The sequence below is a fragment of the Nonomuraea sp. MG754425 genome, assembly GCF_021699195.1.
Lineage (GTDB): Bacteria > Actinomycetota > Actinomycetes > Streptosporangiales > Streptosporangiaceae > Nonomuraea.
Genome location: NZ_SSXE01000027.1, coordinates 1 through 57,671, shown reverse-complemented (window position 1 = coordinate 57,671; position 57,671 = coordinate 1). Strand labels below are relative to the sequence as shown.

General features: G+C 71.6%; 49 protein-coding genes (1 of these 49 running past the window's edge). 17 read left to right on the top strand and 32 right to left on the bottom strand.

Translation table 11 applies throughout. The features are described from left to right. The 5 genes in view from FAF44_RS12320 to FAF44_RS12300 are tightly spaced (each overlapping or abutting the next) and all read left to right on the top strand, a layout consistent with a single transcriptional unit that may run on beyond the window. Positions 1-944 carry the 3' portion of a sugar ABC transporter permease gene (locus FAF44_RS12320; RefSeq protein ID WP_237103227.1) on the top strand. It extends 289 nt beyond the left edge of the window, so 944 of the gene's 1,233 nt are visible here — the last part of the coding sequence; the start codon falls outside the window, past its left edge; the stop codon is at positions 942-944. Further along, positions 944-2,419 carry an FGGY-family carbohydrate kinase gene (locus tag FAF44_RS12315; protein WP_237103226.1) on the top strand — a complete coding sequence of 492 codons (1,476 nt, stop codon included), beginning with the start codon at positions 944-946 and terminating at the stop codon, positions 2,417-2,419. The genes FAF44_RS12320 and FAF44_RS12315 overlap by 1 nt, the downstream gene beginning before the upstream one ends. After that, on the top strand, positions 2,416-3,861 hold the full coding sequence (locus tag FAF44_RS12310) for an FGGY-family carbohydrate kinase (protein ID WP_237103225.1): 1,446 nt from the start codon (positions 2,416-2,418) through the stop codon (positions 3,859-3,861). The genes FAF44_RS12315 and FAF44_RS12310 overlap by 4 nt, the downstream gene beginning before the upstream one ends. Then, positions 3,858-4,487 carry a histidine phosphatase family protein gene (locus tag FAF44_RS12305; RefSeq protein ID WP_237103224.1) on the top strand — a complete coding sequence of 210 codons (630 nt, stop codon included), beginning with the start codon at positions 3,858-3,860 and terminating at the stop codon, positions 4,485-4,487. Before FAF44_RS12310 ends, FAF44_RS12305 begins: the two co-directional genes overlap by 4 nt. Next, positions 4,484-5,491 carry a 2-hydroxyacid dehydrogenase gene (locus FAF44_RS12300; protein WP_237103223.1) on the top strand — a complete coding sequence of 336 codons (1,008 nt, stop codon included), beginning with the start codon at positions 4,484-4,486 and terminating at the stop codon, positions 5,489-5,491. The genes FAF44_RS12305 and FAF44_RS12300 overlap by 4 nt, the downstream gene beginning before the upstream one ends. Position 5,492: 1 nt before the next feature. Here FAF44_RS12300 and FAF44_RS12295 read toward each other — a convergent pair whose 3' ends face one another. The 7 genes from FAF44_RS12295 to FAF44_RS12265 all read right to left on the bottom strand — a co-directional run bounded on the left by FAF44_RS12295 (position 5,493) and on the right by FAF44_RS12265 (position 14,100). Beyond that, positions 5,493-6,353 (bottom strand): carbohydrate ABC transporter permease, encoded by an 861-nt coding sequence (locus FAF44_RS12295; RefSeq protein WP_237103222.1) that lies wholly within the window; start codon positions 6,351-6,353, stop codon positions 5,493-5,495. Beyond that, positions 6,350-7,231 carry a carbohydrate ABC transporter permease gene (locus tag FAF44_RS12290; protein WP_237103221.1) on the bottom strand — a complete coding sequence of 294 codons (882 nt, stop codon included), beginning with the start codon at positions 7,229-7,231 and terminating at the stop codon, positions 6,350-6,352. The genes FAF44_RS12295 and FAF44_RS12290 overlap by 4 nt, the downstream gene beginning before the upstream one ends. Before the next feature lie 55 nt (positions 7,232-7,286). After that, positions 7,287-8,588 (bottom strand): ABC transporter substrate-binding protein, encoded by a 1,302-nt coding sequence (locus FAF44_RS12285; RefSeq protein WP_237103220.1) that lies wholly within the window; start codon positions 8,586-8,588, stop codon positions 7,287-7,289. Between the two features lie 126 nt (positions 8,589-8,714). Next, the gene (locus FAF44_RS12280) at positions 8,715-9,488 is read right to left on the bottom strand and encodes an AMP-binding protein (protein ID WP_237103219.1); all 774 of its coding nucleotides are present in this window, start codon (positions 9,486-9,488) and stop codon (positions 8,715-8,717) included. 339 nt (positions 9,489-9,827) lie between these two features. Next, positions 9,828-12,182, bottom strand: a complete 2,355-nt coding sequence (locus tag FAF44_RS12275) for a LuxR C-terminal-related transcriptional regulator (RefSeq protein WP_237103218.1) — start codon at positions 12,180-12,182, stop codon at positions 9,828-9,830. Between the two features lie 85 nt (positions 12,183-12,267). Next, positions 12,268-13,704, bottom strand: coding sequence for a penicillin-binding transpeptidase domain-containing protein (locus tag FAF44_RS12270; protein ID WP_237103217.1), 1,437 nt, complete (start codon positions 13,702-13,704; stop codon positions 12,268-12,270). 36 nt (positions 13,705-13,740) lie between these two features. After that, positions 13,741-14,100, bottom strand: a complete 360-nt coding sequence (locus tag FAF44_RS12265; RefSeq protein ID WP_237103216.1) for a MerR family transcriptional regulator — start codon at positions 14,098-14,100, stop codon at positions 13,741-13,743. A gap of 79 nt (positions 14,101-14,179) precedes the next feature. Between FAF44_RS12265 and FAF44_RS12260 the strand changes: the two genes are divergently transcribed. After that, complete coding sequence (locus tag FAF44_RS12260; RefSeq protein WP_237103215.1) at positions 14,180-15,103, top strand: aldo/keto reductase; 924 nt, start codon at positions 14,180-14,182, stop codon at positions 15,101-15,103. A 3-nt stretch (positions 15,104-15,106) separates the two neighbouring features. Here FAF44_RS12260 and FAF44_RS12255 read toward each other — a convergent pair whose 3' ends face one another. Then, on the bottom strand, positions 15,107-15,733 hold the full coding sequence (locus FAF44_RS12255; protein ID WP_237103214.1) for a TetR/AcrR family transcriptional regulator: 627 nt from the start codon (positions 15,731-15,733) through the stop codon (positions 15,107-15,109). A gap of 87 nt (positions 15,734-15,820) precedes the next feature. Here FAF44_RS12255 and FAF44_RS12250 point away from each other — a divergent pair, with 87 nt between their 5' ends. Beyond that, entirely contained in the window at positions 15,821-17,146 is a 1,326-nt protein-coding gene (locus FAF44_RS12250; protein ID WP_237103213.1) for a GH1 family beta-glucosidase, read from the top strand. Here FAF44_RS12250 and FAF44_RS12245 read toward each other — a convergent pair. Beyond that, positions 17,128-18,024, bottom strand: coding sequence for a hypothetical protein (locus FAF44_RS12245; protein WP_237103212.1), 897 nt, complete (start codon positions 18,022-18,024; stop codon positions 17,128-17,130). The genes FAF44_RS12250 and FAF44_RS12245 overlap by 19 nt on opposite strands. Positions 18,025-18,254: 230 nt before the next feature. Between FAF44_RS12245 and FAF44_RS12240 the strand changes: the two genes are divergently transcribed. Then, the gene (locus FAF44_RS12240; RefSeq protein WP_237103211.1) at positions 18,255-21,248 is read left to right on the top strand and encodes a M14 family metallopeptidase; all 2,994 of its coding nucleotides are present in this window, start codon (positions 18,255-18,257) and stop codon (positions 21,246-21,248) included. Between the two features lie 126 nt (positions 21,249-21,374). Further along, a complete protein-coding gene (locus FAF44_RS12235; RefSeq protein WP_237103234.1) occupies positions 21,375-22,808 on the top strand; it encodes an aldehyde dehydrogenase in 1,434 nt (477 codons plus the stop codon). A gap of 209 nt (positions 22,809-23,017) precedes the next feature. Here the strand turns inward: FAF44_RS12235 and FAF44_RS12230 are convergent, their stop codons facing one another. The 5 genes from FAF44_RS12230 to FAF44_RS12210 all read right to left on the bottom strand — a co-directional run bounded on the left by FAF44_RS12230 (position 23,018) and on the right by FAF44_RS12210 (position 29,963). Beyond that, positions 23,018-23,770 (bottom strand): alpha/beta hydrolase, encoded by a 753-nt coding sequence (locus FAF44_RS12230; protein WP_237103210.1) that lies wholly within the window; start codon positions 23,768-23,770, stop codon positions 23,018-23,020. 10 nt (positions 23,771-23,780) lie between these two features. Beyond that, complete coding sequence (locus FAF44_RS12225) at positions 23,781-26,210, bottom strand: LuxR C-terminal-related transcriptional regulator (RefSeq protein ID WP_237103209.1); 2,430 nt, start codon at positions 26,208-26,210, stop codon at positions 23,781-23,783. Between the two features lie 86 nt (positions 26,211-26,296). Then, entirely contained in the window at positions 26,297-26,677 is a 381-nt protein-coding gene (locus FAF44_RS12220; RefSeq protein ID WP_237103208.1) for an AMP-binding protein, read from the bottom strand. A 75-nt stretch (positions 26,678-26,752) separates the two neighbouring features. Further along, entirely contained in the window at positions 26,753-29,167 is a 2,415-nt protein-coding gene (locus FAF44_RS12215) for a LuxR C-terminal-related transcriptional regulator (RefSeq protein WP_237103207.1), read from the bottom strand. Between the two features lie 52 nt (positions 29,168-29,219). After that, complete coding sequence (locus tag FAF44_RS12210) at positions 29,220-29,963, bottom strand: AMP-binding protein (protein WP_237103206.1); 744 nt, start codon at positions 29,961-29,963, stop codon at positions 29,220-29,222. Positions 29,964-30,320: 357 nt separating this feature from the next. Here FAF44_RS12210 and typA point away from each other — a divergent pair, with 357 nt between their 5' ends. After that, the gene (typA, locus tag FAF44_RS12205; RefSeq protein WP_237103205.1) at positions 30,321-32,171 is read left to right on the top strand and encodes a translational GTPase TypA; all 1,851 of its coding nucleotides are present in this window, start codon (positions 30,321-30,323) and stop codon (positions 32,169-32,171) included. A gap of 69 nt (positions 32,172-32,240) precedes the next feature. Here the strand turns inward: typA and FAF44_RS12200 are convergent, their stop codons facing one another. The 4 genes from FAF44_RS12200 to FAF44_RS12185 form a co-directional block, all read right to left on the bottom strand. Continuing rightward, the gene (locus FAF44_RS12200; protein WP_237103204.1) at positions 32,241-32,891 is read right to left on the bottom strand and encodes a DUF2461 domain-containing protein; all 651 of its coding nucleotides are present in this window, start codon (positions 32,889-32,891) and stop codon (positions 32,241-32,243) included. Positions 32,892-32,922: 31 nt separating this feature from the next. Beyond that, entirely contained in the window at positions 32,923-33,717 is a 795-nt protein-coding gene (locus tag FAF44_RS12195; protein WP_237103203.1) for a polysaccharide deacetylase family protein, read from the bottom strand. Positions 33,718-33,747: 30 nt separating this feature from the next. Next, positions 33,748-34,053: a hypothetical protein gene (locus FAF44_RS12190; RefSeq protein ID WP_237103202.1), complete on the bottom strand. Its 306-nt coding sequence runs from the start codon at positions 34,051-34,053 to the stop codon at positions 33,748-33,750. A 149-nt stretch (positions 34,054-34,202) separates the two neighbouring features. Next, positions 34,203-34,859, bottom strand: a complete 657-nt coding sequence (locus FAF44_RS12185) for a helix-turn-helix domain-containing protein (protein ID WP_237103201.1) — start codon at positions 34,857-34,859, stop codon at positions 34,203-34,205. A 92-nt stretch (positions 34,860-34,951) separates the two neighbouring features. Here FAF44_RS12185 and FAF44_RS12180 point away from each other — a divergent pair, with 92 nt between their 5' ends. Continuing rightward, positions 34,952-35,797, top strand: coding sequence for an EamA family transporter (locus FAF44_RS12180; RefSeq protein ID WP_237103200.1), 846 nt, complete (start codon positions 34,952-34,954; stop codon positions 35,795-35,797). A 65-nt stretch (positions 35,798-35,862) separates the two neighbouring features. Here the strand turns inward: FAF44_RS12180 and FAF44_RS12175 are convergent, their stop codons facing one another. Further along, entirely contained in the window at positions 35,863-36,447 is a 585-nt protein-coding gene (locus FAF44_RS12175; protein ID WP_237103199.1) for a sigma-70 family RNA polymerase sigma factor, read from the bottom strand. A gap of 248 nt (positions 36,448-36,695) precedes the next feature. On the opposite strand from FAF44_RS12175, the gene FAF44_RS12170 reads away from it, so the two are divergent. From FAF44_RS12170 to FAF44_RS12150, 5 genes are all read left to right on the top strand, one after another. Then, on the top strand, positions 36,696-37,769 hold the full coding sequence (locus tag FAF44_RS12170; protein WP_237103198.1) for a PLP-dependent cysteine synthase family protein: 1,074 nt from the start codon (positions 36,696-36,698) through the stop codon (positions 37,767-37,769). 85 nt (positions 37,770-37,854) lie between these two features. Beyond that, positions 37,855-38,889, top strand: coding sequence for an iron ABC transporter permease (locus tag FAF44_RS12165; protein WP_237103197.1), 1,035 nt, complete (start codon positions 37,855-37,857; stop codon positions 38,887-38,889). Continuing rightward, the gene (locus FAF44_RS12160; protein WP_237103196.1) at positions 38,889-39,932 is read left to right on the top strand and encodes an iron chelate uptake ABC transporter family permease subunit; all 1,044 of its coding nucleotides are present in this window, start codon (positions 38,889-38,891) and stop codon (positions 39,930-39,932) included. Before FAF44_RS12165 ends, FAF44_RS12160 begins: the two co-directional genes overlap by 1 nt. Further along, positions 39,929-40,717: an ABC transporter ATP-binding protein gene (locus FAF44_RS12155; RefSeq protein WP_237103195.1), complete on the top strand. Its 789-nt coding sequence runs from the start codon at positions 39,929-39,931 to the stop codon at positions 40,715-40,717. Before FAF44_RS12160 ends, FAF44_RS12155 begins: the two co-directional genes overlap by 4 nt. 111 nt (positions 40,718-40,828) lie before the next feature. Beyond that, positions 40,829-41,287, top strand: coding sequence for a group II truncated hemoglobin (locus FAF44_RS12150; RefSeq protein WP_237103194.1), 459 nt, complete (start codon positions 40,829-40,831; stop codon positions 41,285-41,287). A 12-nt stretch (positions 41,288-41,299) separates the two neighbouring features. Here FAF44_RS12150 and FAF44_RS12145 read toward each other — a convergent pair whose 3' ends face one another. The 6 genes from FAF44_RS12145 to FAF44_RS12120 form a co-directional block, all read right to left on the bottom strand. Beyond that, positions 41,300-42,964, bottom strand: a complete 1,665-nt coding sequence (locus FAF44_RS12145) for a tetratricopeptide repeat protein (protein WP_237103193.1) — start codon at positions 42,962-42,964, stop codon at positions 41,300-41,302. A gap of 503 nt (positions 42,965-43,467) precedes the next feature. Beyond that, positions 43,468-44,646 carry a signal recognition particle-docking protein FtsY gene (gene ftsY, locus FAF44_RS12140; RefSeq protein WP_237103192.1) on the bottom strand — a complete coding sequence of 393 codons (1,179 nt, stop codon included), beginning with the start codon at positions 44,644-44,646 and terminating at the stop codon, positions 43,468-43,470. 101 nt (positions 44,647-44,747) lie between these two features. Next, positions 44,748-48,428, bottom strand: a complete 3,681-nt coding sequence (gene smc / locus FAF44_RS12135; protein ID WP_237103191.1) for a chromosome segregation protein SMC — start codon at positions 48,426-48,428, stop codon at positions 44,748-44,750. A 178-nt stretch (positions 48,429-48,606) separates the two neighbouring features. Further along, positions 48,607-48,801 carry a hypothetical protein gene (locus FAF44_RS12130; RefSeq protein WP_237103190.1) on the bottom strand — a complete coding sequence of 65 codons (195 nt, stop codon included), beginning with the start codon at positions 48,799-48,801 and terminating at the stop codon, positions 48,607-48,609. A gap of 191 nt (positions 48,802-48,992) precedes the next feature. Continuing rightward, positions 48,993-49,280: an acylphosphatase gene (locus tag FAF44_RS12125; RefSeq protein WP_237103189.1), complete on the bottom strand. Its 288-nt coding sequence runs from the start codon at positions 49,278-49,280 to the stop codon at positions 48,993-48,995. A gap of 10 nt (positions 49,281-49,290) precedes the next feature. Further along, the gene (locus FAF44_RS12120) at positions 49,291-50,193 is read right to left on the bottom strand and encodes a LysR family transcriptional regulator (protein ID WP_237103188.1); all 903 of its coding nucleotides are present in this window, start codon (positions 50,191-50,193) and stop codon (positions 49,291-49,293) included. A gap of 94 nt (positions 50,194-50,287) precedes the next feature. Between FAF44_RS12120 and FAF44_RS12115 the strand changes: the two genes are divergently transcribed. Next, positions 50,288-51,457, top strand: a complete 1,170-nt coding sequence (locus FAF44_RS12115; RefSeq protein WP_237103187.1) for an MFS transporter — start codon at positions 50,288-50,290, stop codon at positions 51,455-51,457. On the opposite strand, the gene mutM is transcribed toward FAF44_RS12115, so the two are convergent. The 7 genes from mutM to recG all read right to left on the bottom strand — a co-directional run bounded on the left by mutM (position 51,405) and on the right by recG (position 57,614). After that, positions 51,405-52,250 (bottom strand): bifunctional DNA-formamidopyrimidine glycosylase/DNA-(apurinic or apyrimidinic site) lyase, encoded by an 846-nt coding sequence (gene mutM / locus FAF44_RS12110; RefSeq protein WP_237103186.1) that lies wholly within the window; start codon positions 52,248-52,250, stop codon positions 51,405-51,407. The two genes, FAF44_RS12115 and mutM, sit on opposite strands and share 53 nt — an antisense overlap. Positions 52,251-52,346: 96 nt before the next feature. After that, positions 52,347-53,066: a ribonuclease III gene (gene rnc, locus FAF44_RS12105; RefSeq protein ID WP_237103233.1), complete on the bottom strand. Its 720-nt coding sequence runs from the start codon at positions 53,064-53,066 to the stop codon at positions 52,347-52,349. A gap of 228 nt (positions 53,067-53,294) precedes the next feature. Next, on the bottom strand, positions 53,295-53,474 hold the full coding sequence (rpmF, locus tag FAF44_RS12100) for a 50S ribosomal protein L32 (RefSeq protein WP_033409409.1): 180 nt from the start codon (positions 53,472-53,474) through the stop codon (positions 53,295-53,297). A 1-nt stretch (position 53,475) separates the two neighbouring features. Then, positions 53,476-54,027 (bottom strand): DUF177 domain-containing protein, encoded by a 552-nt coding sequence (locus FAF44_RS12095; protein ID WP_237103185.1) that lies wholly within the window; start codon positions 54,025-54,027, stop codon positions 53,476-53,478. Between the two features lie 71 nt (positions 54,028-54,098). Continuing rightward, a complete protein-coding gene (gene coaD, locus FAF44_RS12090) occupies positions 54,099-54,575 on the bottom strand; it encodes a pantetheine-phosphate adenylyltransferase (protein ID WP_237103184.1) in 477 nt (158 codons plus the stop codon). Between the two features lie 14 nt (positions 54,576-54,589). After that, a complete protein-coding gene (rsmD, locus tag FAF44_RS12085; protein ID WP_237103183.1) occupies positions 54,590-55,156 on the bottom strand; it encodes a 16S rRNA (guanine(966)-N(2))-methyltransferase RsmD in 567 nt (188 codons plus the stop codon). Positions 55,157-55,436: 280 nt separating this feature from the next. Then, positions 55,437-57,614: an ATP-dependent DNA helicase RecG gene (recG, locus tag FAF44_RS12080; protein WP_237103182.1), complete on the bottom strand. Its 2,178-nt coding sequence runs from the start codon at positions 57,612-57,614 to the stop codon at positions 55,437-55,439. Positions 57,615-57,671: the final 57 nt, after the last annotated feature.

The window sequence follows — 57,671 nt, the reverse complement described above, 5'->3', positions numbered from 1 at the left end:
TCAGCGGGCTGTCGGGAGCGGTGCTCGCGGTGCTGTTCGTCGGCGAGGGGCTGCCGGTCTGGCTGGCCATCGCGGCGGCGGTGCTCCTGGGCGCGGTCATCGGCTGGCTCTACGGGCAGTTGTTCAACCGGTTCGGCGTGCCCAGCTTCGTGATCACGCTGGCCGGGCTGCTTGCCTTCCTCGGCCTGCAACTGTACGTGCTGGGCACCAAGGGCTCGATCAACCTGCCGTTCGACTCGGGCGTGGTGAGCTTCGCCCAGCTCGACTTCGTGCCGGACTGGCTGTCGTACACGTTCGCCGTCGTCGCGGCCGTCTGGTTGTTCGCCACCGGCTACCTGCACGCGCGCGAGCGGCGCGCCGCCGGGCTGTCGGCCAGGAGCGTCACGACGCTGGCCGTCCGGAGCGTGGCGCTGCTGGCGGTGCTGGCGTTCGTGGTCTGGTACCTCGGGCAGACCCGCGGCGTGGGCTGGATGTTCGTCTTCTTCGTGGCGCTGGTGCTGGTCATGCACTACCTGCTGTCGCGGACGAAGTGGGGCCGCGCGGTCTACGCCGTCGGCGGCAACGTCGAGGCGGCACGCCGGGCGGGCATCAACGTCAGGGCCGTCTACACCTCCGTGTTCGTGCTCTGCTCGACGTTCGCCGCGGTCGGCGGCATCCTGGCCGCGGCCCGGCTGGCGGCGGCCAACCAGAGCAGCGGCGCGGGCGACGTCAACCTCAACGCCATCGCGGCGGCCGTCATCGGCGGGACCAGCCTGTTCGGCGGGCGCGGCACGGCCTTCGGCGCGCTGCTGGGCATCATCGTGATCCAGTCCATCTCCAGCGGCCTGACCCTGCTCAACCTCGACTCCTCGATCCGGTTCGTGGTCACCGGGGCGGTGCTGCTGCTCGCCGTGGTCGTCGACTCCGTCTCGCGCCGGTCGCGGACCTCACACGGAAGGGCCTGATGGCGATCATCTGCGTGGACGCCGGAACCACGGTCATCAAGGCCGTCGGGTACGACTCCGCCGGCGTCGAGGCGGCCGTGTCCCGGCGCGAGACCGGCGTGTCCCGGCCCGCTCCCGGACACGCCGAGCAGGACATGGACGCCGTCTGGGAGGCGGTCGCGGCCACCGTGCGCGACGTCGCGGCCCAGCTCGGCGGGGCGGACTTCGTCGCGGTCACCGCACAGGGCGACGGCTGCTGGCTGGTGGACGCGAGCGGCCGGCCCACCGGCCCCGCGATCCTCTGGAACGACGCCAGGGCCGCCTCCGTCGTGGACGCCTGGACCCGCGACGGGCTCGCCGCCACCGCGTTCCGGGTGAACGGCTCGTCGGCCGCGTCCGGGCTGCCGCACGCCGTGCTCACCTGGCTGCGCGCGCACGACCCCGAACGGCTGGAGCGGTCGTCCACCCTGCTGACCTGCGGCGGGTGGATCTTCTCCCGGATGACCGGGGAACTGGCGGCCGACGAGTCCGACGCCTCCGCCCCGTTCATGGACCTGCGGGCGCGGGCCTACGCGCCGTCGCTGCTCGCCCTGTTCGGCCTGGAGTGGGCCGAGCGGCTGCTCCCCCCGATCCGGCCCTGCCCCGTCGCCGGGCTGAGCGCGGACGCCGCCGCCACGCTCGGCCTGCCCGCCGGCACGCCCGTCGTGCTGGCCCCCTACGACATCGCCTCGACCGCGCTCGGCGCGGGGGCCGTACGGCCGGGGCAGGCGTGCGGCATCCTCGGCACCACGCTCTGCACCGAGGTCGTCGTCGGCGACCCCGGCCTGGAGGGCGAGCCGGTCGGCATCACGATCGCGCTGCCCGGCGGCTACCTGCGGGCCTTCCCGACGTTCGCCGGCACGGAGGTGGTGCAGTGGACGTGCCGGCTGCTGGGGCTGCCGGAGCCCGCCGGGCTGGGCGAGCTGGCGATGCTGAGCGAGCCGGGGGCGCGCGGGCTGGCGTTCCTGCCGTACCTGTCGCCCGCCGGTGAGCGGGCGCCGTTCTCCGACCCGCTGGCGCGAGGGGCGCTGCTGGGCCTGTCGTTCGAGCACGGCCGCGAGGACGTGGCCAGGGCGGTGCTCGAAGGGCTCACCATGGTCATCCGCGACTGCCTGGCGGCCACCGGGGCGTCGCCGTCCGAGCTGCGCGTGTGCGGGGGCGGCTCGGCCAGCGCCACCTGGCTGAGCCTGATCGCCGACGTCACCGGGCTGCCCGTGCAGCGCTCGGCCGACGCCGAGGTGGGGGCGCGCGGGGCGTACCTGGTGGGGCTGGTCGCCACCGGGGCCGCGACGTCCGTCGAGGCCGCCGCCGCCGAGCACGTACGGCTGCGCCCGGCGGTCGAACCCGATCCCGCCCGCCGGACCCGCTACGACCGGCTGTTCGAGGACTTCCGCACGCTGCGCGGCGACACCGCCCGCACGTGGCCGCTGCTGAGCGAACTGCGGGGCCGCGCATGAGCGTGTGGATCGGCATCGACCTCGGGACGCAGAGCGTACGGGCGATGGCCGTCACCGGCGACGGCCGCGTGCTCGGAACCGGCAGCCGCCCGCTGACCAGCCACCGCGACGGGCCCCGCCACGAGCAGGACCCCGAGCAGTGGTGGCGCGAGCTGGCCGCCGCCACCCGCGAGGCGGCGCGCGCGGCCGGCGGGCCGATCGCGGGTGTGGCCGTGGCCGCGACGTCCGGCACGATCCTGCTCACGGACGGCTCAGGACGCCCGCGCACGCCCGCCCTCATGTACGACGACCGCCGCGCCGACGCCTCCCTCGTCAACGAGGTGGGCGCGCCGGTGTGGGAGCGGCTCGGCTACCGGCGCATGCAGCCCAACTGGGCGCTGCCGAAGCTGCTGTGGCTGCTGCGCGACACCCCCGCCGACGCCCGCGACCTGCGGCTCTGCCACCAGAACGACTTCGTCAACCGCCGCCTGACCGGCCACGCGGTGGCCACCGACCTGAGCAACGCGCTCAAGACCGGCGTGGACCTCGTCGAGGAACGCTGGCCGGCGGAGGTGTTCGACGCGCTGGGGGTGCCCGGCGAGATCCTGCCCGAGGTGGTGCGCCCCGGCGTCCGGCTCGGCGTGGTGTGCCCGGCGGCGGCCGAGGAGACCGGCCTGCCCGCCGGCACGCCGGTGCTCGCCGGCGCCACCGACGGCTGCGCGGCCCAGCTCGGCGCGGGCGCCCTGCGGCCGGGGAGCTGGAACTCGGTGCTGGGCACGACGCTCGTGCTGAAGGGCGTGACCAGGGAGCTGATCCACGACCCGCTCGGGGTGGTCTACTCGCACCGCGCCCCGGACGGCTCGTGGCTGCCCGGCGGGGCGTCGAGCACGGGAGCGGGCGCGCTGACCCGCGACCTGCCGGGCCGCGACCTCGACGCGCTGAGCGCCCGCGCGGCGGCCCGCTACGGCCCGGACGCGAACGGCACGCCCCCCGCTGTCACCTACCCGCTCGTGTCCCGCGGCGAGCGCTTCCCCTTCGCCGCCCCCGAGGCCGAGACCTTCACGCTCGGCGACCCGGGCGACGACGTCGGGCGCTACACGGCCGTCCTGCTCGGGGCGGCCTTCGTGGAGCGCCTGTGCTTCGACTACCTCGACCTGCTCGGCGCTCCCGTGGACGGTGAGATCGTCCTGACCGGCGGCGCGACCAGGAGCGCGTACTGGACCCGGCTCCGGGCCGACGTCCTGGGACGTCCGGTGACGCTGCGGGAGAACGCCGAGCCGGCGCTGGGCATGGCCGTCCTGGCGGGCGGCGACCCGGCGAGGATGATCAGGACCCGGGCGGTCGTCGAGCCGTCGGGGGCCGACCTGCGCGAGCCGTACCTGCGGTTCGTGACCGAGCTGGAACGGCGCGGCTGGCTCGACGCGACCGTCGCCGCGCACGCCCGTGAGAGGACCACCCGATGACCGACCTCGTGCTCGTCCGCCACGGCGAGACCGTCTGGCACGCCGAGAACCGCTACGCCGGCCTCACCGACGTCGAGCTGACCCGGCGCGGCCACGACCAGGCCGTGCTGCTGGCCGGCTGGGCGGCGGGAGCGGGGCTGGCGGCCGTGTGGTCCTCCCCGCTCAGCCGGGCCAGGATCACCGCCGAGACCGCCGCGGGCGAGCGTGGGGCCGGGCTGCCGGTGCGCGTCGACGAGCGGCTGCGGGAGCTGGACTTCGGTCAGGGCGACGGCCTCACCTCGGCCGAGATGAAGGCCCGCTTCCCCGAGGCCCGCGCCGCGTTCGAGGCCGACCCCGCCGCGCACCCGCTCCCCGGCGGCGAGGACCCGCACCTGGCCGCCGACCGGTTCGCCGCCGCGCTGCGCGACATCTCGGCCGCCCACCCCGACGGCCGCGTCCTGGTGGTCGCGCACACGACCGCCATCAGGCTGGCCCTGTGCCGGCTCGTCGGCGTGCCGCTGGGCGAGTACCGGCGGCTGTTCCCGCGCCTGGACAACTGCGCCCTGACCGAGCTGCGCCTCACGGGGCCCGGCGCGGACAGAGTGGCGCTGCTGCAGTACAACTCCCCGATTGGAGCCGTTCGTTGACCATCCGAGTCCTTGCCGCAGGCGACCACTTCGTCCAGAACCGCCTGCTCATCGACGCGCTCAGGCGCGCGGTCCCGGGAGAGGTGGACTTCCGCGAGCTGACGCTGCCGTGGCCGCTGGAGCCGTTCGGCCGGGTGGGCGAGGTGGACGAGGCTTCCGACGTGGAGTCGGAGCTGATCGAGGCGCTGCGCGGCGTCGAGGTGTGCGTGACCCAGATGGCCCCGCTGACCAAGCGCGTCCTGGACGCCTCGCCCGATCTACGGCTGTTCTGCGTGAGCCGGGGCGGCCCCGTCAACGCCAACCTGGAGGCGGCGGCGCGGGCCGGGGTCGCGGTGACGTTCGCGCCCGGCCGCAACGCGGTCGCCACCGCCGAGCACACGCTGGCCATGCTGCTGGCCGCCACCCGGCGCATCCCCCAGACGCACGCCGACCTGGCGGGGGGCGTGTGGCGGGGCGACTACTACACCTACGACAACGTCGGCCCCGAGCTGGAGGGCAACACGGCCGGCCTGATCGGCTACGGGGCGATCGGCCGCCGGGTGGCCCGCATGCTGGAGGGCTTCGGCGCGGAGGTGCTCGTGCACGACCCGTACGTGGCCTCCGCCCCCAACCAGGTCGAGCTGCCCGAGCTGCTCGAACGTTCGCTGTTCGTCTCCCTGCACGCCCGCGCCACCCCGGAGACCACCGGCCTGATCGGGGCCGCCGAGATCGCCGCCATGCCGCGCGGCTCGGTCCTGGTCAACTGCGCCAGGGGCGCGCTGCTCGACTACGACGCGGTGTGCGACGCCCTCGACTCGGGCCAGTTGTCCGGCGCCGCCATGGACGTCTTCCCCGAGGAGCCCATCCCGCCGGGCTCCCGCCTGCTCACGACGCCGAACCTGGTCATGACCCCGCACCTGGCGGGGGCCAGCAAGGAGACGGCGATGAAGGCCGCCGCCATCGTGGCCGCCGACGTGGCCCGCTACGTGCGCGGCGAACCGCTCGCCCACGTCGCGACCCCATGAGCTACCCCTTCAGCGCCCCCGCCATGAGCCCGCGCATGAAGAACCGGCCCAGCAGGACGTAGATCAGCATCGTCGGGACGGACGCCAGCACGGCCGCGGCCATCTGCTGGCTGTACGGGGTGGCCTGCGCGCCCGCGATGTTGTTCAGCATCACGGTCGTGGGCCAGCTCGTCGGCCCGGTCAGGAAGACGGCGAACAGGAAGTCGTTCCACAGCGAGGTGAACTGCCAGATGATCACCACGGCAATGGCCGGCCCCGACACGGGCAGCACCACCGACCAGTACGCCCGGAGCATGCCGGCCCCGTCCACCCGGGACGCCTCGATCAGCTCGTCGGGGATCGTCACGTAGTAGTTGCGGAAGATCAGCGTGCAGATCGGGATGCCGTACACGACGTGGGCCAGCACCAGGCCGGGGATCCCGCCGTAGAAGACGCCCTGCAGCCCGGCTGCCTGGTCGATGGAGACGAGGAGCTGCACCAGCGGGATCATCACCCCCTGGTACGGGATGAACATGCCGAACAGGAACAGCGTGAACAGCACGTCCGCCCCGGGGAAGCGCCACTTGGACAGCACGTACCCGTTCATCGATCCGAGCGCGCACGACAGCAGCGACCCGGGGACGGCGAGCAGCACGCTGTTCCACAGGCCGGGGGCGAGCTTCTCCCACGCCACCCGCCACGCCTCGGTCGTCCAGGTCTGCGGCAGGTTCCACGCCTGGCCGGGGTCGGCCTCGGTGAGCGGCTTGAAGCTGGTGGCCAGCAGCACGTAGATCGGGATCAGGAAGACGAGCACGAACAGGATCAGCAGGCCGAAGCGGGCCCATCCGAAGACCGCCGCCCTGCGCCCGGCGACCGCCGTCATGAGCGCCTCTCCTTACGCACCGACCAGATCAGGTACGGGATCACGAAGACCGCCACGCTGAGCACGATGTACGACGCGATCGTGGCCCCCTTGGCCGGGTCGTTGGAGTCGAAGACCGCCACCCACATGAACACCGCGGGCACGTCGGTGATGATCTGTTTGCCGGACACCGCCACGATCAGGTCGAACACCTTCAGCGAGATGTGCCCCAGGATGATCAGCGCGGACAGCGTGACCGGCCGCAGCAGCGGCAGCACCACGTGCCGGTAGACGCCCCACTCGCCGCAGCCGTCCACCCGCGCGGCCTCGCGCAGTTCCTCGGGCACGCCCCGGAATCCCGCCAGGAAGAGTGCCATGACATATCCGGACATCTGCCAGACGGCCGGGATCGCCATCGCGGCCATCCCCCAGTCCGGATCCCGGAACCACTGCCACTGCGGCAGCCCGATCCAGTCGAAGAGCCGGTTCAGCCCGACCGCCCGCTCCCCCGTGCCCGAGTTCATCAGCCACCGCCACACGATGCCGGTCGCCACGAACGAGATCGCCATCGGGAACAGGTAGATCGCCCGGAACGTCCCCTCGCCCCTGATCCCCTTCTCCATCAGGAACGCCAGCAGCCAGCCGAGCACCAGCGCCCCCAGCACGAACACGATCGTGAACATGATCGCGTGGTTCACCGAGAGGTGCCATCGGGGCAGGTCCCAGATCTCGACGAAGTTCTCCAGCCCCACGAACCGCCCCTCGGACACCGCGTCGTGCTGGTCGGTCATGGCGACCCGGAAGTTCCAGCCGAGCATGCCGTACACGAACACGCCGATCAGCACGATCGACGGCGTGACGAGGAGCAGTCCGGGCAGCCAGGTGCGTGCCCGCCTCACAAGCGTGTCCTCCCGTGGATGCGGCAGGGACGCGCGCCCCTGCCGCATTCTCGAATCACTGCGCGTTGGCGGTGGCCGCGTCGGCCAGGCCCTGCTGCAGCGCCTTGACGTCCTTGCTGCCGATGTACAGCCCGACCGCCTCGTTGATCGCGGCCAGCCATGGCTGGTTCACCGCCACGCCGTGCTGGATCGACCCGGCGAGCTTGTCGCTCGACCAGTCCTTCAGCGCGTCGGCCAGGTAGTCGGTGTACAGGGCCTGGTCGGCGTCCTTGCGGGCGGGGATGGAGCCCTTCAGCGGGTTGAAGGCGTCCTGGCCCTCCTTGCTGGCCGCGACCTTCAGCCAGGCCATCGCCCCGTCACGGTTCTTGGCGCCCTTGGGCAGGGTGAAGCTGTCGGACAACCACAGGTAGGTGCCCTCGGTGCCCGGCGACGGCGCCCAGTCGAAGTCCTGCTTCGAGGTCTTGCCCAGGCCGCCCTCCGGCGGGTTGTGGAAGTAGCCGTACGCCCAGTCGCCCATGATGTTGAAGGCCGCGTCGCCGTCGGCCACCTGCTTGGCCGCGGGCTGCCAGTCGTCCTGCGGGTCGCCCACGTACTCCATGATCTTGGCGAAGTTCTGCAGCGCCGTGGTCACCTGCGGGCCGGTCCAGTCGGCGCCCGGCTTGAACAGCGCGTTGTAGGCGTCGGCCCCGAGGGTGCCGAGCAGCACGCTCTCCATCAGGTGGGTGACCGTCCACTCCGACCCGATCGACAGCGGGATCTTGCCCTTGGCCTTGACCTTCTCCAGCGCCGCGATGAACTCCTCGATCGTCTTCGGCGCGGCGGCGACCCCGGCGTCCTTGAGCACGGAGGGGTTGAACCACAGGACGTTCGAGCGGTGGATGTTCACCGGCACGGAGTAGATCTTGCCGTCGACGCTGATCTGCTCGATGAGCTGCGCGGGGAAGACGTCCTTGAGCTTCAGCTCGTCGTAGAGCGGGGTCAGGTCCTCCAGGTTCCCGGCCTTGATGTAGCCCTGCAACTCGGCGCCCGCGTGCCCCTGGAAGGTGTCGGGCGGGGTGCCCGCCTGGAGCTTCGACTGCAGCAGCGCCTTGGCCTTGTCACCGGAGCCGCCGGCCACCGCCGCGTCGAAGAAGGTGTAGTTCGGGTTCTTCTCCTCGAAGATCTTTCTCATCGCCTGGAGGCCGTCGGCCTCACCCGGGCCCGTCCACCAGGAGAAGACCTCAACCTGCTGTTTCCCGCCGCCGCTCGCCGCGGGCGACTGCGCCGGCTGCCCCGCGCCCCCGCCACCGCCTCCGCAGGCCGCCAGGGCGAGCACGCTTGCCATCGTGATCGATACGGCCGCCAACCACCGTCGCATCCCACACCATCCCTTCGAATCCCCCCGAAGTAGGTGATTTGACAACGTTGTCAACAACGGCTATCAACCCACTTCAGGCCGCGCGGAGTCAAGGGATCGGCGGTAACAGCTCCGCATATTCGACTGTCAGCCGACGCGCTCCAGCGTCCCGTCGGGGCTCGTCACGACCGTGACGCCGAAGTCGTGGCTGGTGCCCGCCAGGTCGCCGCCGTCCGCGGCGACCACCAGCGCGCCCTTCGACATGCCCAGCGCGACCAGCGCGGTCAGGTCGCAGCCGCCGTCGGGCAGCCACGTGGTCAGCACCACGTCGGTCTCGGCCAGGCGCACGGGCAGGTCGAGCGCGGCCATCCTGGCCAGCAGGCCGGCGTGGGAGAGCCGGTCGCCGCAGGCGAGCAGCAGCGCGCACTGCCGCTTGGCGTCGAGCGCGGGCAGCGCGGTGGGCTCCAGCGCGAGCAGGCAGCGGAAGTCGAGCGTGTCGAGCGCCGGGCCCAGCGAGACGACCTGGCGCACCCGCGACTCCTCGGCCGCCAGGATCGCCGTCTCGGCCAGATCGGGCGTGGTGATCAGGACGCGGGCGTCGCACTCACGCAACCACGCCGCCATCTCGTACGCGCCTGTCCCCGGATCGATCGGCGCCGCCACCCCGCCGGCCGCCACCACCGTGTGCACCGCCAGCGTCTGGGCGCCGGCCGAGGAGACATGTACGCCCACCACCTGATCACGCCGGGCGCCCCTGCGCACGAGCCCGGACGCCGCCCTGGTCACCTCCGTCACCAGCCGGCGATAACCGTAGACGTGGCCACCGCGCAGATCGACGAGGGCGGGACGGTCGCCGCGCTCGTAGGCCCGGCTGAACACTTCGTGGATCACAGTGCCGGTGGTCGAGGCGGTGGGTTTCATGCCCGTCAACGTACGACCGCGGGCACGGCACGAGCATCCACCGATGTATGTAGGCGGCTGTCCATTCGCGCGAAGAGGTCTGGTCGCGGGTGGGCGGGCCCGAGCCCTGCGCGACTCGAGCCCGCTGTCACGCGTCCGGAGCCGGACCCCCACCCCTCCGAGAAGGCCCAGCCCCGCGTGGACGCGTGACGTCCCCGACCGATCGGCCGCGGCGTCCCCTCCAGTTGGTGCGAGGTACGCGCGGTGCGGTCGATCACGGAAGAAACGGTAAGCCTGCAGAGGCTGCCCGCACATGCTCTGACATGGCCATTCGACGATGTACACGGGGTGTGTAGAAGCTCAGCGGCTGCCGACCACCCATGCGGCGATCTGTGTACGTGTGGAGAAGCCGAGCTTCGCGAGGATGTTGGCCACGTGCCGCGCCACGGTGGCCGGGCTGATCACCAGCTCGTCGGCGATCGCCTTGTTGCTGAGCCCCCGCGCGACCAGGTCGGCGATCTCCTGCTCCCTGGGCGTGAGCCTGCTGTCCTGGGTGACCGGCACGACGGGCTCGGGCGGCGGCTCGGGCAGGTCGCCTTCGAGCGCGCAGGCCACGGCCTGGTCGGCGCTCAGCGCGGTGCCCTCCGCCCACAACACGCTGACGACGGCCCCGCCGAGGCTGTCGCGGGCCGGGCGCAGCACGTCCTCGGTGCGCGCGTCCGGCTGCCGGCCGCCCAGCGTCACCGCCGCCGCCACCAGCAGCACCGCGCGCCGGTGATCGCCCTCGGCGGTGACCAGCCCGGCCCACGCCTCCAGCCGGCGCGCGGTGCCGGCCCGCAGGCCCGCGTCGCGGCTCAGCATCAGCGCCTCGGTGAGCCTGGCCCTGGCCTCCACCAGGTCGCCCTGGTCGAGCGCCACCCGGCCGAGCCCGGCCAGGCAGCTCACGATCTGCTGCCTGGCGTCCACCCGGCGCAGCAGGCGCAGCCCCGACTCGTAGTGCCGCTTGGCGGTGCCGGCGTCGCCCGTCTTCCTGGCCACCTGGGCCAGGCCGATGTGGCCGAACGTCTGGCCGTAGTGGTTGTCGAGCTCCTCGCTGATCGTCAGCACCGCCTGGTAGGCGCGCTGCGCCTCGTGCAGGCGGCCCTGGTGCAGGCCGAAGCGCGCCCGCGTGCCCTGGGCCAGCGACTCCAGGATGAGGTCGCCCGACTGCCTGGCCGTGTCGAGGGCGTGGTCGAGGATGTCCTGCTCGCCGGTGAGCTGGGCCAGCGCGATCGTGCCGACGGCCTGGCCGTACACGTCCCTGGCGGTGGCGCACAGTTCGAGCCCGGCGCGGATGTGCCGGGTGGCCGGTTCGAAGTCGCCGGCGGCCAGCGCCAGCTCGCCGCGCACGATCGTGGCCCGCCCGCGCAGCCCGGACGGCACCTGCGGGGCGTCGAGGGCGAGCAGCCGGTCGAGCCGCTCGGTCGAGTCGAGCTTGCGCCCGCTGCCGATCAGCAGGAAGCGGATGTCGGTCAGCAGGGTGAGCGCGGTCTCCGGCATGCCGACGGCGATCGACCAGTCGCAGGCGGCGTTCGCCTCGGCCTTGAGCCCGTCGAACAGGTTGATGTACCGCTCGACCACGGGCCACGACGTGCGCACGCCGGGGGCCAGCGACTCCTTGAAGCTGGCCGCCAGCCTGGCCAGCGCCGTCAGGTGCCGGCGGCGCAGCTCGGCCTCCTCGCCGGACTCGGCGAGCTGCTCCAGCGCGTACTCGCGGACGGTCTCCAGCAGCCGGTAACGCGCCTGCCCGGCCACCTCCCCGTCGAGCACGACCAGCGACTTGTCCACCAGGTCGCAGAGCCGGGGCAGCACCTCCTCCTCGGCCAGGCCGGGACCGGAGCAGACCCACTCGGCCAGGTCCAGCGTCCAGGCGGAGCGGAAGGCGGCGGTACGGCGCAGCAGCAGCCGTTCCTGCGGGCTGAGCAGCCGGTAGCTCCAGTCCACGGCCGCCCTGAGCGTACGGTGCCGGGCCGGAGCGGTCCGCGCCCCGCCGGCCAGCAGCCGGAACCGGTGGTCCAGCCGCTCGACGAGCTGGCCCACCGACAGCACCCGGACCAGCGCGGCGGCCAGCTCGATCGCCAGCGGCAGCCCGTCGAGCGCCTGGCAGAGCTCCACGACCAGCGGCCGGGTCTCGGCGGTCAGCTCGAAGCCGGGCCTGGCGGCGCCGGCCCTGGTCACGAACAGCCGCACGGCCTCGCTCTCCGCACCCACCACCGACAGCGGCGGCACCCGCCACACCGTCTCGCCCGGCACCCGCAGCGGCTCCCGGCTGGTGGCCAGCACCGTCACGCCGGGGCAGGCCCGCAGCAGGTCGCGGCAGAGCTCGGCGCACTCCCCGATGACCGGTTCGCAGTTGTCGAGCAGCAGCAGCACGCGCCGCTCGCCGATCGTCTCGACCACGTCGCCGGAGATGCCGAGTGCCGCGCCGATCTCCGCTCTGAGCAGGCCCTTCTCCAGGTCTGCCAGCTCGATGAGGAACGCGCCGCCCGGATGGGCGGGGGCGATCCGGGCGGCGATCCGCAGGGCCAGCCTGGTCTTCCCGATGCCGCCCGCCCCGCACAGGGTCACGGCACGGGAGACGCGCATCAGGTGCACGAGCTCATCCACATCGGACTCCCGGCCCACGAAGGCGTTGGGCTCGGCCGGGAGGTTGCTCATTTCCGGGAATCGCTGCATCACCGTGAGTGTGTCATCAACTACGCTTCGCGCCCAGGCTTATCCGGTGGAGAAGTGACATCCGTACCGCTTCAGCCGTGGCCGGTCAGCGTAGCGCCGCCTCGATGACCGCGCGGGCGATCGCCGCCACCGCGGTCGCCCCGTCCCCCGGCCGCTCCAGCACGACGCCCACCGCCACCTCGGGGGCGTCGGCCGGGGCGAACGCCGTGACCAGCGCGTTCTCGGCCGGCCCGACCTCGGACGCGCCCGACTTCGGCGCCATCCCCATCCCCGAGGTGGCCGCCCCCGAGCCGTCCGCGGACGGCACCGACGTCATCATGGCGGCCAGGTGACGGGCCAGTTCGGGCGGCACGGCCGTCCGGTACGGCACCGGAGCGGCCCGGTTGATCACCGCCCCGTCCGGCAGCCGCGCCTCCTCCACCAGGTACGGCCGCATCAGCACCCCGTGGTTGGCCACCGCCGCCGACAACATGGCCACCATCAGCGGCGTCACCCGGTTCTCGTGATGCCCGATGGCCGCCAGCGCCGTCTGCGTCCTGTCCATGCCCAGCGGGTAGCGGCTCGGCGTCGCCGGCAGCGGGATGCGCAGGTGGGCCGCGTTGAAGCCGAACGACTCGGCCTGGTCCCGCAGCAGGTCCTGCCCGAGTTGCAGCCCGATGGCGGCGAAGGCGGTGTCACAGGAGGTCTGGAAGGCGTACGTGAGCGTCGGCCGCCGGTGCCCGCACCGCCCGGTCTCCAGGTACGGGGGCGCGCCGGGCAGCCGCAGCCGGGCCGGCGCGTCCACCGGGCCCGACGGCGTGTACTCCCCCGAGGCCAGCGCCGCCGCCGTGGTGACCAGCCTGAACGTGGACCCGGGCGGATACACCCGGTTCAGCGCCCGATTGAGCAGGGGCTGCGCCGGGTCCTGCCGGAGCCGCCGGATCGTCTCCGCCAGCAGGCCGCGGTCGAAGGTGGCCAGCGCGTTCGGGTCGTACGTCGGGTACGTGGCCAGCGCCAGGACCGCCCCGGTGGCCGGGTCGAGGGCGACCGCCGCGCCGGGGATCCCGGCGGCCCGCAGCCCCTCGTGGGCCGCCTGCTGCACCCGGTCGCGGAGCGTCAGCCGCAGGTCGGCCCCTTCGACGGCCCCCTCGCCGACCAGCGACCTGACCTTGACCTTCGGGTCCTCGCCGGACAGCACCGCGTCCTGGGCCTGCTCGATGCCGGTGGAGCGGTGCAGCGCCACGTGGCCGGTGACGGCCGCGTACTGCTCGGCGTGCGGGTAGAAGCGGTCGTAGCGGTAGGGTTCGCCGCCGGTGGGCCGGCTGATGGCGATGGGCGTGCCGTCGTAGGTGCGGATGTCGCCGCGCGGGCGGCCGTAGCGGTCGATCAGCGTGCGCTCGTTCCTGCGGTCGGCGTTGAGCGCGTACGAGCCGAACGACTGGACGATCGTGATGTGCGCGAGCAGGACGAACAGCAGCGCCGCGCACAGCCTGGCGACCCGGCTCAGCGGGACGTCGAGCCACCCCCCACTCGATCCAGCCATGGATCGAGATGTAGCAAGCGGGCCGCAAAGGCAGGGCTAGAGCAGGCTGCGGTAGTAGGAAATCTTGTGATGGATGTAGCTCTGCCGCTCGGCGAGGTTGGCGATCTGGCCCTGGACCTGCCGGTCGTGCTCCTCCAGCAGCCTGATGCGGTCGGGGACGGTGTGGTCGCCGGCGCGGACGAGTTCGGCGAAGCGCAGCATCGTGGCGATGGGCATGCCCGTGTCACGCAGGCAGCGGACCATGCCCAGCCACCCGACGTCCTCCTGGCTGAACCTGCGCTGACCTGCCGCGTTGCGGTCGACGCGCTCCAGCAGGCCGATCTTCTCGTAGTAGCGAAGGGTGTCGATGCTGAAGCCGGTCTCCTCGACGGCCTCGGCCGGTGTGTACACGCTCACCCGCACAGGATCTCACCTGGAGTGGGCTCCAGGTCAACCGCTTGACATGGAGTCCGCTCCAGGTCCCACAGTCGTCGCCATGGACATCGCACTCGGCACGATCCCGTTCGGCACCGCCGTTGATCTGGACACCACCTTCGCCATCCTGGACCGCTTCGCCGACGCCGGCGGCACCATGATCGACACGGCCAACAACTATCCGTTCTGGGTGGAGGGCCGTTCGGGCGACGAGAGCGAGCGGGCCATCGGCGCGTGGCTGGCCGCCCGGGGCAACCGGGACGAGATCGTCGTCAGCACGAAGGTCGGCGGCCGGCCCACCGTCGCCGGTGACACCACGCTGGACTCGGCCGAGGGGCTGTCCGCCGCCGCCGTCGCCAAGGGGGTGGAGGGCAGCCTGACGAGATTGCGGACGGACTACATCGATGTGTATTGGTCGCACATCGAAGATCGTTCTGTCCCGCTTGAGGAGACTTTGGGGGCGTTCGACGAGCTGGCCCAGGCCGGGAAGGTCCGCGCCATCGGGGCCAGCAACATCGCCGCCTGGCGGCTGGAACGGGCCAGGAACGTCTCGGCGGCGCGCGGCTGGCTGCCGTACAGCCATCTGCAGCTCCGGCACACGTATCTGCGCCCGCGCCCGGACACCAGGCTCGCCGAGTCCGGGCACCGGCTGGTGACGGACGACACGCTCGACTACCTGGCCGCCGAGCCGGACCTGACGCTGTGGGCGTACAACACGCTGATGTTCGGCGCGTACACGCGGCCCGACCGGCCCAGGCCGGAGAGCTACGACCACCCGGGCACGACCCGGCGGCTGGCCGTCCTGAACGAGATCGCCGGTGAGCTGGGCGCGACCCCGAACCAGGTCGTCCTGGCCTGGCTGACGGCCGGCGGGATCGTGCCGATCGTGGGGGTCTCCACGGTCGAGCAGCTCGATGAGGCGATCGGCGCGACCGGCCTCAAGCTGGACGCGGCGCTGCGGGAGCGGATGGACGCGGCCCGCTGAGCCTCAGGGCAGGTGGTCGGCCAGGTAGCGGCGGACCAGTTGCTTGCACTCGGCGATGAGCTCGGGAGCGCCGCCCGGGTCGGTGCGGAAGGCCAGTTTCAGCACCGCGTCCGTCGCCTCGACCGCCACCAGCAGCGCCCGGTCGAGGCCCGGCCCGACGGGGGCGTCCAGCAGCTCCGTCGACAGGGCGCGCAGGCGCTCGGCCACCACGACGTTGTTCTCGTGCGTCTCGTCGAGCGAGCGCTTGCCGTCGTCGCCGGTGGCGGTGAGCACCTCGCCGAAGTCGACCACCGCGAAGCCGGGGGTGGCGCGCTTCATGTCGACGAACTCGTCGATGGCCAGGTCGACCAGATCCGTCCAGTGGCCGAGGTCGGCCTCGGGGATGCGGGTGATGATCCGCTGCAGGAACGCCTCGAGGTTGCGCCGCGCCAGCGCCCTGACCAGCCCCTGTTTGTCGTGGAAGAACTGGTAGAACGTCCCGATGGGCACCTCGGCCCGGCGCGCGACCTCCTTCGTGGTCAGGGCGTCGTAGCCGACCTCGTCGAGCAGGAGCGCGCACTCGTCGAGCATCCGCTCCACCCTCTCGACACTCCGGCGCTGGGCGGGCCGGCGGCGCAGGGTACTGGTCATGGCCCCATCCTCGCGCAATTCCCGCCGGGGCGAGTCAGGGTCTTTGACCTCGGGTTAACATGAGCCTCACTCGCATAGGAGGCGAACATGTTCTTGTGGGGCACGGCCACGGCCGCTTACCAGATCGAGGGCGCCGCCCGCGAGGACGGCCGAGGCGCCTCCGTCTGGGACACCTTCGCGCACGAGCCCGGCCGCACCAGGAACGGGCACACCGGCGACGTGGCGTGCGACCACTACCACCGCTGGCGCGAGGACGTCGCGCTGATGGCCGGGCTCGGCGTGAACGCCTACCGCTTCTCGATCTCCTGGCCCCGCGTCCGCCCCCAGGGCGCGGGCGAGGTGAACGCGCGCGGCCTCGACTTCTACGACCGCCTCGTGGACGCCCTGCTGGCGGCCGGGATCCAGCCGGTGCCGACGCTGTTCCACTGGGACCTGCCCCAGGCCCTGGAGGAGCGCGGCGGCTGGATGGACCGCGACATCTGCGAGATCTTCGCCGACTACGCCGCCGTGGTCGCCGCCCGGCTGGCCGACCGCGTACCGCTATGGATCACCCTGAACGAGCCGTTCGTCCACATGGCCTACGGCTACGCCATGGGCCTGCACGCCCCCGGCCGGGCGCTCATGACCGGCGCGCTGCCCGCCGCGCACCACCAGTTGCTCGCCCACGGCCGGGCCGTCCAGGCGCTCAGGGCGGCGGGCGCGCGGCAGGTGGCGCTCACCAACAACTGCACGCCCGTCTGGCCCGCCTCGCGGGAGGAGGCGGACCTGCGGGCCGCCGACGCGTACGACGTCCTGCACAACCGGCTGTTCAACGACCCCGTGCTGCTCGGCCGCTACCCGGACCTGTCGGCGTACACGCCCGCCCTGGACTTCGTGCGCGACGGCGACCTCGACGTCATCTCCGCCCCGCTGGACGCCCTCGGCGTCAACTACTACAACCCCACCCGCATCGCCGCCCCGGCCGGTGCGGGGCTGCCGTTCCAGGACGCGGGCATCACGGGCCACCCGACCACGGCCTTCGGCTGGCCGGTCGTCCCCGACGGCCTGCGCGAGCTGCTCACGGGCCTCAAGGCGCGCTACGGCGCCGCGCTCCCCCCGATCCTGATCACCGAGAACGGCTGCTCCCAGCAGGACGTCCCGGCCGCGGACGGCACCGTCGACGACGCGGCCCGCGTCGACTTCCTCGACCGGCACATCGCCGCCATGCGGCAGGCCATGGCCGAGGGCGTGGACGTGCGCGGCTACCTGGTCTGGTCGCTGCTGGACAACTTCGAGTGGGCCGAGGGCTACGAGCAGCGCTTCGGCCTCGTCCACGTGGACTTCGCCACCCAGCGGCGCACGCCGAAGCGCTCCTACCACTGGTTCAGGGAGTTCCTGCGCGCGCAGGAAACGGGTCAGAACACCGAGACGTGAACGTGGTCGTAGTGGTTGGCGGTCACGCCGCCGCGATCGGACATCGGGTCCCAGCCGCCGCCTGACCTGATGTCGTAGTAGCGCTGCTTCCAGATGATGTACATGACGCCGATGCGCGCGCCGTTCTTGATCAGCCAGGCGGCCAGCGCGTCGCCGTTGGCGCCGTCGGAGCCGCCGGCCATCCTGCCGCCGCCGGACATCATGAAGTCGCAGGCCCGGCCCTTGCCGTGCTCGCCGGGGTCGCCGGGGCGCAGGCAGCCGACGCCGTACTTCATGGGGAAGTTCGCCATGATCTCGGCGCGTACGGAGATCATGCGGGGGGTCAGGCCCTCGGCGCCGCCGGGCTGCTGGAAGCCGTACTTCTGGAGCAGTTTCTGGATCTCGCCCTTCTTGCTCTCCAACGCCTTGATCTCTTTGCGCATCTTCTCGATCTTCTCGCTGGCGTTGATCTTGGCGTCGTTGGACTTGTCGATCAGCTTCTGGATGCTCTCGACCCGATGGGCCCGCTCCTGGGCCATGTGGGTCAGGTTGGCGGCCTGCCCGAGCAACGTGTACGGGTCGGTGCTGGGCGTGAGCAGCCGGACGCCGTCGAGCGGCCCCACCATGTAGGAGGTCTGGGCGATCCGGCTCACCTCGGCGCGGGCGGCGTTGAGCTGGGCCTGCAGCCCGCCCGAGGTGTCGGTGGCCTTCTTGGCCTGGACGCGCAGGTCCTCCAGGCTCTGGATCTGGCCGCGGTAGAGGTCGTTCAGCCGGGCCGCCTGCTTGGTGAGCTTGCGCAGCTCGGCGGGGGTGGGAGCGGCCAGGACCGGCGACGGGGCGGGCAGTCCGAGCAGCCCGGCGAGTGCGGCGACGAGAACGGCGAGCCGCCAGATTCTCACACCCGTCCCCTCCCCACCTAGTCGGACCGAAACTATAGAAGATGATCTTGATCCGTGCCACCCGAACGGCCGAACTGCTGCACCTTTGGCGAAACTTGTACGGTTTGTCCGATCGGGCGGGGCGGCAAAAGTTGGGTCTTGTCTAGATCGCTCCAAAGGTCTGAGATGGCGATCGATTCCGTCTCTGCGAAAGGCAGACCGTGTCTCGATCACTGACCCTCGCCTCCGCCGTGCTCCTCTGTTTAGGCACCTCCCTCGTGGCCCTGCCGGCCGCCGCGTCGGTGGACCCGCTCCCCGCCGGCGACCGCATCGAGCTCTACCAGCTCGACAGCCCGCCCGGCACCGCGCAGGCGCTCAGGGAGAAGGGCTTCGACGTCGTCCGGCAGGAGACCAAGGGGGACAAGGAACACCTTGAGCTGACCGCCGCCCAGGTGGACCTGGCCGCCCTGACCAAGCTCGGCCACCGGCCCCAGCTCGTCCGCAACCCGCAGGGCCAGTCCCAGCTCCAGGCCGCCAAGGCGCAGGCGGCCTCCGGCTACACGGTCTGGAAGTCCTACTCCGAGCCCGGCGGCATCGCCGACCAGCTCAAGGCCGTCGCGAACGCCAACAAGGACATCGTCAAGCTCCAGTCCATCGGCAAGACCCTCAAGGGCCAGGACATCCTGGCCGTCAAGGTGAGCACGGGCGCGCGGCTGCTGCCGGACGGCCTCAAGCCCGCCACCCTCTACTCCGCCACCCAGCACGCCCGCGAGTGGATCGCCGCCGAGGTGGACATGCGGCTGCTGAAGCACGTCGTGGCCAACCGGAGCACGCTCAAGGACGTGCTCGACCGCACCGAGCTGTGGTTCGTGCCGGTGGCCAACCCCGACGGATACGACTTCACCTTCACCGAGGGCAACCGCCTGTGGCGCAAGAACCTGCGCGACGTGGACGGCGACGGCCAAATCACCCGCGGCGACGGCGTGGACACCAACCGGAACTTCCCCACGAACTTCCACTACGACGAGGAAGGCTCGTCGAGCATCCCCAGCTCCGAGACCTACCGCGGCACCGGTCCGGCCAGCGAGCCCGAGACCAGGGCCATGGACGGCCTGCTGCGCCGCGTCGGCTTCGAGATGCAGCTCAACTACCACTCCTACGGCCCGCTGCTGCTCTACCCCGTCGGCTGGCAGATCGCCACGACGACCGCCGACAACCCGATCTACGAGGCGCTCACCGGCGACGACGCCGACCCGGCGGTCCCGGGCTTCGACCCCGACCTCGGCGCCGAGCTGTACACCACGAACGGCGACACCAACGACCACGCCCACTCCCGCTACGGGACGTTGTCGTGGACCCCGGAGCTGAACGAGGGCTGTGACGGATGCGGGTTCGTCTTCCCCGACGACGAGGCGCTCGTGCAGGCGGAGTTCGTCAAGAACCTGCCCTTCGCGCTGGACGTGGCCAGGTCCGCGGTCAACCCGGTCGAGCCGGTCAACCACCTGGGCAACACCACGCCCGACTTCGTGCTCGACCCCTTCGGGACCAGCCACGGCAAGACCCAGGTCGTGCAGGTCAACGCCAAGCGCAAGCTCGGCCCGGTCTTCCTGAACTACCAGGTCAACGGCGGCCGGACGAAGATCGCGACGACCGGCGAGTGGAAGGGCGGCGAGCGCTACGGCAAGGGCTACGACCGCTACTACCACCGCCTGCGCGGCAAGATCACCGGTACCAAGCCCGGCGACAAGGTGAAGGTCTGGTTCAGCTCGATCGGCAAGAAGAGCGCCGACTTCACCTACACGGTCGCCACCGACATCGGCGGCCAGGTGCTGGTGCTGGCCACCGAGGACGTCACCGGCCTCAGCCCGGCGCAGGGCGGCACCGAGGCCAAGTACGCCGGCGTGTACGCCGACGCCCTGAAGGCCGCCGGCTACACCTCGGACGTCTACGACATGGACAAGGCCGGCCGCACGGCCCCGCACCCGCTCGGCGTGCTCAGCCACTACAAGGCGGTGGTCTGGGAGACCGGCGACGACATCATCCCAAGGTCGCCCGGCCAGGTGGCCGGCACCACCTCCAAGGGCGCCGTGGACACCGAACTGGCGGTGCGCGACTACCTGAACGAGGGCGGCAAGCTGCTGCACGCCGGCAAGTACCCGTCGTACGCGCAGAACGCGAACGGCTCGTACTACTACGAGCCCGACCAGCCCGAGAGCCCCGAGTGCACGGTCCCCGACGACCCGCCGTGCATCCCGGTGTTCAACGACTTCCAGCAGTACTACCTCGGCGCCTACGTCTTCTTCGACGACGCGGGCAACGACCCGGCCAGCGGGCAGCCGTACGCGCTGGCGGGCAACGGCGGCAGGTTCGACGGCTTCGGCGCCACGATCGAGCCCGGCCACACCAACTCGTTCGTGGCCACCTCGGCCATCCTGCCCGCCGACCGGTTCCCGAGGTTCGCCGCCTCGGCCCAGATCAAGTGGGTACGCCCGACCGGCCCGTTCGACCCGCACAGCGGCTCCTGGGACGTCTACAGCGGCATCTCCGACCAGGCGTGGAAGCGACTCACCAAGACCGTCGACCTGACCGGGAAGACGGGCGGCGAGCTGTCGTTCTGGACGTCGTACGACACCGAGGCCGCCTGGGACTTCCTGACGGTCGAGGCGCGGACGGCGGGCGGCGACGACTGGACCACCCTGCCGGACGTCAACGGGCACACCACGCAGGACACCGGTGACAGTTGCCAGGCCGGCAACAGCGGCGGCTGGCGCACCATCCACCCGTTCACGCAGCGCTACCAGGGCCCCGGCTGCGAGCCGACCGGCTCCTCCGGCGCGTGGCACGCCGCCTCCGGCAACTCCGCCGGCTGGCAGCAGTGGAAGATCGACCTGACCCCGTACGCGGGCAAGCAGGTCGAGATCTCCGTCTCCTCCATCAGCGACTGGGCCACCCAGGGCGCGGGCGTCTTCCTCGACGACTTCGCCGTCACCCTGGACGGCACGGTCACCGAGTCCACCTCGTTCGAGGCGGACCAGGGCGGCTGGACCGTCACGGCGGCTCCCGAGGGCAGCGCGGAGTCGGTCAACAACTGGTTCCGCACCGACCAGGTCTTCGAAGAGGGCGGCGGCATCGTCACCGAGGACACGGTCTATCTCGGCTTCGGCGTCGAGAGCGTGACGGACGCGGGGGCCCGCGCGGACCTGCTCAAGCGGTCCATGCGGCACCTGCTCAGCGGCTCTCGCTGAGGTCTCCGACGGGGTGCGGCGCGCGGGCGCCGCACCCCCACTTGCGCCTGCTGACAGAACATGATTCGGTCGCTTTGAGGCATTTCGATGCCAAGCAAGCATTCGGTCAAGCAGGAGGCTCACGACATGCGCCGGCACGACACGCTGTTCATCGGGGGCGAATGGGTGGCCCCCGCAGGCACCGGGACCATCGACGTGGTCTCGCCCCACACCGAGGAGGTCGTCGGCCGCGTGCCGGACGGCACGGCCGAGGACATGGAACGCGCGATCGCCGCCGCCAGGCAGGCGTTCGACCACGGGCCCTGGACGCGCATGACGTTCGCCGAACGGGCCGAGGTGATCGGCCGGCTCGCGGCGATCTACAACGAGCGGCAGGGCGAGATGGCCCAGCTCATCACCGAGGAGATGGGCTCACCGATCACCTTCTCCAACCTCGCCCAGGCGCCCCAGCCGCTCAGCATGCTCCAGTACTACGCCGAACTCGGCAAGACGTTCGAGCAGGAGGAGCAGCGGCCCGGCCTGTTCGGCCCGATCACCGTGCGCAGGGAGCCGGTGGGCGTGGTGGCGGCCGTGGTGCCGTGGAACGTGCCGCAGTTCGTGACCATGACCAAGGTCGCGCCCGCGCTGCTGACCGGCTGCACGATCGTGCTCAAGCCCGCGCCGGAGACGCCGCTCGACGCGTACCTGCTGGCCGAGTGGGCGGCCGAGGCCGGGCTGCCGGCCGGCGTGCTCAACGTCGTCGTCGCCGGCCGCGAGGTGGGCGAGCACCTCATCTCGCACCCCGGCGTGGACAAGGTGGCCTTCACCGGCTCCACGGCGGCCGGCCGGCGCATCGCCTCCATCTGCGGCGAGCAGCTCAAGCGGGTCAGCCTCGAACTGGGCGGCAAGTCGGCCGCGATCATCCTCGACGACGCCGACCTGGCCGCCGGCATGGGCTTCCTGTCCATGGCCACGCTCATGAACAACGGTCAGGCGTGCGTCGCCCAGACCCGCATCCTGGCCTCCCGCCGCCGCTACGACGAGGTCGTGGACGCGATCGCGGGCATGGTCAAGTCCCAGCCGGTCGGCGACCCCGCCGACCCGGCGACCGGCGTCGGCCCGCTGGTGGCCAAGCGGCAGCAGGACCGCGTGGAGGGCTACATCAAGATCGGCATGGACGAAGGCGCCAAGATCGTGGTCGGCGGCCTGAACCGCCCCCACGACAGGGGCTGGTACGTCACGCCCACCGTCTTCTCCGACGTCAGCAACGACATGCGCATCGCCCGCGAGGAGATCTTCGGCCCCGTCCTGGCCGTGATCCCGTACGACGACGAGGCCGACGCCGTCCGCATCGCCAACGACAGCGACTACGGCCTGGCCGGCACGGTCTGGACGGCCGACACCGACCGCGGCATGGAGGTGGCCCGCCAGGTCCGCACGGGCACGTACGGCGTCAACTGCTTCATGCTGGAGACCAACGCCCCCTTCGGCGGCTACAAGGCCAGCGGCATCGGCCGCGAACTGGGCCCCGAGGGCCTGAACGGCTACCTGGAGTACAAGACGATCGCCCGCCTCGGCTGACGTACGGGCCGGAGCGGGGCGGATGAGGGAAGGGCCCCGCCACCAGAAGGCGGGGCCCTCACAGATGGCCACCCAGCGCGCCCCCGCGACGCTGGGCTACCGCCTGACTACAGCAGTATGTCCCACGGCCACCGCATCGACGGTTTCCTTCCCCAGGGACTTTTCTCCCGGCGGATTCTTTCCATCCGCCCTAGGTAGACGTGTTTTACTCAGGAAAAGTTCGAAGAGATCCATTTACCGATCCGGCGGACCAGTTCGGGCCGCGCCGCCGCCTCCGCGTGCCCGTAACCGGGCTCCACCCAGAGCTCCTTCGGCTCCCTGGCCCCGGCGTAGAGCTGCCGCGCGTGATCCAGCGGGAAGAACGCGTCCGCGTCCCCGTGCACGATCAGCAGCGGCGTGGGCGAGACGAGCCCCGCGGCCTCGTACGGCGGCATGGGGATCGGGTCCCACCGGCCCCGCGCGATCCGGGTCCGCTTCGCCACCCGCGCCGCCCACCGGCCGACCGGCTGCTCGATCGCCCAGTGCACCTGCCGCATCGGCTTGGTCCCCCGGTAGTACCAGCGCGCCGGACCGCTCACCGACACCACCGCGTCCACCCCGCCGCGCAGCGCCGCGTGCCTGACGGCCACCGCCGCCCCCATGGAGAAGCCCACGACCGCGACCCTGGAGTAGCCGATCACGCGGGCGTGCCCGACCGCGGCCGCCAGGTCGAGGATCTCCAGGTCGCCCACCGTGGTCACGCCGCCCGAGCGGCCGTGCCCGCGGAAGTCGAACGCGAGCACCCCGCCGAACCCGCTCAGCACGTGCACGATGCGCCGCGCGGCGCGTTCCCGCCAGGAGCCCGTGAACCCGTGCGCCACGACGATGCCCAGGTCGGCACGGGTGGACGGGGTGTGCGCGGCGTCGATGCGGACGCCGTCCTCGGTTCTGAGCATGACGGGGAAATGGGGCGCGAAAGGCATGGACACGAGGTTATGTGCGCTGCGTGTCGATCCCGTGCTCGGCCGCCCACACGGCGATCTGCGAGCGGGCCTCGAAGCCCAGTTTTTCCATGATGTTGGCGATGTGCCGGGCCACGGTCGCCGAGCTGATCACCAGCTCCAGGGCGATCGCCCGGTTGCTCATGCCCCGCGTCAGCATCGCGGCGATCTCGCGCTCCCGCGGCGTCAGGCCGCCGTAGGGCGGCGCGGGCCCCACGGCCGCGGGCAGCGGCCCCTGCCCGGCCTCGCTGCCCAGCACCCGCCTGGCCACCTCCTCGGGCGGCCACTCCATGCCCCTGGCCCACAGCAGCGCCACCCGGCCCTCGCCGAGCCGCTCGCGGGCCAGCCCCAGCATGTCCTGCACCCGCCCCGGCGTGCCGAACTGCCCGATCGACTCCCGCAACGCGGTGGCCGCCGCCCCGGCCAGCACCGCGCCCTCCAGGTCGTCCTGCGTGCCGGCCAGCGCCGACAGCGCCATGAGCGCCCGCACGATCCCCCTGCGCTGCCCCGCATTCCTGCTCAGCTCCAGGCCGGTGGCCACGTGCCCCCTGGCGGCGGCGTGGTCGCCCAGGCCCGCGGCCACCCGGCCGAGCTGGGCGTGGCAGCGGGCCAGCTCGACCCGGTTGTCCATGCCCTCCAGCAGCGGCAGCGCCGAGGCGTGGTGCGACAGGGCGGCCTCCATGTCGCCCGCCGCCTCGGCCACCGTGCCCAGATGGGTCAGCGCCCTGGCCTGGGTCCAGGGGTGGCCGGCCTGCCTGGCCAGCGCGAGCGCCTCCTCGCCGAACCGCTGCGCCCGCCGCAGCCGCCCCTGGAAGAGCGCCAGGTTGAGCTGGGCGATACGGGCCGTGGCCAGGTTGAACGGGTCGTCGTGGGCGCTCGCCGCCGCCTCCAGCTCCTCCAGGTAACCCAGCGCCCGCTTGCTCTGCCCCGTACGGAAGAACACGGTCAGCGCCACACCGTAGGTGATCCCCAGCCAGTGCGTGTACGGATGCCGCCGCTGCCCCTCCACGCTGCGCACGATGAGCTCCTCGGCGCGCTCCAGCTCGTCACCCAGCTCCAGCCCGTACGCCAGCGCGCCCGCCGCCACCGCGACGACGTCGTCCGGCACCCCGTCCAGGTCGAGCGCCAGCAGCCGCTCGTGCCAGCCGACGCTCTCCCCCAGGTCGCCGCGCACGGCCAGGACGGCCAGCGCCGCGCGGGCCAGCCGCAGCCCGAGGCCCGGGACGCGCGAACGCACCGCCCAGTCGATCGCGATCCGGCAGTCGCCGAGCAGCGTGCGCCCCCTGACGAAGTACGCGAACCGCTCCGGCCACGGCATCCGCCGGTCGAGCGAGCCCCCTTCGTAGCAGCGTTCCATCTCCTCGCAGATCACCCGCAGATGCCTGCCGCGCAGCCGCGCCAGCTCCCCCGCCTCCTCCAGGCGGTCGGCGGCGTAGCGGCGGATGGTGTCGAGCAGGCGGTAGCGGCCCGAAGCGCCCTGGTGCAGCACCAGCGACTTGTCGACCAGGCCGCCGAGCAGGTCGAGCAACTCGGCCGCGCGCAACAGGCCGTCGTCGGCGCACACCCGCTCGGCCAGCCCCAGATCGAACAGCCCGGCGAACACCGACAGCCGCCGCAGCAGCACCCGCTCCTTGGACGTGAGCAGGTCGTGGCTCCACTCCACCGTGGCCAGCAGCGTGCGCTGGCGCGCGGGCGCCGTCCGGTCGCCGACGGTGAGCAGGTTGAACCGGTCGCCGATGCGGTCGGCGATGCGGCCGGGACTCAGCAGGCCGGTACGCGCCGCCGCCAGCTCCAGCGCCAGCGGCAGCCCGTCGAGCTCCCGGCACAGGCGTACGACGTCGTCCATGCTCTCGGTCACCCCGCGCGCCCCGGCCGCGAGCGCCCGCTCCACGAACAGCAGCACGGAGTCGGCGTCGGGGTGGTGGTCGTCGGGCAGCTCCAGCGGCGGCACCCGCCAGATCAGCTCGCCCTGGATGTGCAGCGGCTCCCGGCTGGTGAGCAGGAAACACACGTGCGGGCAGGTGGCGCTGAGCTCGGCGACCAGCGCGGCGCAGCGCTCGATCAGGTGCTCGCAGTTGTCCAGCACGATCAGCGTGCGCGTGTCGCGCAGACGCACCCGCAGGCCGTCGAGCAGCCCTCCCGGGATCTCGTCGCGGACGCCGAGCACCTCCGCCAGCTCGCTGACCACCAGCGCGGGATCGGCGATGCGGGCCAGCTCCACCAGCCACACGCCGTCGGCGAACGAGGACAACGCCCGCGCCGCGACCCGCAGCGACAGCCGGGTCTTGCCGATGCCGCCCACGCCGCTCAGCGTGATCACGCGTTCGTCGCGGACCAGCGCGCTCAGCTCCGACACGTCGCGCGCGCGGCCGATGAAGCGGTTGGGCTCTACGGGCAGATTGTGCGGGACTTGCACGGTCATGTCGGGCCCAACCTGGTCGCGGAGGCTCGTTTTCGCGCTAAGTCTCCCCCGGGACGGAGGGCGATGCGATCACTTTGCGTGCATAGTCAGCAACCGGTCGGATACGAATGTGAGGCGCTGAGGTCTGCGAGGCCCACGATGATCCGCACCCGTGACTCGTCGGCCGCGTCGAGGGCCCGGCGGATGGTCGAGATCATCACCCGGGCGTCGCTCTCCTGGATCCGGTCCCGCAACGTGGCCGTGTCGAGATCGGGTGGCAGGAACCAGACGACGCCGCCCGCGGCGATCACCGCGTTCGTCGACACCAGCAGGTCGGTCCCCACGGGCAGGCAGATGAGCACGGTGTCTCCGACGCGCACTCCCCTGCGCCGCAACTGGACGGTCGCCACGGCGGACCGCTCGTCCAGTTGCTCCTCGGTGAGCTTCAGGCCCGTGCCCGAGTCCACCATCACGATGCGCTCATCCATGTCGCCCACCGTAGGGAGGGCATCTCGTGCACACATGGGGCGGAATATGCAGATCCCTATGCAGAAGCGCGAAGGCTACCGGCCGTCCCCCGGATGCTCGGCGGCCCAGACCGCGATCTGCGCCCGTGAGGTGTAGCCGAGCTTCTCCATGATGTTGGCGATGTGCCGCGCGACCGTCGCGGGGCTGATCACCAGTTCCTCGGCGATGGCCCGGTTGGACAACCCCCGGGTGAGCAGCCCGGCGATCTCCTTCTCGCGCGCGGTCAGCAGCGAGCGCTTGACCGGTTCGGCCGTCACCGGCGCCTTCGCCGTGAGCCGCGCGCCCTCCAGGACGTGCCGGGCGGCGTCGTCGGGGCTCATCGCCCGGCCCCGCGACCACAGCGAGGTCGTCCGGCCCTCGCCCAGTTTCGTACGGGCCCGTACGAGCAGTTCCTCGATCCTGGTGGTGGCCGAATGTTGCCCGATCGACTCGCGCAACCCGGCCGCCGCCGCCGCGCTCAGCACCGCGCCCTCCAGGTCGCCCTCGGCCTCGGCCAGCACCGACAGCCCCACCAGGCAGCGGGCCACGCCCTGGCGCTGCCCGGTGGCCCGCCCGAGCGAAAGGCTCGCGGCCAGCCGCTCCCGCGCGGTGCCGAACTCGTGCAGCATCGCCGCCACCCGGCCGATCCTGGCCAGGCAGCGCGCCAGGTCGAGATCGCTGCCCAGCTCGCGCAGCCAGGGCACGGCCATCTCGTACTGGGCCTTGGCGGTCGTCAGGTCGCCGCGGGCCTCGGCCACCGCGCCGAGTTGGGCGGCCGTCCTGGCCATCAGCCAGCGGTGGCCGTGCTCGCGGGCCCGCGCGAGCGCCTCCTCGCCGTGCCGCTGCGCCTCGCGCAACCGGCCGCGGGTCAGCGCCACCGCCGACAGGCCGAGCAGCCCCGCCGCCTGGTTCCAGGTGTCGCCGGACCCGACGGCCAGCGCCAGGCCCTCCTCGGCGTGGTGCAGCGCGTCGTCGAAGCGGCCCATCCGCAGCAGCACGATGACCACGAGGCTGTGCATGACGCAGCGCGGGAACACGTTGCCCGGCGCCATCCCGGCCAGGCTCTCCTCGGCCACCTCCAGCGACCGGCTCAGCTCGTCGCGCGCCTCCAGCCCGTAGGCGAGGTACGCCTTGGCGTGCGCGATCTGGTCGTCGCCCGCCTCTCCCGGGTCGAGCGACAACAGCCGCTCCACCCAGCCGACGATCTCCGTCAGGTTGCCCCCCAGCGGCAGCAGCCCCGTGCTGGTGCGGCACAACCGCAGCCCCTGGATCACGTCGCCGGACTCGACCGCCCAGTCGAGCGCCACCCGCTGGTCGTCAACGAGGCTCCGGCTCGCGGTCAGCGCCTCCAGCCGTCGCGGCCACGGCACGTCCGGCAGCATCATCTCGGCCCTGAAGTGCCGCTCCTGCAGATCGCACAGCACGTCGAGGTGCCGCTCGCGCAGCACCTCGCGCTCGCCGGCCTGTTCGAGGCGCTCGACGGCGTAGCGCTTGATGGTCTCCAGCAGCCAGTAGCGCCTGCGGCTCTCGTCGCACAGCACGAGGGACTTGTCCACCAGGCCGCCGAGCAGATCGACGATCTCGCTCGGCGGGATGGGCCGCTCGGCGCAGATCTGCTCGGCCAGTTCGAGATCGAAATCACCGGCGAACACCGACAGCCGCCGCAACAACACCTGTTCCTTGGCCGACAGCAGGTCGTAACTCCACTCGACCGCCGCCAGCAGCGTGCGCTGACGCGGCGGCGCGGTACGTCCGCCGGTGGTGAGCAGCGAGAACCGGTCGTCGATGCGGTCGGCGATCTGCCCGGGGCTGAGCAGGCTGGTACGGGCCGCGGCCAGCTCCAGGGCCAGCGGCAGCCCGTCGAGCGCCCGGCACAGGCGCACCACGTCGGGCAGGCTCTCGGGCCCGAGCCGGGTGCCCGCGGCCGTCGCGCGGTCCATGAAGAGCTGCACGGACTCGGCGTCGGGGGTGGCCGGGTCGGGCAGGTCGAGCGGCGGCACCCGCCAGATCAGCTCGCTGGCGATGCGCAGCGGCTCCCTGCTGGTGGCCAGGATGCGCAGCGACGGGCAGGCCGCGACCAGCGCCGCGGCGACCTCGGCGCACTTGTCCACCAGGTGTTCGCAGTTGTCGAGCACCAGCAGGCAGTGCTGGTCGCGCAGCCGGGCGATCATGGTGTCGAGCAGCGGCCTGGTGCTCTCCTCGCGTACGCCCAGCACCCGGGCGACCTCCTGCTCGACCAGTTCGGCACGGGTGCACCTGGCCAGTTCCACCACCCAGACGCCGTCGGGGAAGGCCGGCAGCAGCCCGGCCGCCACCTGGAGGGCCAGCCGGGTCTTGCCGATTCCGCCGACCCCGCAGAGCGTCACCACACGCGTCTCGTCGAACAGGTCGTGCAGGTCATCCAGATCGCGCTCGCGGCCCACGAACCGGTTGGGCTCGGCCGGAAGGTTGTGCCGGGGGGAAGTTGGCATGTGCTCACCCTGCGTCGCGGAAGGATCACACTCTCCCACAGTGTCGCACTTTTCACAGGCCAAGCGAGCTCACGACCGCCCTTTCGTCGACGACACGCAGGGTGGGATCGCCGAGCAGCCTTCTGGCCAGGTCGTACGGCGCCACGACCAGGGTGGCCCGCCGCTCCTGGGCCAGCACCCGGCAGCCGATGAGGCTCGGTTCGTGGGCGACCACGACGTGGGCGCCGGCCGTCATCGCTAAATCGATCACCCGCAGCCCCCGGAACGGCTCGCTCACCGCGCTGATCACGACGTCGTCCTTGCCGACCACGAGGCGGGTGGCCAGCCTGCGCAGGTCGGTCGCCAGGTCGGTGTTGTCGAAGACCCGCAGGCCGTCGAGGGTGAGCGCGGGCCCGGCCAGCGGCCCGAACTCGACCGTGCCCGAGCCGAGCAGGTCGGTGAACGGCCTGGCCCCCGGCGTGGGGCGGAAGGAGAAGACCTGGTCGGCCTTCACGGCGACGGGGTCGTAGTGCTCCTGGGTGATCATCATGCGGGCGGAGCCGGTGGACGCGAGCACCGCCACCCCACCCGCCCAGGCGACGGCGTGCACGGCCACGGGCAGGGTGGCGCCGAGCGGGACGTTGACGATCACCTGGTCGCCGTAGCGCAGGCCCTGGGCGCGCAGTCCCGCGGCGGCGCGGGTGACCCGTCTGGAGAAGGCCGTGTAGGACAGCACCTCGTCGGTCCGGACGTCACTCACCGCCGGCTGTTCGCCCTGCATCGGTGCCGCCGCCATCACGAGCTCTGTCCAGGTCATGCCGTCAATCTAGGTACCCCGACCAAGATTGCCATGCGCACAATTGTGCAACCCCCTATGTAGGTGAACCCATGATCCATCTGGTAGGACCGCATTCCGGACGCGGCCCGTCCGCAGGTGCTCGAACAAGCCCCCGCGAAAGCCGACAATGAACGACGTCGCCGGCCGGGACGCCCGTCGGCGTCGCTCTGTCGTTCGCGTCTCCCCTCCGGCGCGACTCCCCACCGTAACGGCGCGGACGCCCGCCTGTACGCACACCGCCACCTCGTCCCGCTCCTGCCATCAGAGGGGATCAACTAGACTTAGAGGGTCGCGACTTCGCGCGGCCGCCCCCACGACACAGAGCGAGACGTCATCATGCCTTTGAACAGCCGCGACGACCTGCGGAACATCGCGATCATCGCGCACGTCGACCATGGCAAGACCACGCTGGTCGACGCCATGCTCTGGCAGTCCGGGGCATTCCGCGCCAACCAGGACGTCGACGACCGGGTCATGGACTCCAACGATCTGGAGCGCGAGAAGGGCATCACCATTCTCGCGAAGAACACCGCCGTCCAGCACGGCGGCATGACCATCAACATCATCGACACGCCCGGCCACGCCGACTTCGGCGGCGAGGTCGAGCGCGGCCTGTCGATGGTCGACGGGGTCGTGCTGCTGGTCGACGCCTCCGAGGGTCCGCTGCCGCAGACCCGGTTCGTGCTGCGCAAGGCGCTGGCCGCCAAGATGCCGGTCATCCTGTGCATCAACAAGGTCGACCGCCCCGACGCCCGCATCAAGGAGGTCGTCGACGAGGTCTACGAGCTGTTCATGGACCTCGACGCCACGGAGGAGCAGATCGACTTCCCGATCGTCTACGCCTCCGCGAAGGCGGGCCGGGCCGGGATGGAGCGCCCCGCCGACGGCGGGATGCCCGTCTCCGAGGACCTCGAACCGCTGTTCGACATCATCAAGTCGACGATCCCGGCGCCCACCTACGACCCCAACGCGCCGCTGCAGGCCCACGTCACCAACCTCGACGCCTCCTCCTACCTGGGCCGCATCGCGCTGTGCCGGGTCCACCAGGGCGTCATCCGCAAGGGCCAGCAGGTGGCCTGGTGCCGTACCGACGGCTCGGTCCAGCGCGTGAAGATCACCGAGCTGCTGATGACCGAGGCGCTGGAGCGCAAGCCCGCCGAGGAGGCCGGGCCCGGCGACATCATCGCCATCGCCGGCATCCCCGACATCATGATCGGCGAGACGCTCGCCGACCCCGAGGACCCGCGCCCGCTGCCGCTCATCACGGTCGACGAGCCGGCCATCTCGATGACCATCGGCACCAACACCTCGCCCCTGGTCGGCAAGGCCAAGGGCTCGAAGGTCACCGCCCGCATGGTCAAGGACCGCCTGGAGAAGGAGCTGGTCGGCAACGTCTCGCTGCGCGTGCTGCCGACCGAACGGCCCGACTCGTGGGAGGTCCAGGGCCGTGGCGAGCTGGCGCTGGCGATCCTGGTGGAGCAGATGCGCCGCGAGGGCTACGAGCTGACGGTCGGCAAGCCGCAGGTGGTCACCAAGCTGATCGACGGCAAGGTGCACGAGCCGGTCGAGCGGCTGACCGTCGACTGCCCCGAGGAGTACCTCGGCGCGGTCACCCAGCTCCTGGCCGTGCGCAAGGGCCGTATGGAGCACATGACCAACCACGGCACCGGCTGGATCCGCATGGAGTTCGTGGTGCCGGCGCGCGGCCTGATCGGCTTCCGCACCGAGTTCCTCACCGAGACCCGCGGCACCGGCCTGGTGCACCACGTCTTCGACTCCTACGAGCCGTGGTTCGGCGAGCTGCGCACCCGCAACAACGGCTCGCTGGTGGCCGACCGGTCGGGCCCCGTGACCGCGTTCGCGATGCTCAACCTGCAGGAGCGCGGCGTGCTGTTCATCTCGCCGGGCACCGAGGTCTACGAGGGCATGATCATCGGCGAGAACTCCCGTTCCGATGACATGGACGTGAACATCACCAAGGAGAAGAAGCTCACCAACATGCGCTCCTCCACGAGCGAGGAGACGGAGAAGGTGATCCCGCCGCGCGTCCTGTCGCTGGAGCAGGCCCTCGAGTTCATCCGCGAGGACGAGAGCGTGGAGATCACCCCGCAGGCCGTGCGCATCCGCAAGGTGGTGCTCGACGCCGCCATCCGGGGCCGCGCCGCCGCCCGCGCCAAGCGGGCCTGACCGAGCTCTCCCGCGGGGCCGCGCCTCGCCCGCCTTCCGCGGGCGGAGCGCGGCGACCGTCGTGGAGGGTCAGCGGCGGGGCAGTTCGCTGCCCCGTACGTGCGTGCACAGCCACTCGACCAGCGGCCCGAACCGCCGCCAGGCCCGCTCGACCCGCTCCCGCGCCTGCCCCGTGTGCACCCACTCCGCGGGCTCGAAGCGCCGCCCGGCGTACAGCGACCGGTGCCGGAGCAGTTCGATGCGCGGATGGTCGTCGGCGAACCCCCTCGGGCGGGTCTTGAGACGCTCGCCCAGCAGCTCGTACCCCTCGCCTGCCAGCGTGTCCGCGATCGACTCCAGCGGCTTGCCCGACAGGTCCTCGTCGACGGCCGCCCGGTAGCGGGCCACCTGGTCGGAGGCCGTGGAGTAGACGCCGCCCGCGACGAACAGCCCCTCGGCCCCGATCTCGACATAGAGGCCGATGGCGGGCATGGCCTCGACGAAGGCGCCCTGATGCGTCTTGTAGGGCGCCTTGTCCTTGGAGAAGCGCACGTCCCGGTAGGGCCGGAAGAGGTGCGCGGGACCGAACTCGGCGGCCAGGTCGTCGGTGAGCGCGAGCATGGGCGCGCGCACGGCCTCCTCGTAGAGGTGCTTGTGCCGGGCGAAGTACGTCTTGGAGTTGTCCGCCTCGAGTCCTTCGTAGAACAGGAAAGCCTCGTCGGGAAAGCCGGTGAAACCCATGCCGACAAGAGTGCCACGCGCCGCCGACAGGTCATCGCTCGGTGTACTTCCGTCCCGCGGTCGGCGTCTTGCCGTACAGCTCCGACACGGTCACGAACGTGAAGCCCTTCCTGCCGAGCGTGTCGAGGATCTCGGGCACGGCGTCCACCGTGCTGCGGTGGATGTCGTGCATCAGGACGATCGACCCGGGCGTGGCCTTTCCGGCCCGCCTGGCCACGACGGCGGAGACCCGGTCGCGCCAGTCCATGGTGTCGACGTTCCAGAGGATCTGGGCCAGGCCCTCGCGGCGGGTCTCGGCCGCGACGTCGTCGTCGGTGGATCCGTACGGGGGCCGCATGACCCGCATCTGCACCCCCGTCAGCCGCCGCACGATCTCCCCGGTGTGTTCGAGCTCCTTCCTGACCGCCTCCAACGGCAGCCCGGCCAGCGCCGGATGGCTCCACGAATGGTTGCCGATCTCGTGACCGTCGTTGACGATGCGGCGCACGAGGTGCCCGCCCTTGTCGGCCGCCACCATCTGGCCGACGACGAAGAACGTGGCCTTCACATCGCGGCTGCCCAACATGTCGAGCAGCCGCCAGGTGTGCTCGCCCGGACCGTCGTCGAAGGTCAGGGCCACACACTTGAGCCGGCCGCAGTCGAACTTACGGCTGCGCGGCCAGCCGGGCTGAATCGACGCCAGCCGTTTGGCGAGTGAGGCAGGATCGACGACGACCGGGCGCAACGGCACGACCGACGTCCTGGACTGCTGCTGGCGGCGCGGCACCGACTGTGTCACGCAGCTCACCAGGGCGACTAGGGCCAGCGGCAGGGCCCATACGCGCATGCTTCCCCCCGAAACGCCGCATGCGGGGGCCTACGGATAATCCTGGACCGGTGCCCCCCGCAGCTCCCTGGCCAGGTCATCCCACCAGAGTGGGACATCCGCCTGCAATTCCTGGTAGCGGCGCGCCACGCGTATGGCACATCCGACCGGATCCGTACCCAGATGCCGACGTTTCACCGGGCCTTCCTGCCAACGGTAAAAGCCATCCCTATAGCGGACGACCAGCCCGATCCACACCGAGATGGTCTCGTCGTCGCCCACTTCGTACGCCGTGGTGACGCCCAGACCATGAAGCTCCGCATGGAGTTTCTCCGTCGCCGCTCGGGCCTCACTCACCCGCCACCCCCTGCCGACGTCGCGCAGCCACGTGATGATCGCCGATCACGTTCACCGCATAGAAGGGATGTACCCAGCAACGGGCATCAGCCGTCCAAGACATGGAGTAATCATGAAACTCCGGGGGGTGTTCCGGGAGCCGTTCGTGCTTATTGGTCACGCGGTTCACGCGGGTTCTGTGAGTGCTGCGCATGCTGCGGGTCAAGGGATCGGAGGGAGTGCGGGGAGTCGTGGGTGTCGTGGGTGTCGTGGGGCTCGGCCACGACCATCACGAACCTGAGCGCGGTCTGGCCCCGGTTCGCGTAACGGTGGGGGCGGTCGGCGGTGAAGAGCACGGCATCATCCTTCCCTATCACGTGACCCTTCCCATACACCGTGAGCGTCAGCTCCCCGTCCAGCACCGTGAGCATCTCCCGGGTGCCGGGCGGGTGGGCGTCGCCGTCGTGGTGCTCGCCGGGGGCCAGCCGCCAGTCCCACAGCTCCAGGATCAGCGGCATGTCCGCGCCCACGAGCAGCCGTGCCTCGGCGTCGCCCTGGCGGAAGGTCACCACGTCCGACTTGTCCACCACCCTGACGACCGGTACGTCGGCCACCTCGACCAGCCGGGCCACGGTGACGCCGAGTGCCGAGGCGATCCGGGTCAGCGTGGAGACGCTGGGGTTCGTCCGGGCCTGCTCGACCTGCACCAGCATGCCCCTGCTCACCCCGGAGCGGGCGGCCAGCGCGTCGAGGGTCAGCCCGCGGTGGGCGCGCTGGGCGCGCACGTTGTTCGCGATGGCCTGGGTGATCAGCTCCGGGTCTTCCATGGAAGTGCAGTCTAGTGAAAACACTTTGCAGTGGAATGTACTCTCTATGTTGTACCGACAGTGCAATGTGTTGAACTAGAGAGGACGTCACGGTGACGGTGATCCTGGCCACCGCCTGCGCGATCGTGTACGGCACGGCCGACTTCTTCGGCGGCCTGGCCACCCGGCGCTCGCAGGTGTTCTCCGTCGTCGTGCTGTCGCAGCTCGCGGGGCTGGCGCTGATCCTCGGCCTGCTACCGCTGCTGCCCGGCGCGTACGGCCACGAGGCGCTGGCCTGGGGCCTGGCCGCGGGCCTGTCGGGGGCGGCCGGGCTGGTGCTGTTCTACCGGTCGCTGGCCACCGGCGTCATGTCGGTGGTGGCCCCGACGACCGCCGTCACCTCCGCGGCGCTGCCCGTCCTGTTCGGGCTGGCCACGGGCGAGCGGCCGCAGGTCTGGGCCCTGGTGGGCGTGGCCCTGGCGCTGGGCTCGGTGCTGCTGGTCAGCCAGGAGCGGCCGCGGGGCGCGGGCGGGCGGGGCTCGCTGACGTCCCTGGCCGCCGCGCTGGCCGCGGGGGCGGGGTTCGGCGGCTTCTTCATCCTGCTGGCCATGGCGCCGCACGAGGCGGGCCTGTGGCCGCTGGTCGGCGCGCGGTTGTCGTCGGTGTCCGCGGTGGTCCTGCTGGCCCTGCTGACGCGGCGCGCGCTCAGGCCGGGCCCCGGCTCGCTGCACATCATCCTCGCGGCCGGCGTCCTCGACATGGCGGCGAACGTGCTCTACCTGCTGGCGCAGCGCGACGGCCTGCTCAGCCTGGTCGCCGTGCTGGTCTCGCTCTACCCGGCCAGCACGCTGCTGCTGGCCAACCGGGTGCTCGGGGAGCGGCTGCGGGCCGTGCAACTGGCGGGCGTGGCCTGCGCGCTCGCGGCGGTGGCGCTGATCGCCGTCGCGCAGCCCGTCTAGTTACCGGCCGCATACGACAGGAGCCCGAGTCCCCTACCGGGGATCGGGCTCTGTAGGACGGCTTCCTAGGCGGCGCGCGGCGCGGGCAGGCGCACGGCGCCCTCCTCGCGGGCGTACTCCTCCAGCATCCCCCGGAGCTGGCGGCGGCCCCGGTGCAGCCGCGACATCACGGTGCCGATGGGCGTGCCCATGCGCTCGGCGATCTCCTTGTACGCGAACCCCTCGACGTCGGCCAGGTAGACGGCCACGCGGAAGTCCTCGGGGAGGGAACGCAGCGCGTTCATCACGACGCTGTCGGGCAGCCGGTCGAGCGCCTCGGTCTCGGCCGAGCGCAGGCCCGTCGAGCTGTGGGACTCGGCGGCGTGAAGCTGCCAGTCCTCGATCTCCTCGGCGGCGGACAGCTTCGGCGAGCGCTGCTTCTTGCGGTAGTCGTTGATGAAGTTGTTGGTGAGGATCCGGTGCAGCCACGCCTTGAGGTTGGTGCCCTCACGGAACTGGTGGTAGGACGTGTACGCCTTGGCCACGGTCTCCTGGACCAGGTCCTCCGCGTCGGCGGTGTTACGGGTCAGGCGCATGGCGGAAGCGAAAAGCTGCGACGTCACGGGCACGACATCGCGCTCGAACCAGTCCTGACGCTGCTCATCGGTCATAGTGATCAATTCATTCCCCCTTGCGCTATCCCCCGTTTTCCGGCACAAGCCGTCTGACGGCGCTTCCATCTTCGCAAGTCCCTGTTAAGGGATGCGTTAGGGACTCCGCCTTGGTCAGAAGGGGTGATCGTCCATCTGCTCGCGGCGCGCCTGGTCACGTCCACGGCCGGACAAGTCTCATTATCATAACACTACCCAACCAATCATGCAGTAATAGTGGCGAGAGTCACATGGGATAGCGTAAGAGGATGAGATTCGTGGACCGGGACGACTCGGGGACACGCCGCTGGGTGGCCGAGGCCGTACGCAAGGTCGAGGCCGATGCCAACCGCAGTTGCGACACTCATCTGCACGTCTTTCCGCTGCCCTCGCACTGGGGAGTAAACCTCTACCTGAAAGACGAGTCAGTGCACCCAACCGGTTCACTGAAACACCGTCTGGCCCGCTCCCTATTCCTTTACGGTCTGGCCAACGGCTGGATCGGCCCGGCCACGACGATCGTGGAAGCCTCCAGCGGCTCCACGGCCGTCAGCGAGGCGTACTTCGCCCGGCTGCTCGGCCTGCCGTTCATCGCGGTGATGCCGGCGGCCACGTCGCCGGAGAAGATCCACCTCATCGAGTTCTACGGCGGGAAGTGCCACCTGGTCGCCGACCCGCGGGCCATCTACGACGAGTCCCACCGCCTGGCCACCGAGACCGGGGGCCACTTCATGGACCAGTTCACCTACGCCGAACGGGCCACCGACTGGCGCGGCAACAACAACATCGCCGAGTCCATCTTCTCCCAGCTCTCCCTGGAACCCCATCCGGAGCCGTCCTGGATCGTGGTCGGCGCGGGCACCGGCGGCACCTCCGCCACCATCGGCCGCTACATCCGCTACCGCCGCCACCCCACCCGCCTGGCCGTCGTGGACCCGGAGGGCTCGGCCTTCTACCCGAGCTGGACCTCGGGCGACGCCTCGGTCACCGCCACCGGCTCGCGCATCGAGGGCATCGGCCGCCCCCGTGTGGAGCCGTCGTTCCAGCCCACGGTCATCGACCGGATGATCGCCGTGCCGGACGCCCGCTCCATCGCCGCCATGCACTGGACGCGCGAGGTGACCGGGCTGGACGTCGGCGGCTCCACGGGCACGAACCTGGCGGCCTGCGTGGCCCTCGTCCAGGAGATGCGCGCGGCGGGCGAGCAGGGCAGCATCGTCACCCTGGTGTGCGACAGCGGCGACCGCTACCGCGGCACGTACGGCAACCCCGACTGGCTGGCCGGCCAGAACCTCGACATCGAACCCCATCTCGCCGACCTGCGCGCCTTCCTGTCCGCCTGACAATCTGTTAGGCAACCCTTAATTAGGTTAGGTCAGCCTAAGCTGTCATACTTCAGCGGAACAGGGTGATGCTGAGGAGGACCGGGTGAGCGCAACCGCCGTCGCCCCGCGTCTTCTCGGCGTCCGCCGCCGCCGTCTCGGCGTGCTGCTCGCCCTGCTCGCCTCCGTGGCGGTCGCGGTCGTGCTGAGCGTCACGATCGGCTCCAAGTCTGTGCCGCTCGCCGACGCCTGGCACGCGCTCACCGCCCCGACCGGCAGCGAGAACGACCTCGTCATCCGCTCCCTGCGCCTGCCCAGGACCGCCCTGGGCGTCCTGGCCGGCCTCGCGCTCGGCGTCGCCGGAGCGCTCATGCAGGGGCACACGCGCAACCCGCTCGCCGACCCCGGCCTGCTCGGCGTCACGCAGGGCGCGGCCTTCGCCATGGTCGCCTCGATCATCCTGCTCGGCGCCTCCACCCTGCTCACCTACATCTGGTACGGCCTGGCGGGCGCGCTCGTGGCCAGCGTCGCGGTGTTCGCGCTCGGCATGGTCGGCGGCAGAGGCGGCCCCACCCCGGTCACCCTCGCGCTCGCCGGGACCGCCGTCAGCGCCCTGCTCTATGCGCTGACCTCCGCCCTCGTCCTGCTGGACGAGCAGGCGATGGACGTCTTCCGGTTCTGGCAGGCGGGCTCGATCGCCTCCAGAGGCGCGGACGTGGTCTGGCAGGTGCTGCCGTTCGTCGTCGCCGGGCTGGTGCTCGCCCTGGTCAACGCCCCCGGCCTCAACGCGCTCTCGCTCGGCGAGGACGTCGCCAGGAGCCTCGGCCAGAACATCCCCCTGACCAGGACCATCGGCATCGCGGCCGTCACGCTGCTGTCGGGCGCGGCCGTCGCCGCCTGCGGCTCCCTGGCCTTCGTCGGGCTCATCGTGCCGCACCTGGCCCGTCCGCTGTCGGGCACCGACCACCGGTGGCTGCTGCCGTACTCGGGGCTGATCGGGGCGGCCCTGCTGCTCACCGCCGACGTGATCGGCCGCGTCGTGGCCCCGCCCGGCGAGCTGGAGGTGGGCGTGGTGCTCGCGCTGCTCGGCGCGCCGTTCTTCGTCTTCCTGGTCCGCCGCAGAAAGCCCGTGCGCCTGTGATGACCGCTCTCCCCCTCCGCGTCGGCGTCGCGTCCTGGCGGGTACGGCTGCGCGGCGTCGCGCTCACCCTGACCGGTCTCGTGCTGCTCGCCCTGCTCATGGCGCTCAACATGCGCATCGGCGACATCGCGATGACGTTGTCCGAGGTCGTCACCGGCACGTTCGACGCGGGCAGCGCCGCCCACTTCGTCATCATGGAGCTGCGCCTGCCCCGCGCGCTCACCGGAGCCCTGGTCGGCGCCGCGCTCGCGCTGTCGGGCGCCCTCATCCAGTCGATCGCCCGCAACCCGCTGGCCAGCCCCGAGATCCTCGGCGTCACCACCGGCGCCTCCGTCACCGTGGTGGCCGGCCTGGTCGCGGGCGGCGGCGTGTACGGCGGCGTCAGCGGCCTGCTGGCCACCCTCGGCGTCCCGGCGCTGGCCCTGCTCGGCGGCCTGCTCGGCGCGGCCGTCGTGTACGGCCTGGCCTGGCGGCGCGGCCTGGACGGCTACCGCCTGGTGCTGGTCGGCATCGGCGTGGCCGCCGTGTTCACCAACGTCAAGTTCTGGCTGCTGACCGTCGGCGACGTCAACGACACCAGCCGCGCCATGGTCTGGATCAGCGGCTCGCTCAACGGCCGCGGCTGGGAGCACGTGGCGCCCACGGCGCTCGCCCTGGCCGTGCTGGTGCCGCTCACCCTGCTCGGCACCCGCTCCCTCGACGCCCTGCGCTTCGGCGACGACACGGTCACCGCGCTCGGCGTCCGCGTGAACCCGGCCCGCGCCCTGCTGATCCTGGCCGCCGTACTGCTGGCCGCCGTGGCCACCGCGTCGGCGGGCCCGATCGCGTTCGTGGCGCTCGCCTCGCCGCAGATCGCCCTGCGGATCGTCGGCTCGGGACGGCCGCCGCTGCTCTGCTCGGCGATCGTCGGAGCCGTGCTCACCACGGGGGCCGACCTGATCGCCAGAACCGCGTTCTCGCCCATCGAGTTGCCCGTGGGCATCGTCACGGCGGTGCTGGGCGCTCCCTACCTGATCCACCTGATCTGGAGGTCGCGAAAGTGAGACTGCAGGCAGCCGGCGTCAAGCTCGGGTACGGCGACCGCGTCATCGTCGACGGGCTCGACCTCGGCATCGAGGCCGGCACGGTGACCACCATCATCGGCCCGAACGGCTGCGGCAAGTCCACGCTGCTGCGCGCCCTCGGCCGGCTGCTCAAGCCGCAGGGCGGCGAGGTGCTGCTCGACGGCAAGCGCATCGACCGGATCCCCACCCGCGAGGTGGCCAAGATCCTCGGCGTGCTGCCCCAGGCGCCCTCGGCCCCCGAGGGGCTGACCGTGGCCGACCTGGTGGCGCGCGGACGGCACCCGCACCAGACGTGGTATCGGCAGTGGTCCTCCGACGACGAGGGCGCGGTCGCCGCCGCCCTCGACATGACGGGCCTGGCCGACCTGGCCGAACGGCCGCTGGACGAGTTGTCGGGCGGGCAGCGGCAGCGGGCGTGGATCTCCATGGCGCTGGCCCAGGGCACGGACCTGCTGCTGCTCGACGAACCGACCACGTTCCTGGACCTGGCGCACCAGGTGGAGGTGCTGGAGCTCGTCCGGCACCTGCACCAGGAGGCGGGCCGCACGGTCGTCATGGTCCTGCACGACCTCAACCTGGCCGCCCGCTACGCTGACCGGCTGGTGGCCATGCGCTCCGGCCGGGTCATCGCCTCCGGCGCCCCGCACGAGGTGCTCACCGAGGAGTTGCTGCGCGAGGTGTTCGAGCTGGACGCCAAGGTCATCGCCGATCCGGTGGCCGGGACGCCGCTGGTCGTCCCGATCGGCACGCTCTCGCGCGGCTAGACCGCCTCCGTGTTGCCCGGTCCGCCACGCAGGAGTAGTTTGACGACGATTACATGATTACAGAAGGAGTCTCACAGTGATCGTCGTACGCAAGCGAGGGGGGTACCGCCGATGAGCGAGCCCACCCTGTTCGAATGGGCCGGCGGCGCGCAGGCCCTCGACCGGCTGACCGAGACCTTCTACGCCCGGGTCAAGGACGACGACCTGATCGGGCCGCTCTTCGCGCACATGGACCCCCACCACCCCGCGTACGTGGCGATGTGGCTCGGCGAGGTCTTCGGCGGCCCGTCCCGCTACACCGAGGAGCGCGGCGGCCACGCGCACATGGTCTCCCACCACCTCGGCAAGGGCATCACGGAACCGCAGCGCCGCAGGTGGGTCAGCCTGCTCATGGACGCCGCCGACGACGCCGGCCTGCCCACCGACCCGGAGTTCAGGGCGGCGTTCGCGGGCTACATCGAGTGGGGCACCCGCCTGGCCGTGCACTTCTCCCAGCCGGGCAGCACCGCGCCGGACGAGGAGCCGGTGCCGCGCTGGGGCTGGGGCGTCATGCCGCCGTACCAGCCCTGACGCCCGGCGCCATCAGTGCGGCAGGGCCCGGCGGATGTCGTCGTCCGCGGGGGCCAGCACCGCCGCCCTGAGCAGATCCTCGCGCGCCTGCCTGTCCAGACCGGCCGCCCGGTACACCAGCGACCTGTTGAACAGCAGTTCGGGCGTCTCCTCCAGCTTCAGCGCCCGGGTCAGATCGGCCAGCGCCGCCTCGTTGTCGCCCCGCTCGAAGGCCAGCTCCGCCCGGCCCGCCCAGGCCGGCACCAGGTCGGGGCCGAGCTCCAGCGCCTGGTCGAAGGCGATGCGCGCCTCCGGGTACCGCTCCTCGGCCAGCTCCACCTGCCCCAGCACACACAGCAGGTACGGGTCGTCCGGCGCGAGCACGAGGCCCCGCTCGACATCCTGCCTGGCGCTCGGGTAGTCGCCTGCGGCCACGTGCAGCCCGCAGCGGTTGACGTACGCGGGGGCGAACTCCGGATCCAGCTCCAGCGTGTGGTCCAGATCGGCGCGGGCCCCCTCCAGGTCACCGGCCGCGTACCGCACCTCCGACCGGTTGTAGTACGCCTCGGGGAAGGGCGGGCTGAGCCGCATGACGGCCTCGTAGTCGGCCAGCGCCTCCTCGTCGCGGCCCAGCTCGTGCAGCAGGTTGCCCCGGTCGAGGTAGTAGTCGGGGTAGCCGGGGTCGGCGTCGATGGCCCGGGTGTAGTCGGCCAGCGCCGCCTCCCTGCGCCCGGCCATGGCCAGGAGCTGGGCCCGGTTGGCGTACAGCACGAGGCGGTGGACGGGGTGCTCGTCGGGCAGGTGCGTCTCGGCCAGCCCGATGGCCTGGCCCACCAGCTCCATGGCGGCCTCGCGGCGGCCTCTGCGCACCTCGACCAGGGCCTTGCCGTTGAGGTCGAAGCCCAGGTGGAAGGCCCGCTCCCGGGTGTCGGGCAGCAGGGACGTGATCGTGACGGCCTCGTTGATCCAGGCCAGCGCCTGCTCGGGGTCGCGCCGGGCCGGGTCGTGGTGGCGTACGAGGATCATGGCCGTGGCGTAGGCGACGGTGGCCCGGTGCTTGGGGTCGGTGCCGGCGCGGCGGGCGCGGTCGTACAGGTCGCGGGCCTCGCCCTCCCGTCCGACGGCCTCCAACGACGCGGCCACCCGCTGCAGGAGCCGCTGCCAGCGCTGGGGATCGTCCTCGTACGCCAGCCCGCGCAGCACCTCGACCCCCGACTCGGCCATGGCGTGATGGAAGCCCTCGTCGCGGTAGCGGTCGAAGTCGGCGGGCAGCGGCCCCGAACCGGGCGCGGACGGCCCCTCCTCGACGACCAGCAGGCCGGGGTCGAGCCGGCGGCGCAGCACGGCCACCAGTTCGGCGTCGGTGTGGTCGGCCTCGCCGAGGTTCACGACGGTCAGCCTCAGCGGCCCGGAGCGCTCCAGGCACCCGCGGACGAACTCCGCCAGCCCGTTGGCGACCCGCAGGCTGCGCCGGACGCCGGGCACCAGCACCCGCTGCGCCCTGGGCAGGTCGTCGGCCAGCGAACGCCGCCGGGCCGGCACCACGGCCCGCAGCCGGGGCGCCGCGGTTCTGATCTCGATGTCGTACGCGGCGGCCAGGCCCTCCGGCGCGGCCGGGACCAGGTGGCCGAGCAGCGCGGCGGCCAGCGTGTAGGGGCCGCCGATCCGACGGTCCGCGTCGATGACGATCGTGTCCACGCGGTCCCCCTCCCGTGCTCCGACATCACCGGGCGTCTCACCCTGACACGCCCGTCCGATCTGCCGCTTGCCGCCGCGGCCGGCGTCGCGCACGCCTGCCGCCTCAGCGGGCGCCCCGTCGCAGCACGTGCCTCCCCCGGGACCCGCTACGGCCCCGGAGGCGGCGTGACCGGCGTGCCGTCGTGACACGCCGGTCGTAGGTCTTCGTACGCACCGTCCTCCTCCTTCCCGAGCCCCCGCCGGAGCACGGCGGGTGGAAAGGCCGGAGGCCCACCCGGTGACGCGCGAACCGATGCTAGGCGTTGTGCCTCGGCGCAGCCCCTGCGGTCGGCTTCACAGTGCCGGGTCGGTGAACCACAATCTTCTTCATTTAACGACCTTTCACCTTCAAATTAGACCGAACGATCAATGACCGATACATGTCAGCACACCGAAAAGTCGTCGATCAAGATTTATCCTGAAAAGTCCCGTTTCCCGCACCATTAGGTGACACCCGAAAGCGGTCACTCACCCAGGATCGCGTCCACGAACACCTCGGGATCGAACGGCGCCAGATCGTCCGGCCCCTCGCCCAGGCCCACCAGCTTGACCGGCACGCCGAGCTCGCGCTGCACCGAGATCACGATGCCGCCCTTGGCCGTGCCGTCGAGCTTGGTCAGCGCGATGCCCGTGATGTTGACCACCTCGGCGAACACCTGGGCCTGACGCATGCCGTTCTGGCCCGTGGTCGCGTCGAGCACCAGCAGCACCTCGTCGACCGTGGCCTTCTTCTCGATGACCCGCTTGACCTTGCCCAGCTCGTCCATGAGCCCGGTCTTGGTGTGCAGCCGCCCGGCGGTGTCGACGATGACGGTGTCGACCTTCTCCTCGATGCCCTTGGCCACCGCGTCGAACGCCACCGACGCCGGATCGCCGCCCTCGGGCCCGCGCACCGTGTCGGCGCCCACCCGCTCGCCCCACGTCTGGAGCTGGTCGGCCGCCGCGGCGCGGAAGGTGTCGGCCGCGCCCAGCACGACCTTCTTGCCGTCGCCGACCAGCGAACGGGCCAGCTTGCCGGTGGTGGTGGTCTTCCCCGTGCCGTTGACGCCCACCACGAGCAGGACCGCCGGCCGCTCGCCGTGCTTCTGGACGTGCAGCGTACGGTCGAGGTCGGGGTTGATCTGGGCCAGGAGCTGCTCCCTGAGCAGGGCGCGCACCTCCTGCGGGGTGCGGCTGCCCAGCACCTTCACCTTGGTGCGCAGCTCCTCCACCATCACGCGGGTCGGTGCGACGCCCACGTCGGCGGTGATCAGGCTCTCCTCGATCTCGTCCCACACCTCGTCGTCGAGACGATCGCGCGACAGCAGCTCCAGCAGCCCGCGGCCGAGCGCGTTCTGCGAGCGGGCCAGGCGCGAGCGCAGCCGCACCATCCGGCCGGCCGACGGCGGCGGGACCTCGACCTCGGGCTCGACGATGAGCGGCTCGGCGGGCTTGACCGGCGGCGGCGGAAGCGTGGTGGTCGCGCCCTCCGCCTCCTCACCCGCTCCGGCGGGCCGCCGCTCCTCCTCGGGAAGCACGGGGGCCTCCGGCGGCTTGACCGGCGGGGCCGCCTTGCCACCCGGCCTGAACAGCAGGAAGAGACCGCCGGCCCCCAGCAGGGCGACGACGGCCACGATCACGATGACGCCGAGGTAACCATCCACAAGATGTCAGTTTTCCAGATCGACCACCATGGTCACGCCCAAGGCCACACCGATCAGGCGCACTCCCGCTTTTCGATCATGACGGCCGCGGCCCGCCCCGATCAGGCCGGCTCGCGCTCCCTGAGCCGCTGGCTGACGACCTGGGTCACGCCGTCACCGCGCATCGACACGCCGTACAGCGCGTCGGCGATCTCCATCGTGCGCTTGTTGTGGGTGATGACGATGAGCTGTGAACTCTGCCTCAGCTCCTCGAACAACATCAGCAACCGCTGCGTGTTCGTGTCGTCGAGCGCCGCCTCGACCTCGTCCATCACGTAGAACGGCGACGGCCGCGCCTTGAAGATCGAGATCAGGAATGCCACCGCCGTCAGCGACCGCTCGCCGCCCGACAGCAGCGACAGCCGCTTGACCTTCTTGCCCGGCGGCCTGGCCTCGACCTCGATGCCCGTGGTCAGCATGTCGCCGGGCTCGGTCAGCACCAGCCGCCCGTCGCCCCCGGGGAACACCCGGCCGAAGATCTGCTCGAACTCGCGGGCCACGTCCTCGTAGGCCGAGGCGAACATCTGCTCCACCCGGTCGTCGACCTCCTTGACCACGGTCAGCAGGTCGCGCCGGGTCTTCTTGAGGTCTTCGAGCTGGGAGTTGAGGAAGGCGTGCCGCTCCTCCAGCGCCGCGAACTCCTCCAGCGCGAGCGGGTTGACCTTGCCGAGCTGGTTCATCTGCCGCTCGGCCGCCCTGGCGCGCTTCTCCTGCTCCGCACGCACGTACGGGACGGGCGGCTCACCCGGCACGGGGGCCTCGGGGCCGTACTCGCCGACCAGCGCCTCGGTCTCGACCCCGAACTCCTCCAGCGCCCGCTGCTCCATCTGCTCCAGCCGCAGCCGCTGCTCGGTACGCGCCACCTCGTTGCCGTGCACGCGGTTGACCAGTTTGTCCAGCTCCTGGCCCAGCTCGCGGACCCGCAAACGCACCTGCTTGAGCTCGGCGTCGACGGCCACCCTGGTCAGATCGGCCTCGTCGCGCTCCCTGGAGGCGAGCTGGATGGAGCCGGCCAGGGCGTGCAGCACCTGCTTGGCGCCCCTGCTGACGGCCTCGGCCAGCGCGGCCTGCCGCCTGCGCCTGGCGCGCTGGGCGGCGGCCTGGGCACGTTCGTCGCGCTCCCGCCTGGCCGCCCTGAGCAGGCCGTCGGCGCGGCCCTCGATGCCCTTGACGCGCTCCTCGGCCGTACGCGCCTGCAGCCGGGTGTCCATCTCGCGCTGCCTGGCGGCCTCCACGGCGCTCGTCAGCTCGTCGCGCAGGTCGGTGGTGGGCTCGGACTCCAGCTCCTGGGCGTACTCGGCCTCGGCCAGCCGGATCTCCAGCTCGGCCAGCTCCTCCTGGCCCTCCGCGCGGGCCGCCTCCGCCTTGGTCACGCTCGCGGCCAGGCGCTCGGCCTCGTCGCGGGCCGCGTTGGCGGCGGCCTCCATCTGGGCCAGCCGCCTGGCCGCCGCGGCGTTGCGCTGGTCGGACTCCCGCTGGCGGCCCCTGACCTGGTCGAGCACGCCCTGCGCGGCGCTCACGCCCGCCTGCGCGGTGGTGACGGCGGTCTGGGCCTCGCCGACCTGGGCCTGGGCGGCCTCCAGAGCCGCCTGCGCGCTCTGCTCCGCCTCGATCGCCGTGTCCAGAGCCGTCGCGCCCGCCTCCGCCCTGGCCTCGGCCTCCTCCAGGTCCGTGACGGCCTCGTCGAGCGCCGCGCGCACCTGGAGCACGGACGTGCCGCCCGTCGCGCCACCGGCCGCCAGGTGGGCCCCGACGAGGTCGCCCGCCCGCGTGACCGCCCTGAGTTCGGGGTGCCGCTCGACGAGCGCTCTGCCGGCCTCCAGGTCCTCGACGAGCACGACCCCGTGCAGCACGTGGTCGAGGGCGGGGCGGAGCTGGTCGGGCACCGTCACCAGGTCGGCCACCCACCGGCCGCCGCCGGGAGCGGCCGGGCGCTGCGCCGCCCGGGTGTCGTCCGCGCCGGCCACCAGCAGGGTCGCCTCGCCCGAGCCCTTGGCGCGCAGCAGCTCCAGCGCCTCCACGGCCGTGTCGAGGGTCTTGACGGCGACCGCCTCGGCGATCGGACCCAGGACGGCGGCCACCGCCGGCTCGGCCCCTGGAGTCACCTGCATCGAGGCCGCCAGGGGGCCCAGCAGCCCGCCCAGGCCGGCGTCGAGCAGCGCGGCGCCGCCGTCGCCCTTGGCCAGGGTCAGTTCGAGGGCGTCGCGACGGGCGGCGAGGGCGGCGACCGAGCGCTGGGCCTGCTGGTCGGCGGCGCGGGCGGTGCTCACCCCCGCCTTGGCGGACTGCAGGGCGGCACGGGGCGCGTCGAGGCCCGCCTTGGCCTCCTCCACCACGCCACGCGCCTCGTCGGCGACCGCCTTGGCCTCCTCGACGACGGCCTGCGCGGTGGTCAGTTCCGCGGCCAGCGCCGGATCGGCGGCGGGCTCCTCCAGACGCTGGGTCTCCAGGTCTTCCCTGGCCTGGCCCTCACGCGCGCCGGCGTCGGCCACGGCCTGCCGGAGCCGGCCGATCTCGTCCTCGGCGGCGCGGGCGCGGCTGCGTACGGAGTCGACCTGGCCGCGCAGCTTGGCCAGGCCCTCGCGGCGGTCGGCGGCGGCCCTGGCGGCCAGCGCGAGCCGCTGCTGCTCGGCGCTCAGCTCGGCCTCGGCCTCGGCGCGCCGCTGGACGGTGTCCTCCAGCAGCTCGTGCGCCTGCTCCAGCTCGGCGTTGTGGATGAGCTCCTGCTCGCGCACCTCGCCGGCCTCGCGTTCGAGGTCTTCGGGGTCGCGTCCGCGGCGCTCGATGGCGGCGGCGTCGAGGGCGTGGCGGTGACGTTCGGCGGCGAGCTGTTCCAGGCCGGTGGTGCGCTCGCGCAGGGAGGACAGCCTGAAGTAGGTCTCCTGGGCGGCGGCCAGGCGCGGCTGGGCCTCGGCCTCGGCCGTCTCCAGCGCGCTCTCGCGCTGCTGCCCCTGCGCCAGCTCGGTCTCCACCTGCCGGCGCCGGGCCGTGATCGCGGCCTCGTCGGCGGCCTCGCGCTCCAGGGTGGCCCGCAGGATGCACACGTCGTCGGCCAGCAGCCGCAGGCGGGCGTCGCGCAGGTCGGCCTGGATGACGGCGGCCTTGCGGGCGATCTCGGCCTGGCGGCCCAGCGGTTTGAGCTGGCGGCGCAGTTCGGTGGCGAGGTCCTGGACGCGGGTCAGGTTGGCCTGCATCGCGTCGAGCTTGCGCAGCGCCTTCTCCTTGCGCTTGCGGTGCTTGAGCACGCCCGCGGCCTCTTCGATGAAGGCCCGGCGGTCCTCGGGGCCGGCGTGCAGCACGGCGTCGAGCTGGCCCTGCCCGACGATCACGTGCATCTCGCGGCCGATGCCGGAGTCGGACAGCAGTTCCTGGATGTCGAGCAGCCGGCAGGTGTCGCCGTTGATGGCGTACTCGCTCTGCCCCGACCGGAACATCAGGCGGCTGATCGTGACCTCGGTGTAGTCGATCGGCAGCGCGCCGTCGGAGTTGTCGATGGTCAGCGTCACCTCGGCGCGGCCGAGCGGCGGCCGGGACGAGGTGCCGGCGAAGATGACGTCCTCCATCTTGCCGCCGCGCAGCGACTTGGCGCTGTGCTCGCCCATGACCCAGGCCAGGGCGTCGACGACGTTGGACTTGCCGGAACCGTTGGGGCCGACCACGCAGGTGATGCCGGGTTCGAAGCGGAGGGCGGTCGCGGAGGCGAAGGACTTGAAGCCGCGCAGGGTGAGGGTCTTGAGGTACAAGCGCGACCCCTTTCCCCTGAACAGAGCTTGACCAGACCTCGGGAAAGACTACTGGTCCGCGCCGTTCCGCGTGGGCGTCAACGGTCAAGCGTCCGTCCGGCCAGGGTTTAGCGACGTCAGCGCAAATAACAAGGGACGCCTCTCAGAGACGTCCCTGGGTCTTGCGCTCCGATCACTCTCAGGTGAGTGCCGGCTCGCGCTCTTGCGTGCGGCTTAGCGCCTCGTCGCGAGTTTGCGCTGCAAGAGCGTCGTTAGTGGCCTGAAGTCGGATGAGTTCTGCCTCAAGGTCACGGATGCGCTGCTGCAGGCGACGCATTTCCGAGACCATCCGAGGGTCAGGACCGCCGACGTGGCCGAGTAGAGCCTTCGCCATGGTAAAGGGTCCTCCACGCTGAGTGACCAGACTGGTTCGCGCACTTCTTATTCCGCGGGAGGGGTGCGCGTGGTACCTAACAAGAGTCGCACCGGCAGTGTGGGCGGTCAAGTCGAACGAACCGCTGAGCCCTACTGATGGGCACTCCCGACATACAACTATACCCTATTTGAGCGGTTTGACGAAACGCGCTACCTCTCCACGAAACCGGTCAAACTACCTCGGGGTTCACTCCACCGTTCTACTACTCCATCCACCCTGCCCGGCGTGTCGCAACCTCTGAGCTGCTCCAGCAGCTTGACGCACGCCTCGCGCGGCCCCTCCGCGACCACCTCGACGCGGCCGTCGTCGGTGTTGCGGGCCCAGCCCGTCAGGCCGAGCTCCAGCGCCCGCGCCCGCGTCCACCAGCGGAAACCCACGCCCTGCACCCGGCCCCGCACCCAGGCGGTCAGCCGGGCGTCCTGGCTGCTCTGTGACATTCGGCACCCCTCACGCGACCAGGATCTCGTCGGCGACCGGCCGGCCGGCGGCCGCCTCGTCGAACGCCCTGATCGCGGCTGTCTCCCTGGACTTCACCCAGGCCAGGCCCAAGATCGACGGTGGCAGCCCGGTGACCGGCACGAAACTGACGTCGGGGCGGGCGAGCTGCCGCGCCGTCGGCGTGCAGAACAACATGCCACCCCGGTCGAGCGCCACCTGGGTCAGGCCCTCCTGCGTCGTGGCCACCTTACCCACCCGGGGAATCGGACGTCCGGAAGGGGTTACGGAGGGTGCGATCCGCTCGTGCCAGGCACGCGGCGCCGGTCCTTCGAGACCGATCAGCGGGATCGCGGCCAGCTCCTCCACCCCGATGCCCGCCCGGCCCGCCAGCGGATGCCGGGCGGAGACGCCGAGCAGGTGGCCGACGTGGTTCAGCGCCGCTCCCGTGACCAGGTCGGGCTCCTCCGTCGGCAGCAGCGTGAACGCGACGTCCACCAGCCCCGCCCGCAGCTTGCTGTACGGGTCGGACAGCGGGATCTCCACCAGCTCCACCGCGCAGCCGAGGCAGCTCCGCTCGAAGGCCCGCACGCTGCCCGTCACGACCTCGGTGGGCGTGGCCAGGAACCCGACCCTGAGCACCCCGGTCACCTCGCGGGCCACCGCCCTGGCCCTGGTCACGGCCACCGCCATGCCGTCGTAGGCGGGCCGCAGGTCGGCCAGGAAGCGCTCGCCGAGCGGCGTCAGCCGCACCCGCCTGCTGGTCCGGTCGAACAACCGGCCGCCGATCCTGGTCTCCAGCGAGCGCAGGAGCTGGCTCACCCGTCCCGGCGACAGGTAGAGCCGCTCGGCCGTACGCGCGAAGTGCAGCTCCTCGCTGAGCACGATGAAGCACTCCAGCTCCCTGAACTCCATGCCGCACCCTCCGGCTCGATCGCTTAGCCCACCTAAACCAAGCCTTCGACCTTCGTCATTGTTCCCGCCCCGGGCGGCGGTGAGGCTGGGCCGCATGACGATGACAGATGTCTCCGCGCGGACGCGCTGGCTCGCCGTGACCTCGGTCGCGATGGGCACTTTCACCGTGGTGACCAGCGAGATGCTCCCGGTGGGCCTGCTCACCTCGATGGCCGCCGACCTGGGCGTCTCGGCGGGCACGGCGGGGCTGACGATGACCGCCCCCGGGCTGGTGGCCGCGGTGGCGGCGCCCGTGCTGGCGATCGTGGCGCGCCGGGCCGACCGGCGGCTCGTCCTGCTCGGGCTGATGGCGCTGCTGGCGGTGGCGAACCTGGCGGCCTCGGTGGCTCCGGGACATCCGGTCATGATGGCCGCCCGGGTGCTGACCGGGGTGAGCATCGGCGGGTTCTGGGCGTTCGCGGCGGGGCTCGGGACACGCCTGGTGCCCGAGCGGTCCGTGGGGCGGGCGACATCGATCATCCTGGGCGGGGTGTCGGTGGCGTCGGTGCTGGGGGTGCCGGCGGCGACGTTCGTCTCGTCGTTCGCGGGCTGGCGCAGCGCGTTCGCCGCCGCGGCGGTGTTCGCCCTCGCCCTGCTCGCGCTGCTGGCCGCGACGCTGCCGCCACTGAAGCCGCTCCCCGAGCCGGAAACGTCACCCGCGGCCGGCGAGCGCTCCTCGTGGCTCTCAGGGCCGCTCACGGTCGTCCTGGTCCTCACCACTCTGACCGTTTCAGGGCACTTCGTGGCCTACACCTACGTCCGCCCGTTCCTGGAGGAGGTCACGCAGGCCGGCCCCGCCCTCGTGAGCACCGCACTCCTGCTGTACGGGGCCGCGGGCGTGGCCGGGAACTTCGCCGCGGGCGCGTGGGCCGCCAGGAACCCCCGGCTCACGCTGATCGTGCTGGTCACGCTCATGGGACTGGCGATGGTCGCCCTCTCGCCGGCCGGGGTGCCCGCGCTGGCCGCGCTCGTGGTCTGGGGAGCGGGCTACGGCGGCGTCGGGGTGAGCCTGCAGTTGTGGATCATGCGCGAGGGCGGCGGCGAACTCGGCACGGCGCTGTACGTCGGCGCCTTCAACGTCTCCATCGCGCTCGGCGCGTTCGCCGGCGGCCGGATCGCGGACGGGCTGTCGGTGCCCGCGGTGATGTGGACGGGCGCGGCACTGGCCGCGATCAGCGTGGCGGTCGCTGGCATCGCGGGCAGGAGTAGGACGATCGGTTCATGAACGCCTCCCGCCTGATCGCGGTGCCGCACCGGGAGCAGGGCAGGTCGCGGCGGCCGTACGCCTCCAGCGAGCGTGCGAAGTAGCCGCTCTCGCCGTTGACGTCGACGTACAGGCTGTCGAAGGACGTGCCGCCCTGTTCGAGCGCGGCCCCCATCACCGTGCGCACGGCCGTCACCAGCTCGGCGACCTTGGGCCCGGTCAGCGTCTGCGTCGGACGGGCCCAGTGCAGCCGGGCGATCCACAGGGCCTCGTCGGCGTAGATGTTGCCGACGCCGCTGATCAGCGACTGGTCGAGCAGCGCCCGCTTGATCTCGGTGTGCCTGGCCCGGAGCCTGCGGGTGAACTCCGCCTCGTCGAACGCCGGCTCGAACGGGTCGGGGGCGATGTGGGAGATCGGCTCCGGCACACCCCCCGCCAGCGGGCTGAGCATGACGTGGCCGAACGTGCGCTGATCGACGAAGCGCAGGTCGGAGCCGCCGTCCTCGAAGCGCAGGCGTACCCTCAGGTGTTTCTCCGGCGGCGCGTCGGAGCGCACGACCAGGAGTTGCCCGCTCATCCCCAGATGGGCCAGGAGCGCCTCGCCGGGCCCCGACAGCGGCAGCCACAGGTACTTGCCGCGGCGCTGCGCCGACAGCACCGTACGGCCCTTGAGCCGCCCGGCGAACTCGTCGGCGCCCGCCAGATGACGCCTGATCGCGCGGGGATGCAGCACCTCGGCCGCGGCGATCTCACGCCCGACCACCCATTGCGCGAGGCCGCGCCTGACGACCTCGACCTCCGGCAGCTCAGGCACCTCGGACCTCGCCCTCTGGACACTGGGGGTAGATAACTCTCACCCTTCGGTCAACACCCGGCGGCCCTGCGTGCCTTCCCGGCGGGGGCCGCGGAATCAACCCGCGGGCTGGCTCTCGCGCTGCTCGCGGCGGGCCCTGATGCGGGTCCACGCCGCCTCGGCCGCCTGCTGCTCGGCCTCCTTCTTGCTGCGCCCGTTGCCCGAGCCGTAGGACTCGCCGCCGACCCGCACCATGGCCGTGAACGACTTGGCGTGGTCGGGGCCGCTCTCCTCGACGTGGTACTCGGGCACGCCGAGTGCCTCGGAGGCGGTCAGCTCCTGCAGGGAGGTCTTCCAGTCGAGCCCGGCGCCGAGCGAGGCCGAGCGGACGATCAGCGGGTCGAACAGCAGGTGGACCACCCGGAACGCCTCGTCGAGGCCCTTGTCGACGTAGATCGCGCCGATCAGCGCCTCCAGCGTGTCGGCCAGGATGGACGACTTGTCACGCCCGCCGGTGCCCTCCTCGCCCCGGCCGAGCCGCAGGAACCGGCCCAGCCCCAGGCCCCTGGCCACGTCGGCCAGCGCCCGCATGTTGACCACCGCGGCGCGCAGCTTCGCGAGCTGGCCTTCCGGCAGGTCGGGGTGGTTGCGGTAGAGGGTGTCGGTGACCACCAGGCCGAGCACTGAGTCGCCCAGGAACTCCAGGCGCTCGTTGGTGGGCAGCCCACCGTTCTCGTACGCGTAGGAGCGGTGCGTCAGCGCGCGCTCCAGGATGTCGGGGTCGAGACCGACCGCCAGGACCCGCTCCAACTCGTCTCTGGCGACCTCGACGGCCACCGGCTTAGGACCTGCGCCCACGTGCTTCCTCCTCGGACATCTTCCTATGGCCTAAGGCGCGCCGACTGCGGAAGATGCCCGAAAACGTGGTGGGCGTCGGGGTAACGCGTAGCCCCGGCGTCCACCACGGCCGCGGGCGAACCGCCGCCGCACGCATCTGAGACGGTAACGCCGACCGAGGCACAATGGCACCCGGTCGGCATCACGTCAACTGCTGACTGCTGAGAATCAGGCGGACGGCTCGATGACCTGACGACGGTTGTAGGTGCCGCAGGTGGGGCACGCGATGTGCGGCTGCTTGGGCGAACGGCACTGCGGGCAGCTCACCAGGGCGACAGCAGTCGTCTTCCACTGGGAGCGACGGGCGCGGGTGTTGCTCCGCGACATCTTTCGCTTCGGGACGGCCACGTCACTTCTCCTGATCGTTATCTTTGTCGGTAATCAGACCTTGCAACGACGCCCAGCGGGCGTCGACCTTCTCGTGCCGGTGATCTTCGCCGGCCTCGGCCAGCTTGACCCCGCACTCCGTGCAGAGCCCTTCGCACTCTTCGCCGCACACCGGGCTCAGCGGCAGTGCGAGCACCACCGCGTCACGGAACGTCGGCTCGAGGTCGAACAGCTCACCGTCGAGCAGTGAGTCCTCCTCCGAGGCGTCCTCGTCGGAGTAGAAGAACAACTCCTGCAGGTCGACCTCGATCGCCAAGGTGATCGGGTCGAGACACCGCGCGCACTCCCCGGCGAGCGGGGCCTGCGCGGTGCCCGAGACGAGCACGCCTTCCATCACTGCTTCGAGCCGGAGATCCAGCTCGACATCGGCGTCTTTGGGGACACCGATCATGTCGACGCCGAGGTTCGCCGGAGCCGGGAGGGTCAGGCTCACCTGCCGCATCGTGCCCGGCCGCTTTCCCAGGTCGTGGGTCGAGATCACCCATGGGGAGCGGGGGTCGAGGTGCTGAGTCATCCTGCTCTCGCTAGGCATGGCGAAAACAATCGCGTCGTACAAGGCCGAAATGAAAGGATAGCAGCTCGCGGTCAGCCCCTGAGCCGCTCGATGAGCAGCTTGTGTACGAGATCGGGTACAAGGCCCGAGACGTCCCCGCCGTAGCGGGCGATCTCCTTCACCCGCGAGGACGACAGGAACGAGTATTCGGGGTTGGTGGGCATGAACAGCGTCTCGACCCCCGACAGGCGGTAGTTGAGCTGCGCCATCTGCAGCTCGTAGTCGAAGTCGCTGACCACCCTGATGCCCTTGACGATGGCGGGGATGCCGTTCTGTCGGCAGAAGTCGACCAGCAGGCCGTGAAACTTCCGCACCTTGACGTTCGGGTACTCCTTGGTCACGGTCTGCAGGATGTCGATCCGTTCGTCCACCGTGAACAGGCTGCTTTTCTCGACGTTGATGAGGACTGCCACGGTCACCTCGTCGTACAGCCGTGCGGAGCGGCCGATGATGTCGAGATGTCCATTGGTGATGGGGTCGAACGACCCCGGGCAGACTACGCGGCGCAAGACGCCTCCCAGGTCTACGGGTTCCCGGCGGCGCGACCGTACCAAACGGACGCTTCGCCATAACGACGGACCCTCTCCTCAACGTAACCTTCCGGCCACATCAACGGCTTTCCCCTGCTTTCCCTCTCGAACGCCACCAAAGCCTCATCTGCTAGCCATCCGTTATCCCGCAGCAGCTCCAGCACCACCCGAACCTCCTCGTCGGGCACGGCGTAGGGCGGATCGGCGAACACGATCCCGTACGGCGCGTCCGGGGCCTTCCCCAGCGCCCGCACCACCTTGTCGGCCACCACGCGGGCACCCTGGAGGCCCAGCGACTCGACGTTCGCCCTGATCGTGCGGACCGCCCTGGGGTCGGACTCCACCAGCACCGCCTCGGCCGCGCCCCGCGACAGCGCCTCCAGGCCGACCGCGCCCGAACCGGCGTACAGGTCGAGGACCCGGGCGTCGCGCAGCCCGTACAGGGAGTCGAGCGTCAAGAGAATGCCTTCTCGAGCCCTGTCGCTGGTCGGCCTCGTACCCCGCCCCGGCGGCACGGCCAAGCGCCGCCCACCCGCCACGCCTGCGATGATCCGCGTCATGTGACCCATTGTTCCGCATGTTCACGCAGGTCAAGAGTGGACAAGTGTCTGCCTCGACTACGCAAGGGTGATTCACATCCGGGGGCCGGGCCCCCATGATGATGTCTGCGGCCTTCAAGGTGACCCACGTGAAGGCCGACCGGCGTGATCGTGAGCCCTTCCGCACGCCGGTTCCCTCGGCACCTGACCCGAGGGTGGGCCCAGCCGGGGACGGCATTCGGGGGGAGGCCGTCCCCGCGGCTGGGTCTGTTTTCCTGGTCGCCGCGCTCGCGGCGACCGGTCAGGTCTTCTCCAGGTACTCCGCTCGCTCGTCCGCCAGCAGCCGGACGATCTCCGCCCGCAGCCCCCCGTGCCGCGCCAGCTCCGGGTCGTCGGCCAGCAGGGCCGCCGCCTCATCCCTCGCCGTGGCGATGACGTCTTCGTCCCTGAGCAGTTGCAGCAGCTTCAGCGACGAGCGCTTGCCCGACTGCGCCGCCCCCAGCACGTCGCCCTCCCGCCGCTGTTCGAGGTCGACCCGTGACAGCTCGAACCCGTCGAGGGTGGTCGCCACCGCGTCGAGGCGGGCCCGTGCCGGGGTGCCCTCGGGGAAGTCGGAGACCAGGAGGCACAGGCCGGGCAGGCCGCCCCGGCCGACCCGGCCGCGGAGCTGATGGAGCTGGGAGACGCCGAAGCGGTCGGCGTCCATGATGATCATCACGGACGAGTTGGGGACGTCCACCCCGACCTCGATGACGGTCGTGGCCACCAGGACGTCGAGCTCGCCCCTGGTGAACGAGCGCATGATCGCGTCCTTCTCCTCCGGCGGGAGCTTGCCGTGCAGGGTCGCGACGCGCAGATCGTGGAAGGGCCCCTCCTTGAGCAGTTCGGCCACGTCGAGGACGGCCAGCGGCGGCCGGCGGTCGTCGTCGGAGGCGGACGCGGTCAGGTCTCCCTCGTCGCCCTCCAGGTCGCCGATGCGGGGGCACACGATGTACGCCTGCCGGCCCAGCGCCACCTCCTCCCTGACCCGCTGCCAGGTGCGTTCGAGGAAGTGCGGCTTCTCCGCGGCCGGGACGACGTGGGTGGTGATGGGGGCGCGGCCCGACGGGAGCTGGGAGAGCGTGGAGACCTCCAGGTCGCCGAAAACGGTCATGGCGACCGTGCGCGGGATCGGGGTGGCGGTCATGACCAGCACGTGCGGCCGGCCGCCGCCCGCCTTCTCGCGCAGCGCGTCGCGCTGCTCCACCCCGAACCGGTGCTGCTCGTCGACCACGACCAGCCCCAGGTCGGCGAACTGCACGTGCTCCTGCAGCAGCGCGTGCGTGCCGACGACGATGCCCGCCGTGCCCGAGGCCGCGTCGAGCAGCGCCGAACGCCGGGCCGCCGCACCCATCGAGCCGGTCAGCAGCGTGACCGCGGTGCCGCCGAACATGCCGCCCTGCGCCAGGTCGCCCAGCATGCCGGTGATCGAGCGGTGGTGCTGCTGGGCCAGCACCTCGGTGGGGGCCAGCAGCGCCGCCTGCCCTCCGGCGTCGACGACCTGGAGCATCGCCCGCAGCGCCACCACCGTCTTGCCCGCGCCGACCTCACCCTGCAGCAGCCGGTGCATCGGATGCTCGCGCGCCAGGTCGGCGGCGATCTCCTCGCCCACCTCGGCCTGCCCCTCGGTGAGCGAGAACGGCAGCCGCGCGTCGAAGTCGGCCAGCAGCCCGTCGGCGCGGCGCGGCCTGGGCCGGGCGGGCCAGGCGGTGGCGGCCTGACGCCGCTGCAGCAGCACCGCCTGGAGCACGAACGCCTCGTCGAACTTCAGCCTGCTACGCGCCCGCCCCACCTCGGCGAGGTCCTTCGGGCGGTGGATGGCCACCAGCGCCTCGCCCAGGTCCTGCAGCTTGTGGCGGGCCCGCAGGTCCGCGGGCAGCGGGTCCTCCAGAGGGCCGAGCGTGTCGAGCACCATGCCGATCGCACGCCTGATCGCCCACGGCGTGACGTCCTTGCCCGCCGGGTAGATCGGCACCGGGGCCGTCGCGAACTCCTCGGCGCTCGCCTCGCTCTCCTCGAACAGCTCGAACTCGGGGTGGGCGAGCTGCCAGCGCGGGTTCGTACGGGACCCGAACAGGCCCACCTTCCCGGCGAACATACCGCGCCGCCCCGGCTTGAGCCGCGACTCGGCCACATGGGAGCCCTTGCCGAAGAACGACAGGTAGATCTTGTTGCGGTTGCCGTCGACGACCTCGACCTCCAGCCAGGTGCCGCCGCGGTTGCGCATCGGCTTGCGCATGAGCCTGGTCACCTCGCCGACCACGGTGACGTGCTCGTCGACCTCCAGCGCGTCGAGCGAGGTGAGCTCGCCGCGCTCGGCGTAGCGTCGCGGGTAGTGGCGCAGCAGGTCGCCGACCGTCTCCAGGCCGAGCACGCTGTGCAGCAACTTGGCGGTCTTCGGGTCGAGCGCCTTCGTCAGAGGCTCGTCGAAACGGCTCACGGCATTAAGTTCTACCGCTTGCGGCCGACAAGAACCTCCCCGCACGGCCGATGTCGC

Bases quoted from the DNA above. Each gene is read 5' to 3' on its own strand.
- FAF44_RS12200 (WP_237103204.1), bottom strand. From the start codon at position 32,891: ATGGGTTTCACCGGCTTTCCCGACGAGGCTTTCCTGTTCTACGAAGGA.
- FAF44_RS12275 (WP_237103218.1), bottom strand. From the start codon at position 12,182: ATGCAGCGATTCCCGGAAATGAGCAACCTCCCGGCCGAGCCCAACGCC.
- FAF44_RS12310 (WP_237103225.1), top strand. From the start codon at position 2,416: ATGAGCGTGTGGATCGGCATCGACCTCGGGACGCAGAGCGTACGGGCG.
- FAF44_RS12295 (WP_237103222.1), bottom strand. From the start codon at position 6,353: ATGACGGCGGTCGCCGGGCGCAGGGCGGCGGTCTTCGGATGGGCCCGC.
- FAF44_RS12220 (WP_237103208.1), bottom strand. From the start codon at position 26,677: ATGGATGAGCGCATCGTGATGGTGGACTCGGGCACGGGCCTGAAGCTC.
- FAF44_RS12285 (WP_237103220.1), bottom strand. From the start codon at position 8,588: ATGCGACGGTGGTTGGCGGCCGTATCGATCACGATGGCAAGCGTGCTC.
- FAF44_RS12150 (WP_237103194.1), top strand. From the start codon at position 40,829: ATGAGCGAGCCCACCCTGTTCGAATGGGCCGGCGGCGCGCAGGCCCTC.
- FAF44_RS12215 (WP_237103207.1), bottom strand. From the start codon at position 29,167: ATGCCAACTTCCCCCCGGCACAACCTTCCGGCCGAGCCCAACCGGTTC.
- rsmD (WP_237103183.1), bottom strand. From the start codon at position 55,156: ATGACGCGGATCATCGCAGGCGTGGCGGGTGGGCGGCGCTTGGCCGTG.
- FAF44_RS12235 (WP_237103234.1), top strand. From the start codon at position 21,375: ATGCGCCGGCACGACACGCTGTTCATCGGGGGCGAATGGGTGGCCCCC.
- FAF44_RS12315 (WP_237103226.1), top strand. From the start codon at position 944: ATGGCGATCATCTGCGTGGACGCCGGAACCACGGTCATCAAGGCCGTC.
- FAF44_RS12160 (WP_237103196.1), top strand. From the start codon at position 38,889: ATGACCGCTCTCCCCCTCCGCGTCGGCGTCGCGTCCTGGCGGGTACGG.
- FAF44_RS12255 (WP_237103214.1), bottom strand. From the start codon at position 15,733: ATGACCAGTACCCTGCGCCGCCGGCCCGCCCAGCGCCGGAGTGTCGAG.
- FAF44_RS12195 (WP_237103203.1), bottom strand. From the start codon at position 33,717: ATGCGCGTATGGGCCCTGCCGCTGGCCCTAGTCGCCCTGGTGAGCTGC.
- FAF44_RS12170 (WP_237103198.1), top strand. From the start codon at position 36,696: ATGAGATTCGTGGACCGGGACGACTCGGGGACACGCCGCTGGGTGGCC.
- typA (WP_237103205.1), top strand. From the start codon at position 30,321: ATGCCTTTGAACAGCCGCGACGACCTGCGGAACATCGCGATCATCGCG.
- FAF44_RS12230 (WP_237103210.1), bottom strand. From the start codon at position 23,770: ATGCCTTTCGCGCCCCATTTCCCCGTCATGCTCAGAACCGAGGACGGC.
- FAF44_RS12130 (WP_237103190.1), bottom strand. From the start codon at position 48,801: ATGGCGAAGGCTCTACTCGGCCACGTCGGCGGTCCTGACCCTCGGATG.
- FAF44_RS12095 (WP_237103185.1), bottom strand. From the start codon at position 54,027: ATGACTCAGCACCTCGACCCCCGCTCCCCATGGGTGATCTCGACCCAC.
- FAF44_RS12305 (WP_237103224.1), top strand. From the start codon at position 3,858: ATGACCGACCTCGTGCTCGTCCGCCACGGCGAGACCGTCTGGCACGCC.
- FAF44_RS12120 (WP_237103188.1), bottom strand. From the start codon at position 50,193: ATGGAGTTCAGGGAGCTGGAGTGCTTCATCGTGCTCAGCGAGGAGCTG.
- FAF44_RS12125 (WP_237103189.1), bottom strand. From the start codon at position 49,280: ATGTCACAGAGCAGCCAGGACGCCCGGCTGACCGCCTGGGTGCGGGGC.
- FAF44_RS12270 (WP_237103217.1), bottom strand. From the start codon at position 13,704: ATGGCTGGATCGAGTGGGGGGTGGCTCGACGTCCCGCTGAGCCGGGTC.
- FAF44_RS12225 (WP_237103209.1), bottom strand. From the start codon at position 26,210: ATGACCGTGCAAGTCCCGCACAATCTGCCCGTAGAGCCCAACCGCTTC.
- FAF44_RS12260 (WP_237103215.1), top strand. From the start codon at position 14,180: ATGGACATCGCACTCGGCACGATCCCGTTCGGCACCGCCGTTGATCTG.
- FAF44_RS12175 (WP_237103199.1), bottom strand. From the start codon at position 36,447: ATGACCGATGAGCAGCGTCAGGACTGGTTCGAGCGCGATGTCGTGCCC.
- FAF44_RS12115 (WP_237103187.1), top strand. From the start codon at position 50,288: ATGACGATGACAGATGTCTCCGCGCGGACGCGCTGGCTCGCCGTGACC.
- FAF44_RS12210 (WP_237103206.1), bottom strand. From the start codon at position 29,963: ATGACCTGGACAGAGCTCGTGATGGCGGCGGCACCGATGCAGGGCGAA.
- FAF44_RS12280 (WP_237103219.1), bottom strand. From the start codon at position 9,488: ATGAAACCCACCGCCTCGACCACCGGCACTGTGATCCACGAAGTGTTC.
- FAF44_RS12185 (WP_237103201.1), bottom strand. From the start codon at position 34,859: ATGGAAGACCCGGAGCTGATCACCCAGGCCATCGCGAACAACGTGCGC.
- FAF44_RS12250 (WP_237103213.1), top strand. From the start codon at position 15,821: ATGTTCTTGTGGGGCACGGCCACGGCCGCTTACCAGATCGAGGGCGCC.